This is a genomic window from Lentzea californiensis (genome assembly GCF_024648825.1).
In the GTDB taxonomy this organism is placed as follows: Bacteria; Actinomycetota; Actinomycetes; order Mycobacteriales; family Pseudonocardiaceae; genus Lentzea; species Lentzea californiensis.
The window spans coordinates 453,429-509,383 of sequence record NZ_JANBBE010000001.1 but is presented as its reverse complement, the minus strand read 5'-3'; the positions used below and the strand labels follow the sequence as shown (position 1 = coordinate 509,383).

The following is a 55,955-nucleotide window of genomic DNA, read 5'->3' as shown; positions in this document are numbered from 1 at the left end:
GCTCATCGTGGAGGACGAGGAGTCCTTCGCCGATCCGCTCGCCTTCCTGCTGCGCAAGGAAGGGTTCACCGCCGCGCTCGCCGCGACGGGCCAGGAGGCGCTCGAGGAGTTCGACCGCAACGGTGCGGACATCGTGCTGCTCGACCTGATGCTGCCGGGCATGAGCGGCACGGACGTGTGCAAGCAGCTCCGTCAGCGCTCGGCCGTCCCCGTGATCATGGTGACGGCCCGCGACAGCGAGATCGACAAGGTCGTCGGGCTCGAGCTCGGCGCCGACGACTACGTCACCAAGCCGTACTCGGCGCGCGAGCTCATCGCCCGCATCCGCGCGGTGCTGCGCCGCGGCGGTGAGTCCGAGGACCTGCTCCCGCAGATCCTGGAGGCCGGTCCGGTGCGGATGGACGTGGAACGCCACGTCGTCACCGTCGCGGGTCAGGACATCAGCCTCCCGCTCAAGGAGTTCGACCTCCTGGAGTACCTGCTGCGCAACGTCGGCCGCGTCCTCACCCGGGGACAGCTGATCGACCGCGTGTGGGGAGCGGACTACGTGGGCGACACGAAGACGCTGGACGTGCACGTCAAGCGGCTGCGTTCGAAGATCGAACCCGACCCGTCGGCTCCCCGTCACCTCGTCACGGTCAGGGGTCTGGGTTACAAGTTCGAGTCCTGACGGACACGACCAGGTACCGTTTCCGGCGTGCGCCTGGGCGTTCTCGACGTGGGGTCCAACACCGTCCACCTACTGGTGGTGGACGCGCATCGTGGTGCCCACCCAATCCCGATGACGTCAGAGAAGACGATCCTTCGTCTCGCCGAGCAGCTCGACGACAAGGGTCAGCTCTCCAAAGCGGGTGCTGACCAGCTCGTTCGTGCCGTTGCCGCCGCCAAGGCGTCGGCCAAGCGGTCCGGCTGCGAGGACCTGATGGCGTTCGCGACCTCGGCGGTGCGCGAGGCGGGCAACTCGGCAGAGGTGCTCGACCGGGTGCGCACCGAGACCGAGGTCGAGCTGAAGGTCCTCTCCGGCGAGGACGAGGCGAAGTTCACCTTCCTCGCGGTCCGCCGCTGGTACGGCTGGTCCGCGGGCAAGTTGCTCAGCCTCGACATCGGTGGCGGCTCCCTGGAGCTCGCCATCGGCCGTGACGAGAACCCGGACCTGGCCTTCTCCGTGCCGCTCGGCGCGGGAAGGCTCACCAGGACCCGGTTCAAGAAGGACCCGCCCCGGCGCTCGGAGGTCCGCGAGACCACCGACTGGCTCGCCGAACAGCTCGCGCCCGTGGCGCGGAAGCTGAAACGCGCGGGTGAACCCGATCGGGTGGTTGCGACCTCAAAAACTTTCCGAACGCTGGCGCGGCTCACCGGGGCCGCGCCATCGTCTGCCGGGCCCAGGGCACGACGCGTGCTCACCGACGCGGGCCTGCGGCAGCTGATCGCGTTCATTTCCCGGATGTCGGCCTCCGACCTCGCTGAGCTGGAAGGCGTGAGCACGTCGCGCGCCCACCAGCTCGTCGCGGGGGCGTTGGTCGCGGAGGCAACAATGCGAGCCCTGTCACTCACGCAGCTGGAGATTTGCCCCTGGGCACTCCGGGAGGGTGTCATCCTCCGACGGCTGGACCACACTGACGGGACGGACCAGAGCGATACTGGACGGACTGGCCAGACCGGGGCACGGTGGAGTTGATGAGTCGAGAGAGCGGATCGGACCAGACGCAGCGCACTGTCGCTGAGCTGCTCGCCCAGTACGGGGGCAGCGCAGAGAGTGCGCCACGTCGGCGACGCCGCCGCGCTGACGACGAGGAAGACGTCCAGCAGCCGGAGACCGCGCCCCAGTCGATCATCGAGCGGGTCCTGTCCGACAGCGGCCGCCTGATGGCGATCCGCGACGACGACGTACCGCAGCCCGGTCGCCGCGCCGCCCCCGAACCGCAGGCAGCTCCACCGCCGCCCCCGGCCGCGGAGCGCACGGCGTACCAGCCGAAACCGCCGCCTCCGAAGGCGCCGCAGCCGTCACAGCAGATGCCGGTGCCGCCCGCGCAGCCTCCGCTGGTCCGCAGACCGGCCAAGTCGGCGCCGCCCCCCGCCAAGCCGGCCGCACCCGCGCCGCCGCCTCCCGCGGCCACCGAGCAGACCCGGCAGGTGCCGCAGGTCCGCGACCAGCCGTCCAACTCCGGCATGCCGCGCCCGGACGTGCCCGGCCGCCTCGAGGCGCGCCTCGACCAGTCGACGCCGTCGCGCACGAACATCACCCGGCCGCCGAAGCCGGTGCCGCCGTCGGTGCAGATGCCGGTCCCCGGCCCGCCGCGCGAGGCGATGACGGAGCAGCTCCCGCGCATCCCGGCGAAGGCGCCGGTGGACCAGATCGCCGCGCTCGAGACCGAGTCCGTGCTGATCGTGCCGCCCGCACCGCCGAAGCTGCCGGAACCGCTGCCGGGCAACGTGCCCGACGCCTGGTTCGGCGACGACGACGTGGCGGCCGCCAAGACCGACCTGTCGATGGCGCCGATGGAGTCGACCGCCGCGCACGCCGGCCCGTACGTGGACGACGACTCGCAGGAGTACGCCGTCTACCGCCCTGAGGACGACTACCTCGCGGACGACGAGGAAGGCGACGAGGACGAGGGTCCCGCCGGCCTCGACGACGCCGGCGAGGCCGAGGAGGACCCGGACGCCGAACCGCGCTCCGCGGGCAAGGAATGGCTGATCATGATCGGCCAGCTCGCCGTCGGCGTGCTCGGCGGCGCGGGCCTGTGGCTCGCGTTCAACTACCTGTGGCGCTCGCTACCCGCCGCCGCACTCGTCGTGGCGCTTGCCGTTACCGTGGGTCTGGTGTTGCTGGTTCGAAAGATCCGCCGAGCGGACGATCTGCAGACCACCGTCCTAGCCGTGCTCGTAGGCCTCATCGTGACCGTCTCACCAGCGGCGATGCTGCTGGTGAAGAGTTGACCGCGCGCATCCCGGTCGGGCTTTCCACGGCCTCGGTCTACCCGCAGCCCGCCGGAGCGGCGTTCGAGATCGCGTCCGAACTGGGGTACGACGGCGTAGAGCTGATGGTGTGGGCCGACCCGGTGTCGCAGGACATCCGGGCGGTCGACCGGTTGTCGGTCCGCACGGGCATGCCGGTGCTGGCCGTGCACGCCCCCTGCCTGCTGATCTCGCAGCGGGTCTGGTCACCGGACCCGTCGGAACGCTTGCGCCGCGCCGTCCAGGCGGCACAGGACCTGGGCGCACCGACCGTGGTGCTGCACCCGCCGTTCCGGTGGCAGCGCAAGTACGCGGACGGCTTCGCCGAGCTGGTCTCGTCGCTGGAGGACTCGAGCGGCATCGCCATCGCGGTCGAGAACATGTTCCCCGTGCGCCGGCCTCTCGGCCGTGGGCGCTCGGTGGAGATGAACGCGTTCAAGCCGTCCGTCGACCCGACTGACGTCGGGCACCGGAACTACACGCTCGACCTGTCCCACTCGGCTGCCGCGCACATGGACGCGCTGGAGCTGGCGAAGCGGATGGGGGACGGGCTCCGGCACATCCACCTGGCCGACGGGTCCGGGGCGCCCAAGGACGAGCACATGGTGCCGGGGCGCGGGACCCAGCCCTGCGCGGAGCTGTGCGAGCTGCTGGCCCGGGGTGGGTTCGACGGGCAGGTCGTGCTGGAGGTCAACACCCGGCGGGCCGGGTCTCCGGCTGCTCGGCGGGAGATGCTCGCGGAGTCGTTGCTGTTCGCGCGGTTGCACCTGGACTGGGCTGCCGAGGGTGGCGCCGGGAAGGCTCGTCCGGGGCTGTCCCGCTGAGACCTGCGGCTTGCGGGTTCTGGCCCAGACCGCGGACGAGTTCTGGCAAGAGTCGTTCGGCACTGTCGTGGCTCGTCCGGGTTAGGGTTCCGGTGTGAACCCGCTGCGAGCGTTGATCATGGCCGCGTCTCGCAACGAGACGGTCCGCCATCTCGTCGCCAACGCGCCTATCAGCCGTGATGTCGTGAAGCGGTTCGTCGCCGGCGAGAGCACGAAGGACGCCGTCGAGGTCGTTCGCGGGCTTGGGCTGCCGGTGACGCTGGACTACCTCGGCGAGGACACGACGGACAAGGCCCAGGCCGAGAAGACCGTTCAGGCTTATCTGGAGCTGCTCGACGCGCTGCACGCGGCGGGGCTGGCCGAGAACGCGGAAGTGAGCGTCAAGCTGTCCGCGGTCGGACAGTCGCTCGACGAGGCGCTCGCCCTGACGAATGCCTCCCGGATCTGTGCCGCCGCCGAGCAGTGCGGGACGACGGTCACGCTCGACATGGAGGACCACACCACCACCGACTCGACGCTGCGGGTGCTGCACGAACTGCGGCGCAGCTGGCCCTGGGTGGGGGCGGTGCTGCAGAGCTACCTGCACCGGACGCTGGACGACTGCAAGCAGCTGTCCGGGCCCGGGAGCAGGGTCAGGCTGGTCAAGGGGGCCTACGCGGAGCCTCCCGAGGTTGCGATTCAGGATCCATCCGAGGTTGATCTGAACTACGTGCGGTGCCTGAACGTTCTCCTCGCTGGAGAGGGCTACCCGATGTTCGCCACGCACGACCCCCGGTTGATCGAAATCATTGGCGAACGAGCCCGCTGGTATGACAAAACTGACTTCGAGTACCAGATGCTGTACGGCATCCGGACCGAGGAGCAGCGGCGTCTCGGCACTCGTGTTTATGTCCCCTACGGCGAGCAGTGGTACGGATATCTCATGCGGCGACTTGCAGAACGGCCTGCCAACGTGACCTTTTTCCTGCGGTCGCTGGCCAGCCGCTCATGACCTTCTCGAAGTCCAGTGCGGTGCGGTCGCTCGGTGACGGAACCTTCACCGCGTCCCTGCCCGCCGAGTGGACCGTGGGCCCCAAGCCCCACGGCGGTTTTCTTCTTGCTGTGATGACCCGTGCGGCCGCTCAGATCGCTGACGGTGATCCGTTGGCCGTGTCCGCGCAGTTCCTCCGCGCGCCGGAGGTCGGGCCCGTGCTGGTCCGCACCGACGTGCGCAAGGCGGGGCGGACGGCGACGGTCATCGCGGTGACGCTGGAGCAGCGCGGGCAGGTGTGCGTCGAGGCCTCGGTGACCACCGGGCGGATACCCGAGCACCGGGCCGACTACGTGAACCTGCCGTCGATGCCCGCCGCGCCTCCGCCGGGGGCGGTGGAGATGGCGACGTTCCCGACCGGCGGGGTCTACCGCGTGGGCGCGCTGTGCGACCTGAGGGTGGACCGCGAGTCGGCGACGTTCCTCGACCGGCGCACGGACGGGCCGCTGACGCTCAAGCTCTGGGCGCGGCCGGCCGACGAGCAGCCCGACCCGTACTTCGCGTTGCTCGCGGGGGACCTGTCGATGCCCGTGACGTTCAACCTCGGTCGTTTCGGCTGGTCGCCGACGGTGCAGCTGACGGCCTTGCTGCGGGCGCGGCCCGCTCCCGGCTGGCTGCGCATCCACGTGACCTGCCAGGCGGTGCACGGCCAGTGGTTCGACGAGGACGCCACGGTGATCGACTCGGCCGGGCGGCTGGTGTGCCAGGCACGGCAGCTTGCGTTGACGCCCGCTGTGTGAGACTTGACCGATGACGAAGATCGCGGTGCTCGGCGCGGGCAAGATCGGTGAGGCGCTGCTGTCCGGGCTCCTGCAGGGTGGTCGCGCGGCCTCGGATCTGATGTTCACGGAGAAGCACGAGTCACGGGCTCGTGCTCTCACCGAGCAGTACGGGTTCGAGGCCGTCACGGTCTCCGGCGCGGCGGCGCAGGCCGACGTGCTGGTCGTGGCGGTCAAGCCGCAGGACATCGAGCCGTTGCTGGTCGAACTCGCGCCGGTGCTGCGGGCCGGCACGCTGATCGTGTCGTTGTGCGCGGGCCTGCCGACGGCCCTGTACGAGCGCAGGCTGCCCGAGGGCACCCCGGTGGTGCGGGTCATGCCGAACACGCCGATGGTCGTCGGTGAGGCCATGAGCGCCGTCTCCGGCGGCTCCAACGCCACCCCGGAGCACCTCAAGATCGTCGAAGAGCTGCTCTCGACCGTGGGCAAGGTCGCGGTGGTGCCGGAGTCGCAGCAGGACGCGGTGACGGCCCTGTCGGGCTCCGGTCCCGCGTACTTCTTCTACCTGGTCGAGGCGATGATCGACGCGGGCATCCTGCTCGGCATCCCGCGCGACCTGGCCTCGCAGCTGATCATCCAGTCGGCCGTGGGTGCCGCGACGATGCTGGCAGAGGGCACCTCGCACCCGGTGATCCTGCGTGAGGCGGTCACGTCCCCCGCCGGCACGACGATCATGGCCATCCGCGAGTTGGAGAAGCACGGCGTCCGCGCGGCCATGCTCGCGGCCATCGAGAGCGCTCGCGACCGCTCCGCCGAGCTGGGCCGTCAGCACGAGGACTGAGCCGAAGTGAGGGGCGAACCCCACTTGGACGTCGCAGGAGTCACACCAGTCCCGCTACTCTCAGGGCAGCACGTGCGTGTCGAACCGTCGGTGGGGAAGACCGACGGCACGACACGTGTCTAAGGATGCGGTGATGTATGCCTGCGAAGGAGAACGAACGAACAGGCCTCGCTCAGGTGCAGTTCCTGACCGTGGCCGAGGTGGCCTCGATGATGCGGGTCTCCAAGATGACCGTGTACCGCCTGGTGCACTCCGGTGAACTGCCCGCGGTGCGGGTGGGGAAGTCGTTCCGGGTGCCCGAGAAAGCGGTCCACGCCTACCTGGAGAACGCGTACTTCGACGCTGGCTGAAGGCTGGTGAACCCCGCCGGGTAGACTGGTAGGCCGATCGTGCTTACCGGCGCGCCGTGTTCAACACGGCCAAGGCTGGGGCGCGCCAGTCAAAGCAACGTCTAGAGCTAAGGAACCCGCATGGGCTCGGTCATCAAGAAGCGCCGCAAGCGCATGTCGAAGAAGAAGCACCGCAAGCTGCTGCGCAAGACCAGGGTCCAGCGCAGGAAGCGCGGCAAGTAAGCCCGCATGCGCTCTGCCGCCGCCGGTCTCCTCTCGCAGGAGGCCGGCGGCGGTTGCGTTTCTCCGGCAGTCGCCACGCCCAGGTGCTTGTGCGGGCACGGAATATCACTGCGTGAGACAGCCCCGCACTTCCACGGGAACGGGGGCCGCCGTTCGGGTGATTAGCCCGTAAAGCCTTCGTGACCTGCGTCAAGACGGCGTTCCGGCCCCCTCCGGTTCCTGATCTGGTCTGTAGCATCGACCAATCGCAACGCCCTTCGTGCTTGGAGTCGCATGACGCCCAAGGTCGTCCTAGTCACCGGAGTCAGCCGCTTCCTCGGCGGCCACCTCGCCGCGCGCTTCGCCGCGAACCCGGACATCGAGCGCGTGCTCGGTGTGGACACCGAGCCGCCGCCACGCGACCTGCTGCGCCGCATGGGCCGCGCGGAGTTCGTGCGGGCCGACATCCGCAACCCGCTGATCAGCAAGGTCATCTCCACGGCGAACGTCGACACGGTCGTCCACGCCTCCGTCACCGCGAGCCCGGCCGGGCCCACCGGCCGCACGGTGATGAAGGAGATGAACGTCATCGGCACCATGCAACTGCTGGCCGCCTGCCAGAAGTCGCCCAAGGTGCAGAAGCTCGTCGTGAAGTCCACCAGCGCCGTCTACGGGTCCAGCAGCCGCGACCCGGCGGTGTTCACCGAGGACATGGGCCCCAAGGACCTGCCGTCGTCCGGCTACGCCAAGGACGCGGTCGAGGTCGAGGGGTACGTGCGCGGGTTCGGCCGCCGCAGGCCGGACGTGAACGTCACCACGCTGCGCTTCACGAACTTCATCGGCCCGCGCATCGACACGGTGCTGACGCGCTACTTCGCCCTGCCGGTCGTGCCCACCGTCTTGGGCTACGACGCTCGTGTGCAGCTGCTGCACTCCGAGGACGCCCTGGCGGTCCTGGAGCGCGCGACGCTGCACGACCTGCCCGGAGTCTTCAACGTGGGAGGCGACGGCGTGCTGCTGCTGTCGCAGGCGATCCGCCGGGCGGGCAGGCTGAACCTGCCGGTGCCCAGCGGGGCCGTGCCCACGGTCGGTGGCTTCTTCCGGAGCGCCCGGCTCGTCGACTTCTCGCCCGACCAGATGAGGTTCCTCAACTGGGGGCGCGTGATCGACACCACCCTGCTGAAGAAGGAATTCGGGTTCACGCCGCGGTGGACCACCCAGCAGGCGTTCGACGACTACGTGAGCGGCCGAGGTCTGAAGCCGCTCATCGACCCGGAGACGATCGACGCCGCCGAGCGGGGAATCCTCGACGCGGCCGCTCGTTTCCGCTGATCTTGTTTTGAGGAGATGAACGCAGTGGCAGGTGCACGCGTTATCCCGCTGCACGACCCGGAGCGCGACGCCGCGCGGAGATCGCGGCACGTCGAGGTGGTTCCGGAGCCAGAGCAGCAGCAGTCCGCGACACCGGACTGGGAACGCAGGCTGACCGACCTGCTGTCGTTCGCGCGCAGGCGGATCGCCGGCGACTACCAGGTCGACGAGTTCGGTTTCGACCGCGACCTCACCGAGAACGTGCTGATGCCGCCGCTGAAGCCGTTGTACGAGAAGTGGTTCCGCGTCGAGACCATCGGCCTGAACAACATCCCGGCGGCCGGTGGCGCGCTGATCGTGGCGAACCACTCCGGCACCGTGCCGCTCGACGCCCTGATGACGTCGTTCGGCATCGCGTCGGAGCACCCGGCGCACCGCCACATGCGCATGCTGGGCGCGGACCTGGTCTTCCGCACGCCGGTGCTCGGCGCACTGGCCCGCAAGTCCGGCCAGACCCTGGCCTGCAACCCCGACGCCGAGCGGCTGCTGTCGTCCGGCGAGCTCGTGGGCGTGTGGCCGGAGGGCTTCAAGGGCGTCGGCAAGCCGTTCAAGGACCGCTACAAGCTGCAGCGCTTCGGCCGCGGCGGCTTCGTGTCGGCGGCGCTGAAGACCGGCGCGCCGATCATCCCGTGCTCCATCGTCGGGGCCGAGGAGATCTACCCGATGATCGGCGACATCAAGGCGCTGGCCCGCTTGCTGGGCTTCCCGTACTTCCCGGTGACGCCGTTCTTCCCGTTGCTGGGGCCGCTGGGCGCCATCCCGCTGCCCTCGAAGTGGTACATCGAGTTCGGCGAGCCGATCCGCACCGACGTGTTCGGCGAGAACGCGGCCGACGACCCGATGCTCGTCTTCAACCTGACCGACCAGGTGCGGGAGACGATCCAGCAGACGCTGTACCGGCTGCTCACCCAGCGTCGGAACGTGTTCCTCGGCTGACCAGCGCCTGGACCTCGTCGTAGCCGAACGCGGCGCTGGTGCCGCCGTCGCGCACCGCCTGCGCGGTCGCGACGGTGTGGTGCAGGGCCGCCCGGAACAGCAGTGAGCCGGTGCTGATCCGCTTCACGCCGAGGTTTCCGAGTTCCTCCGGCGTGCGCCGCTGGGCGAGGACGTTGAGCGGGGCGAGTTGTGCGAGCTTCTCGATCTCGCGCGGCTCGGTCAGGCCTGCCACGAAGATCCCGTCCGCGCCGGCGTCGACGTAGCGGCGTGCCCGGTCCTCGGTCTCCTCGGTGGCCATGCCCAGCCAGTGGGTGTCGATCCGGGCGTTGAGGAACACCCCCGGCGCGCGTTCCTTGACGGCCGTGATGAGCGCCGCCTGCTCTTCCGGCGTGGCCAGGCCGTGCGGGCGGCCGTCCTCCAGGTTGACGCCCGCCACGCCCAGGCCGGCGACGAGCTCGGCGATCTCCTCCCGCGGCTTGCCGAAGCCCGACTCCAGGTCGGCGGTGACCGGGCAGGGCAGGGTGCTCAGCAGCTTCGCCAGTGCGACGGCCTGATCACCGGCCAGGCCCATGCCGTCCGGGATGCCGTGTGCGGCGGCCACTCCGAGGCTCGTGGTGCCGATCGCGGTGAAACCTGTCGCGTGCAGGGCCGCCGCCGAGGTGTAGTCCCAGGCGTTGGGGAGGACCAGCGGCTGGTCGCGGTGGTGCAGCGCCCGGAACGCCATGTTCTTGGCGATCCGGGTGGCCAGCCGGCGGCCGGGGCAGGCGTGCGGGCCGTGGCCGAACGGGTGGTGCTCCAGGCTGACCTCGACGACGCCCTGCCGCGTCTGCCTGCGCGTGATCGGGACCGGAGGGCCCTGGTCACCGGTGACGAGGTGCTCGGCCAGGGCGTTCGTGGCTGCCCAGGCCTGGACGAGCAGGCCGATCCTCGCCGCCGTCGCCTCGTCGTGGGTGGCGGTCAGGCGCTCCACGGCGGCGTCGGCCGCCGCGGTCACGGGCTCGTGCGGCTGGTAGCACGGGGCGATCTCGGCGATGGCGTCCAGCGAGCCCGGAAGTCCCAGTGCGGCGGCCAGTTCGTCGAGGGTGGTGGCGTCCAGGTCCTCGACGAGGCCGGCCGTCAGAGCGCGCCTGCGGGCGTGGGTCTCACCGTTGCTGAACCTGACCACGGACGACCTGAGCCAGGCCACGCCCGCTTCGCCTGGCGGGACCTCGGGGACCGGGAGGCGCAGCAGCTCTTCGCTCATGCGGACGACGCTAGGGCCTGGACGGTTCGGTGCCGGCCGAAGCGTTCCGGCCGCAGAATGGCGTGGTGGAAGCACTCGCCCAGGTCGCCGGACTGCTCGCGGACAAGACCCGTGCCGCGATCTGCGGAGCCCTGCTCGACGGACGGGCCTGGACCGCCCGCGAACTGGCCGCGCACGCCGGGGTGGCCGCGTCCACCGCGAGCGAGCACCTGACCCGGCTGGTCGAGGGCGGGGTCCTGGTCGAGCACCGGCAGGGACGGCACCGGTACGTGGCGCTGGCCGGGCCGCACGTCGCCGAGCTGCTGGAGGCGATGGCCGCCTTCGCCGGTCCCGGTCCGCGGCCCCGGTCGCTCCGTTCGGCGGCCGTCTCCGAGGCCATGGCCCGCGGCCGCACCTGCTACGACCACCTCGCGGGCCGGCTCGGCATCTCGCTGCGGTCGGGACTGGTGGAGCTCGGGGTGGTCGGTGACGGGCTCGCGGTCACCGGGACCGGGCTGGTCTGGTTGAAGGAGCTCGGGTTCGAGCCGTCCAAGAGGGTGGTCAGCCGGGCCTGCCTGGACTGGACCGAGCGCGTACCGCACCTGGCCGGCGCGGCCGGGGCGTTCCTCTGCGAGGCGTTCTTCGCGCGCGAGTGGGTGCGACGGATCGGAACCAGCCGTGCCGTCGTGCTCACCCCCGCCGGTGAGCAGGGGTGGCGGGAGCTCGGGCTGCTACCTGACCCGGCGCCGGTAGGCCAGCGTGGCGGCCACGGCTCCCGCCAGGGCACCGACACCCAGCACTGACGGGACGCCGATCTTGGCCGCCTTGCGGCCCGTGCGGAAGTCGCGGATCTCCCAGCCCTTGCGGCGCGAGACCTCGCGCAGCTGCGAGTCCGGGTTCACGGCCACCGCGGTGCCCACCACGGACAGCATCGGGACGTCGTTGGACGAGTCCGAGTACGCGGTGCAGCGGCGCAGGTCGAGACCCTCCTTGGCGGCCAGCGAGCGGACGGCCTGGGCCTTGGCCTTGCCGTGCAGCAGGTCGCCGACCAGACGGCCGGTGTAGACGCCGTTCTCGGACTCCGAGACGGTGCCCAGGGCACCGGTCAGGCCGAGCCGGCGGGCGATGATCTGGGCGAGCTCGACGGGCGTGGCGGTGACCAGCCAGACGCGCTGACCAGCGTCCAGGTGCATCTGGGCGAGGGCCTGGGTGCCCTTCCAGATGCGGTCGGCCATCAGCTCGTCGTAGATCTCCTCGCCGAGCGAGACCAGTTCGGCGACGCTGCGGCCCGAGACGAAGGAGAGGGCCTGCTCGCGGGAGGCCTTGACGGACTCCGGGTCCTCCCGGCCGCCCACCCGGAACTTCAGCTGCTGCCAGACGAAGCCCGCCAGGTCGGACGACGAGAAGTACTTGCGCGCGGCCAGGCCGCGGGCGAAGTGGAAGATCGACGCGCCCATCATCATCGTGTTGTCCACGTCGAAGAAGGCAGCCGCGGTCAGGTCCGGCGGGACGTTCAGCGACTGTTCCAGCTCTGGCGCCATCGCGGCAGCCTGGATCGCCGCGTCTGCCGATGCCTCGCCGGCCAGTACGGCCAGCCGGTCGCTCTGCACGTCACGCTTGCCTGCCATGTCCCAAGCGTAGCGATCAGGCCGCCACACCCGCTCAGACCTGGGCGAGAACACGTGGTGCGAGTTTCAGCTCGCGCCGCTCGTCACGCCGCGTGTTCGGAACGACACGACGTGTTGTGCTCCGTTCGGCGTAGTGAAGATGATCTACCTCGCACCTGCTCCCGCGCGACGAGTTGAGGTTCGTCCGCACCGACCGCAACCGGAACGAGATCACGCGCGAGGAGCAGGAGGTCCTGCTCGGCAAGTGCGTCGCGGTGATCGGGTTGTCCGTCGGCAACAGCGCCGCGCTGACCGCCGCGATGGAGGGCGTCGGGGGCGGTTTCCGGCTCGCCATCCTCGACCACGCCGGGATGGTGCAGATGGTCGACGGCACCCGGATCAGTCCCGCTCTCACGCAGGCCATGTCCGAGATCGGCCGCACGCTGAGCAGCTGGCCCCAGCAGGCGTCGCCGCTGGAGCTCGCGATCATGCGGGGTGCCGTGCTCAGCCGAAGCTGATCCCGGGCAGCAGCGGCAGCGAGATGCTCGGCAGCGGGAGTGGCAGCGGGATCGTGATCCCCGGCTTGCCGGACGTGGGCGGGGTCGAGGTTCCCGGCTTCGCCGGCGGCGCGGTCGACGTGCCCGGTGCCACCGACTGCGTGGGCTGCACGGACGGGTTCGCCGATCCGGACGGCGTGGGCGGACCCGGCGGGGTCGGCTGCACCGAGGACGGCTTGTTCCCCGGTGACGAGTTCGGGTCGGTGATGACCGAGGCGCACGCGTCCTTGGCCGGCAGTGGACCGAGGGTGTCCGAAGATCCGCTGGTCACGGCGTCGCAGCCCGCGCGGGCCGCGAGGTCGTGGGCCCGTTGGGCGATGCTCGCCAGCAACCACATCGTCGTGTCGGCGTGGGCGCCCGCATCGCCGGGCAGGCGGGGGCGCAGGGTGCCGACCTTCTCGTACTGGGCCAGCGCCCAGTCGCGGAGGTCGGGCAGCGCCTTCTCGTCGGACGCCGTGGCGTACGTGATGAGCTGGCGGGCACCCTCGACCGCGTCGGCGTCCAGGTCGGTCAGTGCCGTGAGCTGGGCGGACGAGTCCGAGGCGCGTTCGGCCAGCGTCTCCATCTCGGTGACCCTGGACGCGGCGAACTCGAGGTGCTTGAGGGCGCGGTCCTGGTCGTCGAAGGTCAGGCCGAGCGAGGCGCTTTCGGTGGTGCGCTTGATGCCGTAGAGCGGGTCTCCCGGGAGCGCGTCACGGCTGAGCAGCACACTCATGCCGGCGAGTGACATCAGCAAGCAGAGGACCGCGGCCGCTGCGACCGCTAATCGTGCGCGCGCTCCCACCCGTCTTACCGACGAGAGCACCAGTGGCTTCTCCGGTGGGGGCGCGGTGAGGACGCGCTGTTTCATCCGTTCGCGCGTCTCGGCGTCCGGGCCGACGTCCATCCGCCGGAGGAGTTCGACGATCGCGAGGTCCTCAGCGAGGTCGTCGTTGCCTACCGGCTGTGGGCCGCCTTCAACGGCACGAGCGAACCGCTCGTGCTCCGTCTGCCGCCACCGCGGTGTTCTTCCCTTGCCGTCCATCTCAGCCCGAGTAACGAAGTTGATCTGCTTTGGGTTACGCCCCTGCGATCACGATCACCGCAACCAGGACGGGAGGATCTGTGCGAGCCGCCTCACGGCCCGGTGTTGCAGGGCCTTCACGGCGCCCTCGTTGCGGTCCATGAGCTGCGCGACCTCGGACACCGTCTTGCCTTCGATGAACCTCAGCGTGATGCACTCCCGCTGATCGTCCCCCAACTGGGAGACGCACCGGAGCAGTTCCGCGTTGGTCGCCTCGGTCATGACCTCCTGCTCGGGGCCGCTCGTCTCCTCGCGGTTGTCCTGGAGCTCGGCGGTCGTGACCTCGAGCCGGTAGCGGCTCGACTTCACGTGGTCGAACACGATGTTGCGGGCGATCGTGACGAACCACGCGCCCACGTCGCGGCCCTGGTAGCTGACCGAGGCGATGCTCCGCAGAGCCCTGAGGAAGGTCTCGCTCGTCACGTCCTCGGCGAACGCGCGGTCGCCGCCCACCCGGAAGAGGACATAGCGAAAAACCATGTCGACGTAGTTGTCGTACAACACTCCGAACGCCTCGGTGTCACCCTCTTGGGCGGCCTTGACGAGCTGCCACGGCTCGTCTGCGGCGTTGTCGTGCTGACCCCCCGTCATGGTTCGGGTGGTCCTGATCGTGTTCGGTCGTGCCCGCGCGGTCATCGGCTCGCGGCACCTCCACAGAGTCGCCGTGGCGGCAGCATACGTGTTGTTACTCCGTAGTAGGTAGCGGACGGTTTCGATGGTAAGACGAGCCAACCGCGGCTTCATGACGCTCGTCACGCGTGGAAGACTGCCCGGAGTGCCCAGTTGTTCATGAGGAGGCCATGTTGACTTCCGCTCGCAATGTGTCAGATCTGGTCCGTGCTTCGGCACAGCGGGGACCCAGCCACGTCGCCCTGGTGGACGTAGCGAGCGGTAAGAGCCTCACGTGGGAGACCATCGACGGCGCGACCGACGCTTTCGCCCGCCATTTGGCTGATTCAGGACTCGAATCGGGCGACCGGGTGGCGGTACGGCTGCCCACGAGCCCCGAGTTCGTGGTCGCCGTGTTCGGCATCCTCCGCGCGGGCGGGGTCGTGGTGCCGACGGGCCCCGGCATCCCGCCGCGGGAGCTCCAGCGCATCCTCGCCGACTCCGGCGCCGCCCTCCTGATCGGCGACGGCGAGGGCTCCGACGCGACGGTGATCGAGGTTCCGGACGTCACCGCGACCGCCGAGCCCTTCGAGGCCGTCCGCGGTGGCGAGGACCTGGCCGTTCTCGGCTACACCTCGGGCACGTCCGGCGTGCCGCGCGGCGCGATGCTCTCGCACCGGGCGTTGCTCGCGAACGTCACGCAGTGCGCCGCCCTGCGCCCCGCTCCGGTCACGGCGGCCGACAGGGTGCTGCTCGCGCTGCCGTTGTTCCACGTCTACGGCCTCGGTCCCGGCCTGCTGCAGGTGGCGGGCGCGGGTGCCACGGCGATCCTGCTGGAGCGCTTCGAGCCGTCCAGCGTCCTCGATGTCATCGCGGAGCACCGCGTCACCACGATGGTCGGCGTGCCGCCCATGTACCGGGCGATGCTCGCGCACCCGGCCGAGGTGCTGCGCGAGAAGCTCGCCACGGTCCGCCTGTTCACCTCCGGCGCGGCCCCGCTCCCCGCGGGCGTCATCGCGGAGATGCGCGGCGCGATCGGCATCCCGATCTACGAGGGCTACGGCCTCACCGAGACGGGTCCCGTGCTCACGTCCACCCTGGTCGGCGGCGTGCCGAAGCCGGGTTCGGTGGGCCAGGCGCTGCCGGGCGTCGAGATCCGCCTGGTCGACACGGACGGGTCGGTGCTCGACATCGACGAGGACGAGCCCGGCACCGGCCTGGTGTCCGCGAAGGGCGACAACCTCTTCAGCGGCTATTGGCCCGACGGCGCCCACGGCCCGGACTCCTCCGGCTGGTTCCGCACCGGCGACGTCGGTTTCATCGACGCCGACGGCGACCTGCACCTGGTCGACCGAGCCGGCGACCTGATCATCGTCAACGGCTTCAACGTCTACCCGCACGAGGTCGAGCAGGTCATCGGTGAGCTGGAGCAGGTGCTCGAGGCCGCGGCCGTCGGCGTGCCGGACGAGAGGACCGGCGAGTCGGTGAAGGTCGTGCTCGTGCTGCGCGACGGGCAGGAGCTGACCTCGGAGGCCGTGGTGGCCCACTGCGCCGCGCGCCTGGCCAAGTTCAAGGTGCCGACGGCGGTGGAGTTCGCCCCGGCCCTGCCGCACTCGCCGACCGGCAAGCTCGCCCGCGCCGTCCTGCGCAGGCCTTTGGGAGCATGACGGCATGACCCACCACGTGACGTTGATGAGCCGGGTGTCGTGCCACTCCTGCGAGGAGGCCGCCGTCGAGATCGAGCGGATCTGCGCCGACCTCGGTGCGACCTGGTCCGTCGAGGACGTGGACTCCGATCCGGAACTGCGCGCCGAGTACGGCGACCGGGTGCCGGTGTTCCTGGTGGACGGCGCGGAGCACGGGTACTGGAAGGTGGAGGAGGACCGCCTGCGGGCGGCTCTCGCCCAGTAGTTGATTACCGGGGCCTTACGGCTCGGGCGAACCAACCGCGGATGGGTGTCGAATCAGAGGTATGAAGCCCGCCAAGGCCGCACTCACCGGACTGATCGCCCTAGCCACGGCTCTTGCGGCAGGGCACCTGGTGGCGGCCTTCGTGGGCCTGAGCGCCTCCCCGTACCTCGCCGTGGGCAACGCCGCGATCGACCTCACGCCGTCGTGGCTGAAGGACTTCGCCGTCACCACGTTCGGTACCGCCGACAAGCTCGTGCTGCTCATCTGCATGGGCGTCGTGCTCGTCGGCATCGGCATCGGGGCGGGCCTGGCCAGCCGGAACAGTCCCGCGCCGGGCACTCTGGTGGCCGTGCTGCTCGGGTTCGTGGGCGTAGCGGCGGTCGTGACCAGGCCCGACGTCGGCCAGCTCGCCGTGCTCGCACCCGTCGCCAGCACGGCGGCGGGCGTGTACGCGTTCCGCTACCTGCACCGCGAGGCCGAGGAGAGCGAGAGCAGGCGCGGTTTCCTGATCACCGCCGGGCTCGCGGTCTTCGCGGGGGTCGCGGGCCAGCTCTTCGGCAGCCGGACGGACGTCGAGGGCTCGCGCCAGGCCGTCGGCGACCTGACGCCGAAGGTCAAGGCGCCGGAGATCCCGGTCGGCGCCGACTTCGTCAAGGACGGCACCCCGAGCTTCATCACGAGCGGCCAGGACTTCTACCGGATCGACACCGCGCTGAGCGTGCCGCGGATCAGGGCCGAGGAGTGGGCGCTGCGGGTGCACGGCATGGTCGAGCGGCCGATGGTGCTCACGTTCGAGGAGATCCGGAGCAGGGACCTCGTCGAGGAGACCGTCACGCTGACCTGCGTCTCCAACGAGGTCGGCGGGCCGTACATCTCCACGGCCGACTTCGTCGGCGTCAGGATCGGCGACGTGCTGCGGGAAGCCGGCGTGAAGGCGGGCGCGGACCAGCTGTTCAGCACCAGCGACGACGGGTTCACCGCGGGCAGCCCGCTCGACTACGTGCTCGAGAACGGCCTGATCGCGATCGGCATGAACGGCGAACCTCTGCCCGCCGAGCACGGGTTTCCGGCGAGGCTCGTGGTTCCGGGGCTCTACGGCTACGTCTCCGCGACCAAGTGGGTCACCGACCTCAACGTGACGACGTTCGCGAAGGACCAGGGCTACTGGATCCCGCGCGGCTGGGCGACGCGGGCGCCGATCAAGGTGTCCTCGCGCATCGACCGGCCCACGAGGATGGGCAAGGTCCAGGGGAAGGCGGTCATCGCCGGCACGGCGTGGGCCCAGCCCAAGGGCGTGGCCAAGGTCGAGGTCAGGATCGACGGTGGACCGTGGCGGGAGGCCCAGCTCGGGGCGGACGTCAGCGACACCACGTGGCGCATGTGGCGGGTAGAGCTGGAGCTCGGCAAGGGCAGTCACACGGCCGAGTGCCGGGCCACCGACAAATCCGGCTTCACGCAGGACCAGGCCCGCCTCGATCCGGTTCCCGACGGTGCGACGGGATGGCACTCCGTCACCTTCACCGTCGAGTAGGCGCTCACCCCGTAGTGATCATGAACCGAGGAAGCGCTGGTCACGCCCTGTCACCGGCGCTGTGACACCCGATCACCGACTTTGTGCATGCGTTCACAAGCGGTACGGTGTCCACATCACCAACGCCGCGGGGTCCCTGCGGTGATGCACACCCGGAGGTCGGAGAGCGTGGTTTCACAGCGGGGCGAAGGTGAGACGACCACCACCCCTGCAGAGGCTGCCGACAAGGAGCGCGCCCGCGCGATCCCCGAGGCCGCCGTGGCCCGGCTCGCCGTGTACCTGCGCGTGCTGTCCGGCATGGCCGAGAGCGGTGTCACGGCCGTCTCCAGCGAGGAACTGAGCCAGGCCGCCGGCGTCAACGCGGCCAAGCTCCGCAAGGACCTGAGCTACATCGGCAGCTACGGCACGAGGGGCGTCGGGTACGACGTAGAGGTCCTCGTGAGCCACATCGAGCGCATCCTCGGCCTCACCCGCAACCACTCCGTGGCCGTCGTCGGCATCGGTAACCTTGGTCACGCTCTCGCGAACTACGGCGGGTTCCCCGGCCGTGGTTTCCCGGTCACCGCCCTCTTCGACGTGGACGCCGATCTCGTCGGAATCCCTGTTGGGGGCATCCCCGTCAACCACATCGACGAGATCACCGCGATCTGCCTGGAGCGCGAGGTGTCGATCGGCGTCATCGCGACGCCGCCGCCCGCCGCCCAGTCGGTTTGCGACCGTTTGGTATCTGCGGGCGTCCAGTGCATTCTGAACTTTGCACCAGTTGTCCTTCAGGTTCCAGACAACGTCGAGGTGCGCAAGGTTGACTTGGCGGTCGAGATGCAGATCCTGTCGTTCCACGTCGCTCGGCGTGCGGACGAGGCTGCCAGCGTCTCGGTCGGCAACAACGGACTCGGTGTGGACGGGATGGTGATTCGCCCGTGAGCGTGAGCCAGACGGCTCCGGCAGACGTGGTGAGTGCATGAGCGTGCTCGTAGTCGGGCTTTCGCACCGCACCGCCCCAGTCCCGGTCCTGGAACGCGTCACCGTGGCCGAGCCGAACCTGCCCAAGGTCCTCGGCCAGCTGCTCGCCGCCCCCAGCGTCTCCGAGGCGATGGTCCTGTCGACCTGCAACAGGGTCGAGGTCTACGCCGTCGTCGAGTCGTTCCACGGCGGCATGTCCGAGGTCGTCGAGGTCCTGGCGCAGCACGCGCAGATCGAGCCTCAGGCGCTCTACGAACACTTCTACGTCCACTACGCCGCCGCTGCCGTCGAGCACCTGTTCTCCGTCGCGGCCGGCCTCGACTCGATGGTCGTCGGCGAGTCCCAGATCCTCGGCCAGCTGCGCGGTGCGTACGCGGCGGCGGACGAGGCGGGCACCGTCGGCAGGACCGTCCACGAGCTCATCCAGAACGCGCTGCGCGTCGGCAAGCGGGTGCACACCGAGACCGGCATCGACCACGCGGGTGCGTCCGTCGTGTCCGAGGCCCTCGGCGACGCGGAGGCCCAGCTGGGCACCCTCGTCGGCAAGCGCGCGCTGCTCGTCGGCGCCGGGGCCATGGGCGGCCTGGCCGCCGCCCACCTGCGCCGGGCGGGCATCGGCGAGGTCGTCATCTCGAACCGGACGCAGGCCAACGGTGTGCGTCTCGCCACGTCGCTGAAGGCCGAGGGCGTCCCCGCGACGGCCGTCGACCTGACCGCGCTGGCCGTCGAGATCGACCTCGCGGACATCGTCTTCGCGTGCACCGGGTCCGTCGACACGGTCGTCCGCGCGGACATGATCAGCGCCCGCTCGCGGCCGTTGGTCGTGTGCGACCTGGGCCTGCCCAAGGACGTCGACCCGGCCGCCGCCGAGTTGCCGAACGTTCGTGTGGTGGACCTGGAAACGTTGCAGCGCCGCCTTTCCGACGCGCCCGCCGGCCAGGACACCCGCCTGGCGGTCCAACTGGTCGGCGACGAGGTCAAGGCCTACCTCGCGGGCCAGCGGTCCGCCGAGGTCACGCCGACCGTCACGGCCCTGCGCAAGCGGGCCGCCGAGGTGGTCGACGCCGAACTGCTCCGTCTTGATTCGCGACTTCCCGAACTGGACGCCGCGACACGCGGTGAATTGGCCAAGACGGTGCGTCGCGTTGTAGACAAGCTCCTGCACACGCCGACCGTCCGGGTGAAGGAGCTCGCCTCCGCCCCTGGTGGTACCGGCTACGCGGAGGCTCTCCGCGAACTGTTCGGGCTCGACCCCCAGTCGCCTGGGGTTGTCAGTCAGACCAAGCAAGCTCCTGTGGATGGTGAAACGCGGTGACCCGCACCCTACGGATCGGTACCCGAGGCAGCGCACTGGCGCTCGCGCAGACGGGCACCGTGGCCGAGGCGCTGAAGGCTGCCGGAGCACAGGTCGAGATCGTCGTCGTCAAGACGCCGGGCGACCTCTCCGACGCGCCCATCGCCCAGATCGGCATCGGCGTCTTCACGTCGGCTCTTCGTGACGCGCTCGCGAACGACGAGATCGACGTCGCCGTCCACTCCTACAAGGACCTCCCGACCGCGCCGGACCCCCGTCTGACGCTCGCGGCAGTGCCCCGGCGGGAAGACCCGCGCGACGCCCTCGTGGCGCGCGACGGTCTCACGCTCGGTGAGCTGCCGGTGGGGTCCACTGTGGGCACCGGATCTCCGCGCCGTGCGGCGCAGCTGGAGGCGTTGGGCCTCGGGCTGAACATCGTCCCGTTGCGCGGCAACGTGGACACGCGCATCGGCAAGGTCCGCAACGGCGAGCTCGACGCGGTGGTGCTGGCTCGCGCCGGCATCTCGCGTCTCGGCCGCACGAGCGAGATCACCGAGAACCTGGAGCCCATCCAGATGCTTCCCGCACCCGCACAGGGTGCGTTGGCAGTCGAGTGCCGGGTCGACGACGTCGACGCCGAGCACCTGATCCAGTCCACTTTGGACGATTCGGCCAGCCGGGCCGCTGTGACCGCTGAGCGCGCCATGCTGGCCGCGCTCGAGGCGGGCTGCAGCGCGCCGGTCGGCGCGCTGGCCGATGTGGTGGAAGACCTCGATGACGACGGGAAGGTCGTGTACCGACTTTCCCTGCGCGGGGTCGCAGCGACGCCGGAGAACGACCTCCTCCGGGCGTCCGCCACCGGTGACTTGACCGAAGCTGAGGGACTCGGCCGGGCGCTGGCCGCCGAGTTGCTCGACCTCGGGGCCGCGGTTCTCAGCGGTCCAGAGGCGTAATCGATGGGGAGTGCCCTGATGACCCGCGCACGCAAGACCCCCGGACGCATCGCCTTCGTGGGCTCCGGCCCCGGCGACACCGGGCTGCTCACGGTCCGGGCCCACGACTTGCTCACCAGGGCTGAACTCGTGGTCACCGACCCGGACGTTCCCTCGGACGTCCTCGCGACCGTGCCGGAGGGAGTCGAGGTCCGCCCCGCTGTCGGTGAGTCCGCCGACGTGGCCAAGGACCTGGTGAACGAGGCGCGCAACGGCGCGACCGTCGTTCGTCTCGTCGCGGGTGACCCGCTGACGCTCGACTCGGTCGTCAAGGAAGCGCAGGCCGTCGCGAAGTCGACGATCCCGTTCGACGTCGTACCCGGTGTGCCCTCGGGCACCGCGGTTCCGGCGTACGCGGGTGTGGCTCTCGGTGGCGTGCACACCGAGGTCGACGTCCGCGCGGTGACGGACTGGGCCGGCCTCGCCGCCGCGCCCGGCACGCTCGTGCTGCACGCGACCGGTTCGCACCTGGCCGAGGCCGCGTCGAACCTGGTCGAGAACGGCCTCGCGCCGCAGACCCCGGTCGCCGTCACCGCCGAAGGCACCGGCTTCCAGCAGCGCACCATCGACACCACGCTGGCCGCCGTCGCGGCCGACGCCGGTGAGATGGGCGGCCCGCTGGTCGTCACCGTCGGTGCCGCCGCCGCCAACCGCTCGAAGCTCTCCTGGTGGGAGTCGCGGGCGCTGTACGGCTGGCGAGTGCTGGTCCCGCGGACCAAGGAGCAGGCCGGCGCGATGTCCGAGCGTCTGCACTCGCACGGCGCCATCGCCGTCGAGGTGCCGACGATCTCGGTCGAGCCGCCCCGCAGCCCCGCGCAGATGGAACGTTCGGTCAAGGGTCTCGTCGACGGCCGCTACCAGTGGGTCGTCTTCACCTCGACCAACGCCGTCCGCGCGGTGTGGGAGAAGTTCCGCGAGTTCGGCCTGGACGCCCGTGCGTTCTCCGGTGTGAAGATCGCCTGCGTCGGCGAGGCCACGGCCGCGAAGGTGCGTTCGTTCGGCATCATCCCGGAGCTCGTGCCGTCGGGTGACCAGTCGTCCGAGGGCCTGCTGAACGACTTCCCGCCCTACGACGACATCCTCGACCCGGTCGACCGCGTGCTGCTGCCGCGGGCCGACATCGCCACCGAGACGCTGGCCGCCGGCCTGCGCGAACGTGGCTGGGAGATCGACGACGTGACGGCGTACCGCACCGTGCGTGCGGCCCCGCCGCCCGCCGACACCCGCGAGATGATCAAGTCCGGTGGCTTCGACGCGGTGTGCTTCACCTCGTCGTCGACCGTGCGGAACCTGGTCGGCATCGCGGGCAAGCCGCACGCCCGCACGCTCGTCGCGTGCATCGGCCCGCAGACCGCCGAGACGGCGCGGGAGTTCGGCCTCCGGGTCGACGTGCAGCCCGAGGAGGCGAACGTGCCCGCGCTGGTCGACGCGCTGGCCGCCCACGCCGCCCGGTTGCGCGCCGAGGGAGCGCTGCCTCCTCCGCGCAAGACCAAGCGTCTGCGCCGCAGCTAGTCCAGTGAAGCCGTCGGGGCCACTCAAGATCCTTTGAGTGGCCCCTTCGACTCTCTTCTGTCAGGGAGTCTCCAGATGTACCCACTGCACCGGCCGAGGCGTCTGCGCACGACGCCCGCCATGCGCCGCCTCGTGTCCGAGACCGAGGTGCGCCCGAGGCAGCTCGTGCTGCCGATGTTCGTCAAGGAAGGCCTGGCCGAGCCTGCTGAGATCAGCAGCATGCCGGGCGTCTTGCAGCACTCACGTGACTCGCTGCGCAAGGCCGCGGTCGAGGCCGTGCAGGCAGGCGTCGGCGGCATCATGCTGTTCGGCGTCCCGGCCGGGCGCGACGCCGTCGGTTCCGGCGCCACCGACCCGGACGGCATCCTCAACGCCGCCCTGGGCGACCTGCGCTCGGAACTGGGCGACAGCACCGTTCTGATGTCGGACTGCTGCCTCGACGAGTTCACCGACCACGGCCACTGCGGCGTGCTCGCCGCCGACGGCACGGTCGACAACGACGCGACCCTCGAGGTCTACGGCGAGATGGCCGTCGCGCAGGCGCGCGCCGGTGCCCACGTCGTCGGCCCGAGCGGCATGATGGACGGCCAGATCGCCTTCATCCGCAACGCCCTGGACCAGGCGGGCCTGCACGACACCGGCGTCCTCGCCTACTCCGCCAAGTACGCGTCGGCGTTCTACGGCCCGTTCCGCGACGCCGTCGAGTCGCAGCTCGCGGGTGACCGCAAGACCTACCAGCAGGACCCGGCGAACGCCCGTGAGGCGATCCGCGAGGTGCAGCTGGACCTCGCCGAGGGCGCGGACATGGTCATGGTCAAGCCCGCCCTGCTGTACCTGGACGTGCTGCGCGCGGTCGCCGAGGTCTCGGACGTTCCCGTTGCGGCGTACCAGATCTCCGGCGAGTACGCGATGATCGAGGCCGCTGCCGCGAACGGCTGGATCGACCGGGAGCGCTCGATCCTCGAGTCGCTCACGTCCATCCGCCGCGCCGGCGCGGACATCGTGCTGACGTACTGGGCAGTGGAAGCCGCCCGGTGGCTGGACCGGTAGGCACTCCCGTCCCGAAGCTGGTCGACGTCTCGCGCTGGCTGTGGATCGCCAGCGCGTGCGTCGGCATGCTGCGGTTCCTGGAGCAGCTCCTCGACCGCGAGATGCTCGTGGCCGAGGTGCGACGCCAGAACCCGGCGCTGGGACAGGACCAGATCGACGCGAACGTCAACGGCGGTGTCCTCTTCGGACTGCTGATCGCCGTGGCCGTGCTGGTCGCGTACACGCGGCTGGCGAACGCGATGGCGCGCGGCCGCAACTGGGCCCGGATCGTGCTGACCGTGCTCGGCGGTGCGTCCGTCGCGTTCGGACTGTTCCGGTTGGTCGCCTGGGGCAGCGGGGTCGCGGCATCGCTCGGCGTCGAGATGCGTCCGGTCGACCTGGCCGTCACGGCGGTCACCACCGTGCTGGACGCGTCCGCGATCGTACTGATGTACCGGGTGTCCGCGCACTTCAGGAAGCGGGCCGCGGTGGACAGCGCGGTGCGGCCGTCCTAAGTTCGCGACCGTGACGTCTCCGAAGGAATCGGGCACCCCTGGCACGATCACCGCGGGCTACTGGCTCGTCGTGGCCGGTGCCGTCCTCTGGGTGCTCGCCGCCGTGTTCCAGTTCGCCAACAAGCAGCTCCTGATCGACAACGTGAAGGCCACGTCCACCGACGCCGGGCTGACGCCGGAGATGATCGAGTCGACGGCCACCGCGATCGTCGTCGCCGTGCTGGTCGGCTCGATCGTGCTGGCCGCGCTCGCCGTGTGGTTCGCCGGCAAGGTCAAGGGCGGGCTGAAGAAGAGCCGCACCGGGTTGATGATCACGGTGCTGCTGACCCTCTTCTTCCAGATGATCGGCAACGGGCTGGCCGTCGTGCCGGTGCTGATCGCCATGTCGGGCCTGGTGCTGTTCTACTTCCGGCAGTCGACCGAGTACCTGGTCGAGCGCGAGCAACTGGCGTGAAGGAAGACGACACGCCTCGGTCCGTTCGCATCGCGGCCGGCCTGTGGCTCGCGACCGCCGTCTTCGTCCTCTTCACGACCGCGGGGCTGTGGTTCCAGCGCGGTGAGGTGTACCGGCTGACCGGCTGGACGTCCGCGCAGGTCACGAGCTTCCTGGGCACGCTGACCGCGGCCGCGGTCATCTTCGTGGCGGCCTACGCGTGGCTCACCCGGTTGTTCCTGAAGCGCAGGAAATGGGCGCGGGTCGCGCTGTCGGCCGTCGCGATCGTGCACATGGTCTGGATCCTGTTCGTCGGGATCAGCGCTTCGAGCTTGGTCACTTTGCTGCTCATCTGTGCCGCAATCGTCTTCACGTGGCAGGCGCGTACGGCACAGTGGCTGGCGGAGGTGCGTGAGCAGTGAGCAATCCGCAAGACCCGAACCCCTGGCAGCCGAGCGCGGACGTCCCGCAGGCCCAGCGGGCCGAGTACGGCGCGACGGCCGGGACGTACGAGGTGACCGCCGTGAACAACATGGGGCCGCCCATGCCGCCCGCGCCCGAGCTGGCACCGCCACTCGAGCACGCCCAGTGGCAGAACCCGGCCGACGCCGGGTGGCAGAACTCCACCAGCGCCTATCCCGCCCCACCCGGTGGGCACTACCAGGTGAACCAGGTCGCCCAGGCGAGCTACCCGATGTCGCCGGTGCAGTCCCACGAGCTGCCGCCGGCGCGCCCGGCCACGATCAACGCCGCGATGTGGATCTGGATCGTGGGCGCGCTGCTCTCCGTGGCCGTGCTGCCGGTGATGCTGCTCGTCAACGCCGACTTCTTCCTCACCCAGGACAGCATCGTCACGGAGGAGGACCGCCGGGCGGGCGAGATCGGCGTGCGGGCCATGGCGGTGATCTTCGGGTTCGTGATGCTGGTCGCCGCCGCGCCGTACGTCGCGTTCGCGATCGTGCTGCGCAACGGCCAGAACTGGGCGCGCATCCTGCTCACGATCCTCGGCGGGCTCGGCTTCGTGGCGATGATCGGGATCACGTTCATGTCGATCGGTGCGCGGGTCTGGCAGCCGAGCGTGGCGATCTGCATCGTCGTGATCGGACTGACCGTCGCGGCCATCGTGCTGCAGTTCCTGCCGGCGTCGAACAGGTTCGTCCGCTAGTGCTCTACCGCGAGTCCGGCAGCAGCTGGTGGCCGCTCCTGTGGGGCCCGGCGTTCGCCGTCGCCGGGTACCTGGTCGAGCTGTTCACCGGGCCCGCGTCCGTGACGCTGTGGGCCGTCGCCGGACTCGGCCTGACCCTCGGCGCGGTGCTGTGGGTGTACGGGCGGGTCAAGACCGGCAGCATCGAGCTCACGGCCGAGGACGCGCGGTTCGGGCGGGAGAAGCTGCCGGTCGCGATGATCGAGGCCTGTCAGGACGTCGGCGCGCCGGCCGGGGCGAAGGTGCTCGGCGGCGGCTGGTCGGTGCCCAAGGGGACGACCGCCGTGCCGTTGCGGCTGGTCGACGGCTCGGTGGTGCTGGCGTGGGCGCGCGATCCGGAAGCCTTCCTCGCGGCGCTGCGGCGGGTCGTGAGAAGGTGAGCGACGTGACAGAGGCCGTGACTGAGCCGGAGTCGGACACCGTGGTGGAGGAGCCTGAGCAGGCGCCGCCGGCCGGTCCGAGCCTGCACCAGCCCAGGCGGTGGCTCATCGCCGCGGGTGAGGCCGTCGCGATCGTCCTGCTCGTGGTCCTCGCCGTGTGGTGCTGGAACCGCGGCGTGGTGCGGCTGGAGTACCCGTTGGAGGGGCGCGAGCCGTTGACCTCCACGCGCTACCTCGGCAACTGGCTGGGCACCGCCGCCGGCGCCGTCACGCTGGCCGTGGTCCTCGCTCTCGACGCGGTGCGGCAGGTCCTGCTGGCCGTGCGTACCCGGCCGCAGAAAGCCGCCGACTCCGACATGTGAGACTGGGGTACGTGACTGCGAGTCGATCCCAGGCCCTGTTCGAGCGCGCGTCGACGCTGACCCCCGGCGGGGTCAACTCTCCGGTGCGGGCGTTCCACTCCGTCGGCGGCACCCCGCGCTTCATGGTGCGCGGCGAGGGTCCGCACCTGTGGGACGCGGACGGCAACCGGTACGTCGACCTGGTGGCCTCGTGGGGCCCGATGATCCTCGGGCACGCCTACCCGTCCGTGGTCGAGGCGGTGCAGAAGGCCGCTGCGTCCGGGCTGTCGTTCGGCACGCCCACCGAGGGCGAGATCGAGCTCGCGGCCGAGCTGATCGACCGCGTCGAGCCGGTCCGCCAGGTCCGTCTGGTCAACTCGGGCACCGAGGCCACGATGAGCGCGATCCGCCTCGCGCGCGGCTTCACCGAGCGCCGCAAGGTCATCAAGTTCGCCGGTTGTTACCACGGTCACGTCGACGCGCTGCTGGCCCAGGCCGGTTCGGGCGTCGCGACCCTGGGCCTGCCGAGCTCGCCCGGGGTAACGGGCGCGCAGGCCGAGGACACGATCGTGCTGCCGTACAACGACATCGAGGCCGTGCGCGCGGCGTTCGCGGAGAACCCCGGCGAGATCGCCTGCGTCATCACCGAAGCCGCGGCGGGCAACATGGGCGCCGTCGCACCGGGTGCCGACTTCAACGCGGGCCTGCGTGAGATCTGCGACGCCGACGGCGCGTTGCTGGTCATGGACGAGGTCATGACGGGCTTCCGCGTCTCGCGCGCCGGCTGGTTCGGCCTGGAGCGCGTGCCCGGCGACCTCTACACGTTCGGCAAGGTCATGTCCGGCGGACTCCCGGCGGCCGCTTTCGGCGGCCGTGCCGACGTGATGGAGCGGCTCGCCCCCTCCGGTCCCGTCTACCAGGCGGGCACGCTGTCGGGTAACCCCGTCGCGGTGGCCGCCGGACTCGCGACGCTGCGCGCGGCCGACGACGAGGTCTACACGGCACTGAACCGCAACGCCACGCGCCTCGGCGCGCTCTTCACGGCCTCGCTGACCGAGGCGGGCGTCGAGCACCGCGTGCAGTTCGCCGGCAACCTGGTGAGCGTGTTCTTCGGCTCCACCGAGGTGAAGGACTACGCGGGCGCGCAGGCATGTGAGACGTGGCGCTTCCCGCCGTTCTTCCACGCCCTGCTGGAGCGAGGCGTCTACGCCCCGCCGTCGGCGTTCGAAGCGTGGTTCGTGAACGCCGCCATGGGTGAAGAGGAGTTCGCCGTGATCGCCGACGCACTGCCGCACGCGGCCCGTGCCGCCAAGGAGGCCCGCAAGTGAGCCGCACCACCGTCCACCTGCTCCGCCACGGCGAGGTGCACAACCCGACCGGCATCCTCTACGGCCGCATCCCCGGCTTCAAGCTGTCCGAGCGGGGGCAGAAGCAGGCCCTCACCGTGGCCGAGCACCTGGCGGACCACGACATCGTGCACGTCGTGGCGTCCCCTTTGGACCGTGCACAGCAGACTGCCTCTCCTATCGCCGACTCGCATCGGTTGGAGCTGGCCACTGACGAGCGGTTGATCGAAGCCGACAACCAGTTCGAGGGGTTGAAGGTTGCTGTGGGGGACGGGGCTTTGCGGTCTCCTCAGCATTGGCCGAAGCTTGTGAATCCCTTCCGGCCGTCTTGGGGGGAGCCTTACATCGAGATCGCTCATCGGATGATGGGGGCGGTGCAGAAGGCTCGGGCTGCTGCTGAGGGGCATGAAGCCGTTTGTGTTTCGCATCAGTTGCCCATTTGGACCGTGCGGCGGTTCTTGGAGGGGAAGCGGATGTGGCACGACCCTCGGAAGAGGGAGTGCTCGCTCGCTTCGCTCACCTCGTTGATCTTCGAGGGGGAGCAGCTTGTCCGGATTGCCTACACCGAGCCGGTGGGGGCTACTGATCCTCGGGTGACCGGGGCATGAAGCGGGTTCTTCTGCTGGTTTTGTTGCTTGCTGGCTGTGCTACTGGGAAGGATGCTGCTCAGGTTGGGGCTGGGGATTTTTATCTCGTTGCTCCTGGGGGGCAGGTTGAGATCCGGTATCCGGTTGGCGAGCGCAAGGAGTTGAAGGGGCTCGAGGGCGAGTCGCTGCTTGAAGAGGGTAAGACGATTCGGCTCTCCGACTATGCCGGCAAGCCAGTCGTCATCAACATTTGGGGGGCCTGGTGCGGGCCCTGTCGTACTGAGGCTCCTGAGATGCAGAAGATCTTCGATGCTGGGACTCAGGTCATCGGGTTGGATGTCAAGGAGACTTCCAAGGAGTATCCTCAGGATTTCATGAGGTCTCGGTCGCTTACCTATCCTTCTATTTATGATGCTTCTGCTCGGAGCTTCATCAACGTTTTCAAGGGTATTCCGGCTAATAGTGTGCCGTCTACCTTTGTCGTTGATAAGGATCATAAGGTTGCGGCTGTGTTCTTGGTGCCGGTGTTGGCTTCGGATTTGCAGCCTGTTTTGGATGAGCTTGCCAAGGAGTGACTTGGGGTGCGGCTGGGCGGGGCGCGACCTTGCGGGTGGTCACCTTGCGGGCGGCGACCTTGCGTTGCGTGCTTCCCCTGGGGCTCTGCCCCGGGCTCTGCTTTAGACCCCGGCAATCTGATCAGGGGGTAGCGCCGTGGGTGGGTTGATGGCACGCCTGTCGAGTTGGGCGGCTGCCTGTTGCTCAGAGAGTGCGTTTGGCGGAGGGTGATGGGACCCCACCGCCTGGCCCGTTTGGAAGGACGGCTCGCCTTCGGCTTCGCTGTGGGTTGCTGCTAGTTGCTGCCGGGTTCGGGTGGGGTTACCGGCTCGGTCAGTGATGGGATTTTTGTCTTGAAGGCCTTGATCATGGCGTCTCGGCCGATGGAGTTGAACTGCTTGCCCAGGGTTCGCATGATCGAGTTGCCTGTTGGGCGGTACAGGCCGCTCTTGTAGTAGCGGGCACCCTCTACTGGGGCGATTACTCCGCCGTCTGGGGAGGGCTGGCCCAGGTATTCGCCCCACTTGGCGCCGGTGGGGTCCTTGGTCACGTTGAATTCTCGTGGTTCTGTGCCTGTGTAGGTTGCGTACGGGTAGTCGTATTCGTCGGCCAGGCCGCCGATCGAGTGGCCTAGCTCGTGGATTGCGATCTGGCCCGCTTGGGCGTTCGAGCCTGAGGCTGTGGCTACCGAGCCGCCTGCTCCGCCGTATTTTGTGGTGTTGCCCAGGGCGATCACCTGGTCTGACTGGGGGGCTAGGGCTGCGAACTCTTTTGCCTTTGTTTCGTTCACGCAGAGCAGGCGTTCTGTGTTCGCGTCGCGGCCCTGGCACCAGAAGCCCATGTCCAGTGCGGTGTTTTTGAGCAGGCCCTTTGTCGGGTCGTGGTCTACGCCTGATTCTGTGGAGACCACGTTCACCTGCCAGACGTTGAAGTACTGCTTGTAGGTGGCGAAGGGCTCTACCGCTGAGAGTTCTTCCCACTTGCTCTTCACGTTCGCGGCGTAGGTTCCCAGGTCTTCGGCTGTGTAGCCGTCGCCTACGAAGACCAGGTCGAAGCGGTCTGACGAGTCGCCGGTCACCTGTACCGGGATCACGTCCGCTGCTGCCAGGGCTCGGAAGTCCGAGGACTTCTCCGCTGGGGCCTTCGGGGTGAGGGCTTGTGTGATGGAGCCGTCTTCGTTGAAGACTTCGCGCCACTCCATCGCCGGGGCAGCGCCGCCGGCCGGTACCTGCGCGAACAGTGCCAGCGCTGACATGGTCAGCGCTGGGAGGAGCAGCCGGGAACGTTGCATGTGTTGACGCTAAGCAACCGTGATGTCACCCACAAGCGGCAATTGTTGGCACTTTTGGCCCAAGCCTTGTGTTGGGTCAAAGTGGTGCCGGTGCTCGCGTGATCTGGGCAACTACCTACTCTGAGATGTGTGAACCCCACCGATCTGGCGATCTCCGGGCCGTTGCTGCTGGCCACCGGGGTTGCCTTGCTCGCTGGGTTCATCTCGTTCGCGTCGCCGTGCGTGGTGCCCCTGGTGCCCGGGTACCTGGCCTATCTCGCTGGGCTGGTCGGTGCGGAGGCACCTCGGGTGGAGGCGAACGAGCCCGCTCGGGAGGGGCGGTGGCGGGTTGCCGGGGCCTCGTTGTTGTTCGTGCTCGGGTTCACCGTTGTCTTCGCGTTGGCCTCGATGGCCATTCTCGGCGCTTCGGACGCGTTGCTGCTCAACGCTGATCTGTTCCAGCGCATCGGTGGTGTGGTCACGATCCTGATGGGACTCGTGTTCCTCGGGTTCGTTCCGGCGCTGCAGAAGGACGTGCGGTTCCACACCAAGCCCAAGACCGGGCTGCTCGGGGCGCCGTTGCTCGGGGCCGTGTTCGCGCTCGGGTGGACGCCCTGCCTCGGGCCGACGCTGGCCGGGGTGCTCGCTGTCGCTCGCAGCACCGAGGTCGGGTCGTCGACTGTGCGTGGAGCCGTGCTGGTGCTTGCGTACTGCTTGGGGCTCGGGCTGCCGTTCGTGGTTCTCGCGCTGGGTGCGCGGTGGGCGTTGGGCGTGACGAAGTGGCTGCGCACGCACGCTCGGCAGGTGCAGATCTTCGGTGGCGTGTTGCTGATCCTCGTCGGGATCGCGCTGGTCACCGGGCTCTGGGGTGAGTTCGTCGGGTGGCTGCGCTACTCGTTCGTCGACGTCGTGAGGCTGCCGCTCTAGTGATCGCCTTCCTCCGCAACACGTGGCGCGGGCTCACCTCGATGAGGACCGCGCTGACACTGCTGTTCCTGCTCGCGCTCGCGGCGATGCCCGGTGCGTTGCTGCCGCAGCTGTCGCTGAACGCGGCCAAGGTCGACGAGTACGTCGCCCAGCGCGGCTGGTGGGGGCAGCTGCTGCTCAAGCTCGGGTTCTTCGAGGTGTACGCCACGCCGTGGTTCGCCGCGATCTACCTGCTGCTGTTCACGTCCCTCGTCGGGTGCCTGCTTCCCCGCACGTGGGAGTACTTCAAGCAGATGCGCGCGAAGCCCGTGCTGACGCCGCGCAATCTCTCGCGCATGCCGCACCACGCGCAGGCCGAGCTCGACGTGACGCCGGACGAGGTCGTCGCCAAGGCCCAGAAGGCCATGCGCGGCTGGCGGATGGAGACCGGTGAGGGCACGGTCAGCGCGGAACGCGGGTTCCTGCGCGAGACCGGCAACCTGGTCTTCCACTTCGCGCTGCTGGGCCTGCTGGTGTCGTTCGCGCTGGGCAAGATGTTCAACTACGAGGGCCAGGTCATCGTCCAGGCCGACGGCGGCCAGTTCTGCAACGGCGGCATCTTCAACTACGACCAGTTCCGGCCCGGACTGCAGGTCGACGGCACGGACCTCACGCCGTTCTGCGTCGAGATCGGCAAGTTCACCGCCGACTACCTCGACAACGGCCAGCCCGTCGGTTACCAGGCGGACATCCGCTACCAGTCGGGCGACGACCTCGCGTCGAACACGTGGAAGCCGTACACGCTGCAGGTCAACCACCCGCTGCGCACCGAGGGCGACCGGCTCTACCTGCTCGGCCACGGGTACACGCCGACGTTCACGGTGACGTTCCCCAACGGCGAGAAGCGCACGCAGGGCATCCAGTGGCTGCCGACCGACCAGCTCACGCTGGCCTCGGAGGGCGCCACGAAGTTCGACCCGCCCGGCGTCACCGACTCGGAGACGCGGCGCAAGAACCAGATCGCGGTGACGGGGCTGCTGGCGCCGACACCGTTGCTGCACGGCAGCATCCTGAACTCGAAGTTCCCGGCGCTGAACAACCCGATGGTCGCTGTCGACGTGTACCGCGGCGATCTGGGCGTGGACGACGGCCGCGGCCAGTCGATCTTCTCGATCGACCAGAAGATGGTCGAGCAGGGCCGGCTGGCGAAGGTCGCGCGCAAGAACCTCGCGCTGGGCGAGGAGATCGCGCTCGACGACGGTACGAAGGTCCGCTTCGACGCCGTGAACGACTGGGTGTCGCTGCAGGTCTCGCACGACCCGACCCAGGGTTACGTGCTGGCGTTCGCCATCCTGATCATCCTCGGCCTTGGGGTCTCGCTGACCGTCAAGCGCCGCAGGGTGTGGGTGCGTGCGACCCGTTTGGAAGACGGGCGTACTTTGGTCGAGGTCGGTGGGCTCGCCCGCACTGACCAGGCCGGATACGGCGAGGAGTTCACGCGGCTGGCCCGCGCGGTGCTGAACGAGGAGAAGTCCTGATGCCGGTTGACGAGACCCTCGCGACCTACAGCGACTGGCTGTACCGCAGCGCGCTGGGTGTCTACCTCTTCGCGGTCCTGCTCTACGCGGTCGAGCAGGCGTTCGCCCGCGCACCGCGCAAGGCGGAGGTGATGGCCGGGGCCGGTGGGCCCGACGTCCTCACCGACGCGCCGAAGAGCGAGCTGACCAGGTCCGAGCGCATCGGCCGCATGGGCGCCGCGATGACGGTCCTCGGCGCGGTGCTGCACCTCGGTTCGCTGGTCATGCGCGGTCTGTCCACCGGGCGTGCGCCCTGGGGCAACATGTACGAGTACATGTCGCTGCTGTGCCTCGCGGCCGTGGTGACGTGGATCGTGCTGATGGCGAAGTTCCCCATCCGCCGTCTCGGCGTGTTCGTGCTGCCGCCGATCCTGACTCTGCTGTTCCTCGGCGGCACCGTTCTCTACGCCGAGGCCGCGCCCGTCCAGCCGGCGCTGCGGTCGTACTGGCTGGCGATCCACGTCTCGGTGATCTCGATCTCGTCCGGCATGCTGCTGATCCCCGGCGTGACGTCGATCCTCTACCTGCTCAAGGACACCAACTCCGACCGCTTCCCGAAGCTGCCGTCCGCCGACGTGCTCGACCGCATGTCCTACCGGACCACCGTGCTGGCGTTCCCGCTGTTCACGGCCGGCATCATCCTCGGCGCGATCTGGGCGGAAGCCGCGTGGGGCAGGTTCTGGGGCTGGGACCCGAAGGAGACGGTCGCGTTCGTCACGTGGGTCGTTTACGCGGCGTATCTGCACGCGCGAGCGACGGCCGGATGGCGTGGCCGTGGGGCCGCCTGGATCAACATCGTGGGCTTCGCCGTGAACGTGTTCAACTTGTTCTTCATCAACTTGGTCGCCAGCGGGTTGCATTCGTACGCAGGTCTCTAACGAGTTAGCCCCCACGTCGATGGAACCGTTGCCGGTTGCGTACCGTCGCAACCTGGGGGTCGGGGAAGTCTCGGTCCCTCTTGCTCAGGGAGGGCCACAGCGGTGACATGGCAACCACCGGGTGAGGAACAGGGCTCCGGCCCGCAGTACGTCGACCCGCAGTACGTCGACCCGCAGGCAGCGGCCTACCTCGACCCGCAGCAGTCCGGCCCGCAGCACGTCAGCGGCGGCCAATCAGGCCCGTACAACCTGGCCGGTCAGTCCGGCGCGTACCAGGTGCCCGGCAACGCCTCCGGTCCTTACCAGATGCCCGGCAACGCTTCCGGCCCGTACCAGGTGCCCGGCAACGCGTCCGGTCCCTACCCGGTGCCCGGCTCGCAGTCCGGCGCGTACCAGGTGGGGGGCGGCCAGTCGGGCCCCCACAACACCGACAACACCGCGCAGTACGGCCACTTCGCCGGCCAGCAGTACCCGAACAACTTCCCGCAGCAGCAGTACCGCTCGCAGGCGCAGGAAGTCTCGTCGCAGCAGCTGATCAAGAAGGACAAGCGCCCGCCGACGTCCGGCTGGCGCAAGTCCCTGCACACGATCACCGGCGGTGCCATCAACTTGGGCGAGAGCCCGGCTGACGTGCGGCGGCGTGAGCTCATCGCGCGGATCAACCAGCCGCTGCGCGGGTGCTACAAGATCGCGATGCTGTCCCTGAAGGGCGGCGTCGGCAAGACCACGACGACCACCACGCTCGGCTCGACGTTCTCGTCGCTGCGTGGCGACCGGGTGGTCGCCGTCGACGCGAACCCCGACCGCGGCACGCTGGCGCTGAAGATCCCGCGGGAGACCACGGCGACCGTGCGTCACCTGCTGCGCGACGCCCCGCGGATCAAGAAGTACAGCGACGTGCGCGCGTACACCTCGCAGTCACCCGCACGGCTCGAGGTGCTGGCGTCCGAGCAGGACCCGTCCGTGTCGGAGGCGTTCAGCGAGGACGACTACCGGCGCACGGTCGAGTTGCTGGAGCACTTCTACAACATCGTGCTGACCGACTGCGGCACCGGTTTGATGCACTCCGCCATGAAGGGCGTGCTGGACGAGGCGGACTTGCTGGTCCTGGTGTCGTCCGGTTCGGTCGACGGCGCGCAGACGTCAGCTGCGACGCTCGACTGGCTGGAGGCGCACGGCTACCGCGACCTGGTCGCGAAGTCCGTGTGCGTGATCAACTCGGTGCGCCCGAAGTCGGGCAAGGTCGACATCGACAAGCTCGCCGCGCACTTCCAGCAGCGATGCCGTGCCGTGGTCCGCCTGCCGTTCGACGAGCACCTCGAAGAGGGCGCCGAGATCGCGCTGGACCAGCTCGCGCCGGAGACCCGTCTGGCCTTGCTGGAACTCGCCGCTGTGGTCGCGGACGACTTCCCGCACTCCTGAACGGGTCTGGACAGTGGCGGAAAGGGGTCCTGGGATCAGGGCCCCTTTTCCGTTCACTCGTCGCGCTTGCGCTGCTCGTCGAGCTTGCGCAGGAACTCCGGGTCGTCGTCGGGCGCGATCACCTTGCGGCCTGGGGTGTACTCCGAGTGCTGCGGGGCGAACGCTCGCCACACGAGCACAGCCACGGTGAGCGCACCGATCACCGCCAGCAGGTAGATCATCGTGTCGCCACCTCCCTTTGCCACGAGATTACCCGCGGCACAGGGGTAATACGGTTTCAGTGGCGGACGGGTTCAGTTGCCTCGGTCGTGAGCTCCGACAGCAGGGCCTTCACCTCGGTCTCACGGAACCTGCGATGTCCTCCAGGGGTGCGGATCGAGCCGATGCGACCCGCAGTGGCCCATCGGGTCACGGTCTTCGGGTCGACCCGGAACAGATTGGCGACTTCCCCAGGCGTCAAGAGCCGCTCGGTGGCTGCAGTCACGCGTCCTCCTCAGATCAGACGTTCCGGGCTGATCGTGGCATCTGACCCATCAGGTACTCGAACGCTTGTTGTTTGGTAAAGAGGTAGTAAGGGACGACAGGGGCGATTCGGACAGGCTTGTGTGACCGCTGATACGTGCGTGTACGCGTGAGGCATAGGGTGTCGCGGGTGGATGCTCTTGATCGGCAGATCATCGCCGCCCTGCGGGCCAACGGACGGGCCACGTACGCAGACCTCGGCAGGCAGGTCGGGCTGTCCGCGTCCGCCGTGCACGAGCGGGTCGGCAAGCTCGAGTCCAGCGGCGTGATCGTCGGGTACCACGCGGTCGTCGACCCCAGCGCGGTCGGCCTGGGCGTGACCGCTCTGATCGGCATCCACCCCACCGACATCGCGGACGACAACGAGGTCGCGGTCGCGCTGGCCGAGCTCCACGAGGTCGAGTCCTGCTACCGGGTGGCGGGCGACGAGTCGTTCATCGTGAAGGTCAGGGTGTCGACGGTGGACGACCTGGAGCGTGCTCTCGGGCGGTTGCGGCGCATCCCCGGCGTGGCCCGCACGCGTACGACCGTGGTGCTTTCCACACGGTTCGAAGGGCGCCCGAACACCGGTGACGAAGAAGGCGACGTAACCTGAACGGGTGCTCGCTCGTGATGTGACGCTCTACGTCCTCGCCCGCCTCGGCCTCGTGGTCGTGGTGATGGGCGCGCTCATGTTGGTCAAGGTTCCTTTGCTGCCCGCCCTCGCCGTGGCCGTTGTCGTGGCGTTGCCGGCTTCGCTGTTCATCTTCAAGGGGCTGCGGCAGCGGGTCGCGACCGGGCTGGGCGAGCACCAGGCGGCGCGCAAGGCCGAGCGCGACAAGCTGCGCTCCGAACTGCGTGGTGACGAAGGTCCTCTCACCCAGGCATAGGCCGTTCGCGCGGTTATCGTGCGGCTGTGAGTACCTCCGTTGACCGCGTTTGCAGCAGGACCAGGCACTGGGTGTGCGAGGCCGTCGGGATCATCGAGGCGGACGCGAACCGCAGCGCTGACACGCACCTCCTGCGTTACCCGTTGCCGCTCGAGTGGGGCATCGACCTCTACCTGAAGGACGAGTCGACGCACCCCACCGGGTCGTTGAAGCACCGGTTGGCGCGCTCGTTGTTCCTCTACGCGATCTGCAACGGCTGGATCACCGGTGGCACACCCGTGATCGAGGCCTCCTCCGGTTCGACGGCGGTGTCCGAGGCGTACTTCGCGCGGCTGCTGGGGCTGCCGTTCATCGCGGTGATGCCCCGCTCGACCTCGGCGGAGAAGGTCGCGCTGATCGAACGCCAGGGCGGCAAATGCCACTTCATCGACGAGCCGTCGGCGCTCTACGACGAGTCGCGCCGGCTGGCGGCTGAGCTCGGCGGGCACTTCATGGACCAGTTCACGCACGCCGAGCGCGCGACGGACTGGCGGGGCAACAACAACATCGCCGAGTCGATCTTCGAGCAGATGAAGCTGGAGCCGTCGCCCACCCCCGACTGGATCGTCGTCGGCGCGGGCACGGGCGGCACGTCCGCCACGATCGGCCGGTACGTCCACTACCAGAAGCTGAACACGCGCCTGGCCGTCGTCGACCCCGAGCACTCCGTCTTCTTCGACGCGTGGCGCGACGGCAACCGCGACCTGGTGGCCACGAGGGGTTCCGGCATCGAGGGCATCGGACGGCCGCGGGTGGAGCCGTCGTTCATCGGCGAGGTGATCGACCGGATGATCAAGGTCCCGGACGCGGCGTCCGTCGCGACGATCCGGTACGTCGAGGACCTGCTCGGCCGCCGGGTCGGCGGATCCACCGGCACGAACCTCTGGGGAGCGTTCCAGATCGTGGCCGAGATGCGGCAGTCCCGCACCCGCGGGAGCGTGGTGACCCTGCTGTGCGACGGCGGCGAGCGTTACGCGAACACCTACTACGACGACACATGGGTATCGGCACAGGGCATGCACCTCGCCCCGTGCCTGGAACGCCTGAACAACTTCCACCGCACGGGGAACTGGTGACGAGAGCTGTGCGTCACAGCGTGACCTGAGCACCTGAGTCCGCAGGGGGGACGCTGTGACGTCGCTGTTCACCGACGCGGCCGAACTGCGCGCGTACGCCGAGTACCTGCGCACCGAGGCCCAAGAGTTCGACACGATCCGCAAGTACGTCCACACCACGGCGTGCGACAAGGCGGGCTTCACGGGCCTGCTCTCGTTGCTGCAGCCGGGCGTGGACGTCGTGCGGGCGCTGTTCGACGAGTCGCTCGACTTCGGCAAGTCGAAGCTCGAGGGCGCGGCCACGGCGGTGGACTCGACGGCGAAGGCCTACGAGGACATCGACGCCCTCCAGCGGCGGATCTTCGAAGGGCTGCTGAAGTGACGACGGCCTACCATCCCCCGCGACCGGTCGCCGCGTCCCTCAAGCAGCCCGAGGTCGACACGGCGTCGCTCAACGACGTCCTGCGCGACCAGGGCTGGGGCGTCCAGGCGGTGAACTGGGTGTTCGAGGCGGTGACCGGCGAGAGCCTGGTCGCCGCGATCATCACGCCGATCACCGGCGACTGGTCGAAGATCCGTGCCGACGGCGACGCGTGGCGCATGGTCGGCAACGCCATGAACGACGTCTCGTACAACCTCACCGACGCCGTGGGGAAGGTGCGCGACCACTGGGACGGTGACGCGGCCCGCGCCCACGAGAAGTACATCGCGCTGGGCTGGAAGGCCGGACTCCTCGCCGAGATGGGCGTGGCCCAGCTGATCGCGAAGGGCTTCGACACCGTCGCGTCCGGCGCGGAGGCCCTCGGCAAGCAGGCCGCCCGCCTGCTGGACTACCTCGTCAACAAGCTGCTGGAAGCCGCCGCCACCGTCTGGATCCCGGTGGCGGGCTGGATCAAGGCCGCCGAGATGGTCTGGAACGCGTACCAGATCTACCGGCGCGTCATGGACATCATCGACACGGTCCAGAAGCTGATCTCCGACGTGAAGGCGCTCTTCGACGCCGTCGGCCGCGTCTTCTCCGCCATCGGCAAGCTGAAGGACGCCGACTCCCTGGCCGAGGCCATGAACGCCACCCAGGAGGTGGCCGAGGCGGGCCGCGACGTCCGCAACGCCGTCAACGACATCCACGACGACTTCTCGTCCATCAAGGAGTCGGCCACCGAGATCGCCGACCGCGGCAACGACATCGGCTCGAAGGTCCGCGAGATCAACACCCCGCCGGGCGGCGCGGAGGACACCAAACCCGCCGCCGTCTCCGCGGTGGCACCCGGCGGCGCCCCGGTGGCCGCCACGCCGACCCTGCCCACCTCCACGGACGCCCCGGCCACCACCCACGCGGCAGCCACCGCAGGTCCCGCCACGTCGGCCCCGCCCTCGATGGGCGGAGGCGGGGGTGGCGCTCCGACCGCCATGCCCGGCACCGGCTCGGGCGGCGCTCCGGCAGGAGGCCCCTCCGGCTCGCCGGGCGGTCCGATCCGCCCGGACATCACGCACACGGCAGGCGCGGCCCCCGCCGCAGCACCACCGTCGTCCCACCAGACCCCCATGGGCGGCGCGATGCCGATGGGCGCTCCCATGGCGCCAGGCGCAGGCGGCGGCGACCAGACCAGGAGCTCCGGCTCCCGCCCAGGCGCCGGCGGCGTCCCGGCGTTCCCCAGCGCCGGCGCCCCGACCGGCACCCCCAAGCCCACCGGCCTGCCGACGCCTCCCGGTAGCGGCTCAGGTCTCCCCACCCCGCCCAGCCAAGGAACGCCGCCCGCCGGCACCCGTCCCGGCTCGGGCCTGCCCACGCCGCCGTCCGGCCCCGGCACCTCGGGCAGCCACCCAGGTTCCGCAGGCACGCACTCGACGCCCGGCTCGCACTCGACGCCCGGCACGCAGCCGACGCCCGGCACGCAGCCGACCCCAGGCACCACGCAGCCGACCCCGGGCTCGCACCCGGCTCCGGGTTCCGCGGGAACGCACTCCGGCGGTTCGGGACTGCCGACCCCGCCGAACTCCGGCACCCACCCGACGCCCGGCGGTGGCAGCGGCCTCCCGACGCCACCCGAACACGCGAGCGCCGGCTCCGGCACGGCAACGGCCCCGGCTCCCACCAACACCGGCGGCGGCCTCCCGTCGCCTCCCGGTCACTCGACCCCGAGTGCGGGTGGCGGCCTGCCCTCGCCTCCTGGGCACCCGGCCCCGAGCGCGGGTGGTGGCCTGCCGTCGCCTCCCGGCCACCCGAGCCCCACCACGGGCCCGGACCACTCGACGCCGTCCGGCACCACGCCGTCCGACTCGTCGCCCCCGCGTCCCCACGACGGCGGCACTCCGGCCGACGGCGGCACGCGTCCCCACGACACCACGCCCAACGGGGCGACGGACACCAAGCCCCACGACGCACCGGACAGCACCAGGCCGCACGACGCCGACCCGAAGCCGCACGACGCTGACACCAAGCCCCACGACAGCGACGCCAAGCCCCACGACACCGACACGCGCGACGACGCCAAGCCGCACGACACGGACGCGAGCGGTGCCGAGGACGTCAGGCCCCACGACCCCCAGCCCGACCGCGACAACATCCCGGCCGGCGCCGACACCGACCCCAAGCCCGGCAACGACGACGCCACCCCCGGCCGCAACGGCGATGGCGACGGCGGCAGCAACCCGCCGCCTCCCACCGGCCCGGACCTCAAGGGCCACTTCGACGCCGCCGCGATGGCCGCGCAGGGCCAGGGCTACCAGCACCAGCTCGACCAGATGCTGCCCAACCAGGCCGACCGCGACCGCTACGTCGAGCTGAGCCAGCGCCTGTCCACCGACCTGAGCGCGGACGAGGCCCAGCACGTGGCCGACGTCCGCAACCAGATCAAGGTCGACACCGGCGACATCGTCACCAAGGCCCTCAACCAGGGCGCCCTCAGCACCTACCTGCCCGACCAGCCGCACGCGCCCGGCAGCCAGAAGGAGACCTGGCAGAACCAGATGGGCGGCTCGATCGCCCGCGGCCAGGACGTGGTCGACGTCAACACGCCGCAGGGCCTGCGGGACGGTCTCGCGCTCGACGACAAGGGCAAGGGCTGGACGCCCATCCCCGAGGGCGCGCCGAACGCGATGCAGCTCCGCTACGAGATCACCGACCAGAACGCGGGCGCGCACAACGTGCCGTTCGGCGGGCCGAAGAAGGACGTCCCCGACTTCGCCCAGTTCGGGCCGCGCCAGGAGGGCGAGTACCAGTCGCCGCAGGAGCAGGCGCACTACGAGGCGTCGCAGAAGCAGATGGCGGCGGCCGGCGGTTCGGCGACGGTCTACGACGGCTACGACCCGTTCACCGGCACCGGGTCCACGATGGGCGGCATGCCGGAGTGGCGCGTGGACGGCGGCACACCGTTGCCCGATCGTGCCGAGATCTGGCAGGTCAACGCGGACGGAACTGAGAAACTGCACGCCGTGTACGACCGCAAGTTCGGCTGGACGAAGCTCTGATGACCCACTACTCCCAGGAGATGGCCGAGTACCGCGGCGAGGTCTACTTCGCGGGCAGCGAGGGCGACGGCGTCTGGATCCGCAAGATCCCGGGCGTCACCTACGCCAACGCCGAGGGCTTCCAGACCTACGGCAACCGTGAGCTCAAGACGGTGGCCGTCACCGACCTCGACGCCTGGTACCGCGACACGATGAAGGCCACCTGGCGCGGGCAGCCGTTCAACGTCGTCAGGACGGACGGCGGCAAGGCCGAGGCCGGGTACGCGGGCGGCGAGTACGTGTGGGCCGCGCAGAACGGGCTCGAAGGCGACCAGTACAACGGCTACACGGCCACGCTCGACGTCGGCGAGCTCGCGGACGTGCAGGTCGACCGCACCGACTTCCTGGCGCGGTGGAAGGAGAAGAACCCGGGATGAGCACCCCTCAGGCCGTGCGCAAGGCGGCCGGCATCGGGCCGGAGACGATCCTGCAGAAGATCGTCCACCCCGCGATCGCGCAGCTCTACCTGGGCAACGTCGTGGTGCCCGGCAAGTTCGAGCCGCACCGGGCCGCCGGGTTCGTGACGCGCGGGCAGGACTTCCCGCAGGGCACCTCCGACCAGTTCGCCGAGGTGTTCGGCGTCGACAAGGTCGCGGACTGGCCGGCGGGCACGCAGTACCTGCTGCGCTTCCTGGCGCACACCACCGAGCTCTTCGACACGAGCTTCGGCGGTCCGACGCTCGACGGCGCGCAGAAGATGGGCACCACCCGCGTCTACCCGCTGCCGTTCACCGGCACGGGGTACACGCCGAGCGCCAACCCCGTCCCCGAGTACGTCATGGAACTCGCCGAACTCCCGGCGGGCACGGAGCTCTGGCGCTTCGAACCGGACGGCACCGGCCGCAGCGTCGGCAAGTACGTCCACCGCCAGACCGGCTGGATCCCGACCGGTGACGTCGGCTTCGGGCCCGGGAGGTACTGGCAGGCACCGGTTCCGCACCGGCCGACCGTCCGTCGTGGACTGATCGGCAGGTACCGGGGCCAGGACTTCGACGTCGACTTCGGCCCGGCGCCCGGCAGCGTTCTCCTGCACCCGCTCGCCGGGCAGCCCGCGCCGCCGGACTTCACCGAGGATGGCGGCGCCCAGTTCCTCGAGGTGCCGGACGCGGTCGTGGAGGACTTCCAGCTGGTCCGCACGCTCTGCACGTACCGGGGCGCGGAGTTCGAGATCGTCGGCGTCTTCGGCGAACAGGCCGTGCTGCACTTCGTCGGCGAGAACTACGAAACCGCCCAGCGGCTCGGTCTGTCCGAAGTAGACTTCCGGCAGTGGCGCACCCTCGCTCAGCGCAACGAGGTGAGTGACATCCGCGGTGACGCCAGGCCGATCCAGCGCGGGCTCTTCGCGAGGGAGAACTGAGATGACCACGCCGAACGACAGCTGGAAGCCCGCGGAGCTGCGGGCGGCCGAGGCGCAGGTCGACGCGCGTTTCAAGGAGGCGCAGGACCTCGCGAACCGCCTCAAGGAGACGCCGCTGCCGCCCGTCCCGCCCGTCGACTTCAAGGCGATCGCCCAGCAGGTCGAACGCGCCGCGCAGGAGCGGGACGCGCCCGAACAGCTCAAAGCGTTGAAGCGCAAGGTGGACGCGGGTGAGTTCACCTGGGAGGACGTCGTCTCCGGCAAGGCGGCGCAGGACCCCGACGTGCAGGCCATGCAGCAGGAGAACGTCAACAAGATGAAGCAGGCGTTCCAGATGCTGCAGGAGGGCATGACCGCCGAGGAGATCATGGAGGCCCAGCGGCCGCGCAGGGGTCCCGACGACGACGGCGACCAGCTCGACCCCGACATCTTCACGGAGGACAAGTGGTGATGACGGCCTGGCGGACACCGGACGTCCTGGCGGCGGAGGACTTCCTGAGCAGTGCTGTCGCCGAGGCGGACCGCGCGATGCGGACCGCCCAGCAGGGGCTCAGGGGCAAGGAACCGTCCACTGAGGACATCCGCAGGGTGATGCAGTTCGCCAAGTCCGGCGATGCCTCACCGGCGATGCGTCAGCTCGCGGACCGGATCGCGCGCGGCGCAGGCTTGAGCTGGCGTCAGGTCCTCACGGGCGAGGCGGGCCACGACCCGCTGGTGCGCCAGGCGCTCGAAGCCGACCGCGCCAGGCTGGACGAGCTGATCAAGGGCGAGACCGCTCCGCCGCCACCTCCGCGCAGGCCCGCGCGAACGGACGACGACGAGCCCGTGCAGTTCACCGAGGACGCCTGGTGACCGGACTCAGTCCAGCACCAGCCCGGCGCTGACCAGCACTGCCCAGGCCAGCATCGCGATCCCGGTGAACTGCAGCACCGGGATCAGGTCACGGCCGCCCCGCCCGGCGGCCACCCGCCGCACGGCGGGCAGCAGCACCGGCGCCGCGAGGAACCCGAGCAACGCGTACGGCACCCGCACGACCATGCCCAGCGCGATCAGGAACGGCACCGCCACCAGCGCCAGGTACAGCCTGCGCGTGTCCTTGTCGCCCAGCACCACGGCCAGGGTCCGCTTGCCCGACACGGCGTCCGTCGGGATGTCGCGCAGGTTGTTCGCCACCAGCACCGCGGCCGAGATCGACCCCATCGCGATGGACCCCCCGATGCCGATGCCGGTGATCTCGCCGGTCTGCACGTACAGCGTGCCCAGCACCGCGGCCGGGCCGAAGAAGAGGAACACCGCGATCTCGCCGAGGCCCGCGTAGCCGTACGGACGCTTGCCGCCCGTGTAGAACCACGCTCCGAGCATGCACACGGCGCCGAACGCGAGCAGCCACCAGAACCCGGACAACACCACCAGTACGACACCGGCCAGCGCCCCCACGCCGAGCGCGATGAACGCCGCCAGCCGCACCTTCGACGCCTCGGCCGCACCGGACCCCGTCAGCCGGAACGGCCCCACCCGGTTGTCGTCCGTGCCGCGGATGCCGTCGGAGTAGTCGTTCGCGTAGTTCACGCCGACCTGGAACGCCACCGACACGATCAGCGCGAGCACCGTGAAGAGCACGTTGAACTCGTCGATGTGGTGCGCCGCAGCGGCTCCCACGACCACCGGGGCGATCGAGTTCGGCAGCGTGCGGGGGCGGGTCCCCTGGATCCACTGGACGACTGAGGCCATGCCCCACATCTTCCGGTACGGCTCCTGAGGACCCGGCCAAGGGGTTCGTTGTGTGAGTCCGTGGGGCAGGGCCAGGGCGGTGTTGTCGGTGTCGGCCGCTACGGTGCCGATGAGATGGTCACGGTGATCCAGGCGTATCGGTTCGCACTCGATCCGACCGCGGGGCAGCAGGCGGCTCTGCGGTCGCATTGTGGTGCGCAGCGGTATGCGTTCGACTGGGGTGTGGCGCGGATCAAGGCGAATCTGGACCAGCGTGCCGCCGAGAAGACCTACGACATCCCCGGCGATCAACTCACCCCGCCGGTGTCGTGGTCGGCCTACAACCTGCGTAAGGACTGGAACCAGACCAAGGACGAGGTCGCGCCGTGGTGGGCCGAGAACTCGAAGGAGGCCTACTCGTCCGGTCTGGCCAACCTCGCGGCCGCGCTGGGCAACTGGGCCGGCTCCACAAGCGGGAAGCGGCGCGGCCCACGGGTTCGGTTCCCCCGGTTCAAGGGCCGCCGGTCCGGGTTGTCGTGCCGGTTCACCACCGGCACGTTCGGCCTCGCCGACGATCGGCGGCACGTGAAGCTGCCCCGTATCGGCGTGGTCCGCACCCACGAGTCGACCCGCAAGCTCGCCCGGCACGTCGAGCGCGGTACCGCGCGCATCCGCTCGGCGACCGTCTCCTTCCGGGCCGGTCGGTGGTTCGTGTCGTTTTCCGTGGAGATCACCCGCGCCGGCCCCGCGCCCACCCGGCCGGAGAGCGTGGTGGGTGTCGACCTGGGCGTGACGTCCCTGGCCGTGCTGTCGACCGGCGAGATCATCCCGAACCCGCGGCACCTGGAGACCGCCCAGCGGGAGTTGCGTCGCCTGCAACGCCGAGCCGCGCGCCGCACAGGCCCGCACCGGCGCACCCGCCGGGAACCCTCCGCCCGGTGGCGAAAGACCCAGGCGCGCATCGCGCGACTGCACGCCGCGATCACGAATGCCCGCCGCGACGGGCTGCACACGCTGTCCACCCGGCTCGTGCGCACTCACGGCACGGTCGTGATCGAAGACCTGAACGTGGCCGGCATGACCCGCAACCGCCGGCTGGCCCGGCACATCGCCGGTGACGGCATGGCCGAGCTGCGCCGCCAGATCGAGTACAAGGCCGGATGGGCGGGCGTGCGCGTGCACGTCGCCGACCGGTGGTATCCCAGCTCCAAGACGTGCTCGGCCTGTGGCGTGGTGAAAGCCAAACTGCGCCTGTCCGAACGCGTGTACCGCTGCGACGCGTGTGGTCTGGTCCTGGACCGTGATCTCAACGCCGCGCGTAACCTCGCCGCGCTCGCGTGCCGCGAGACGTCCTCCCCGAGTTGCGGGGCGACGGTAAACGAGCCCGCTGGAAACCTGCGTAAGACCCGCGCTGCGCGGGCAACGGGTACTGCCACGGGAAGACCCGCACCGATCGGTGCGGGTCAACGCCGACGCCGTAAGGCGACGGCTGTCTGAACACAGCGGACTCACACTCGCTCACAATTCAGGCAACGGTGTATCAGCAGGCAGTGGCGCCTGAGACGCCCGCCACGTACGCCTTCGCGACGTGCTTGCCGGACGCGATGCGGTACCAGACGTTCGACGTGCCCTGCGTGCCGGTCACCGACTGGCCGGTGAGCTGGCAGGTCACCCTGACCTGCGCGTAGTTCGCGGCGATGCCGACCTGCGACGCCGTGGACGTCGCACCGCTGCGGACGTTCACCGTGCCGGCGGCGTCGGCGGTGCGGACCGTCCCGACAGGACCGGAACCGGTCCACAGGTACGTGACGGTCACCCACGCGTTGTTGGTGAGCTTCAGGCCGTCCCAGAACGTGCCGTCGGCGAGGTCGATGCCCGCCGGGTTCGCGACCTCACGCCCGAACTGGTCCTTGCCGCCGTTGTAGTTGTTCTCGTACGCGGCCTGCGCCTCGGGCTTGCCCTGCGGCAGGTCCTTCCACATCTCCCGGGTCGCGGCCGGGTTCCAGTAGTCGTCCTTGGTGTTCCAGGGGCCGACGTCCCACACGGGCGCCCATTCGCAACGGCCGTTCGACGCGCACACCTGCACGCTGTAGTTGCCGGAGTTCTTGCCCGCCAGGCCACGCCGCGACGGCAGTGCCACGAAGTGGTCGCGTGAACGGATCACGTGCCCGTTCGCCGTGGTGCCACCGACGAGCCCCTCCCGCGTTGCGTACACCCGGTACGAACGTCCAGCCGCGGCAGCGGAAACGTCGTCCGCGGCCACGGTCGCGGGCGCCTGCGTCGCGGTCAGCTTCACGCGCGATGCCTTGCCAATGCTCAGAACCACGCGGGTCTCGATGGTGGACGTGGTCACCGGCAACGTCGCCGGCGCCTCCAGCCACTCGGTCCACTGACCGTCCGCGCGCAGGCCGCGCACGTCCACGACACCATCGCCGGTCACCGCCGCCGTGACCGCGTTGGCGGGCTGGGCGAGTCTGTGCGAGCCGAGCTCGATCAGACCCGTGCGCGGGGAACCGCCCCACGTGACGGCACGGCCGCCGACGTCGGCGGTCCACTCGTTCGAGGCAGGGGCCGCCTGGGCGGGAGACGCCAGTCCGGCCACCAGAGCGGCGCCCGCGACCAGCGGTAACAGGTAGCGCATGAAGAAACCCCCATCGCTAACGCGCGCGGTCAGAGTTTCCGCGCGCTTCGCGGCGAGGGTTGTCCTCAGCGGTAAAGGTTCACCTAAAGAGGTCGGAGACAGCGGTTCGGTCGACCTTGCCGGGCCCGCGCAACGGCAGCTCGTGCACGAACCGCACCAGCTTCGGCGCCGCCGCCCGTCCCACGGCCTCGACGACCGCGGCCCTCAGCTCGTCGACCGAAGGCTCCACCCCGCGTGCGACGACAACCGCGGCGACGACCTGGCCCCACTCGTCGTCCGGCACACCGACCACACACGCCTCCAGCACGCCCTCGACGGTCGCCAGAGCCCGTTCCACCAGCACCGGAGGGACTTTCTCGCCGCCCGTGACGATCACGTCGTCAGCGCGTCCCAGCACTTCTAGCCGCCCGTCGCGCAGCCGCCCCAGGTCCCCTGTGCGGAACCACTCGCCGAACGGCTCCGCGCTGCCGCGGTACCCCAGCGCCAGCACCGGCCCGCTGATCTCGATCACGTCGTCGGTGCGCAACGAGACGTCCCGCAGCGGTTCGCCGTCGTACACGCACCCGCCGGACGTCTCGCTCATGCCGTACGTCGTGACGACCTGCACGCCCAGAGCGCGCGCCTGCTGCAACAGCGTCGGCGGGGTGGCGGCACCGCCGATCAACACGCCGTCGAACTGCCGCAGCGCCTCCAGACCGGGCCCCTCGCCCACGACGAGCCGGGAGAGCTGGGTCGGCACGAGCGCCGTGTAGTGGCGTCCCGGCTGGGCCAGCACCGGCTTCGCGGCCTGCGCGAAACCCATGGCGCGGAATCCGGCCGACAGGTCGAGCACACCCGGCGTGGTGCCGGCGACGATCGACCGCACCAGCACCTGCACCCCGGCGATGTGGCCGGTCGGCAACGCCAGCAGCCACGTGCCGGGGCCGCCCAGCCGCTCGTGCGTGGCCTCCGCGGACGTCGTCAGCGCGTCCGCGCCGAGCAGCACGGTCTTCGGCTCGCCCGTCGAACCGGAGGTCGGCACGCCGAGCACGGCCCGCTTCTCCCAGCCGTCGAGCGGGCCGTCGACCAGGGGTTCGCCGCCGGCCAGCGCCGCGCGCAGTTCGTCGAGCACGGGCACCTGCTCAGAAGTAGTACGGGTAGTTCGACCAGTCAGGGGCGCGCTTCTCCAGGAACGAGTCACGGCCCTCGACCGCCTCGTCGGTCATGTACGCGAGCCGCGTCGTCTCGCCGGCGAAGATCTGCTGCCCGACCAGGCCGTCGTCGATCAGGTTGAACGCGTACTTCAGCATCCGCTGGGCGGTCGGCGACTTGCCGTTGATCTCACGGGCCCACTCCAGCGCCGTCGTCTCGAGCTCGGCGTGCGGCACGACCTCGTTGACCGCGCCCATCTTGTACATGTCCTCGGCGGAGTACGTGCGGCCGAGGAAGAAGATCTCGCGGGCGAACTTCTGCCCGACCTGCCGGGCGAGGTAGGCCGACCCGTAGCCGCCGTCGAACGAGCCGACGTCCGCGTCGGTCTGCTTGAACTTGGCGTGCTCGGCGCTCGCGATCGTGAGGTCGCACACGACGTGCAGGCTGTGACCGCCACCCGCGGCCCACCCCGGTACGACCGCGATGACGACCTTCGGCATGAACCTGATCAGCCGCTGGCACTCCAGGATGTGCAACCGCCCCGCGCGCGCCGGGTCGACGCTCTCGGCCGTCTCACCGGAGGCGTACTGGTAGCCGCTGCGACCGCGGATCCGCTGGTCACCGCCACTGCAGAAGGCCCAGCCGCCGTCCTTGGGGCTGGGGCCGTTGCCGGTCAGCAGCACGCACCCGACGTCGGACGACATCCGCGCGTGGTCCAGCGCCCGGTACAGCTCGTCCACCGTGTGCGGCCGGAACGCGTTGCGCACCTCGGGCCGGTTGAACGCGATGCGGACGGTGCCCTGGTCGAGCGCGCGGTGGTACGTGATGTCGGTGAAGTCGAAGCCCTCGATCGGCTTCCACAACGACGGGTCGAAGAGCTCCTGATCTGCCACGCACCAGACTCTAAGCTTCCGCTCCTGAGACCAGCGGGCGACCTCTCAGCGCGCTCCGGTGACAATTGGGGGATGAACCCGTCCACGACGCAGGCGAGGGTGATCGTCGACGAGCTGGTGCGCAACGGCGTGCGTCACGTCGTCCTGTGCCCCGGTTCGCGCAACGCCCCGCTGTCGTTCGCGCTGCACCAGGCCGAGCAAAAAGGCCTGCTCACGGTGCACGTGCGCATCGACGAGCGCAGCGGCGGATTCCTCGCTCTGGGCCTCGCGAAGACCGGTGAGCCGGCCGTGGTGACGTGCACGAGCGGCACCGCCGTCGCGAACCTGCACCCGGCCGTCATCGAGGCGCAGCTGACGAACGTGCCGCTGATCGCGCTGACCGCGGACCGCCCGGTCGACCTCTACCGCACCGGCTCCAGTCAGACGATCAACCAGCACGACGTCCTCGGCATCCCGACGCTGCACATGCCCGAGGGCGCCGGCGAGGCCGTGACGAGGTCGTTGATCTGCCGTGCCGTCGCCACGGACGGTCCGTCGCACGTCAACGTGCCCTTCCGGCCGCCTCTGACGCCGTCCGACGACCAGTGGCCCTCCTCGGACCGCGGCGCGTGGACGGAGACGGACCGCACGTTCACCGTCGAGACGCGGCCCTCCACGCTGCCCGCGCGCACGCTGGTGCTGCTCGGTGACGACCGCCCGGAACGGCTGCTGGAGGCCTCGCGGCTCGGCTGGCCGGTGATCGCCGAGCCGACCGCGCCCGGTGGCCTGCGGCACGGGTCGTTGCTGCTCAACGCGGGCCTGCCGGAGCACCTGCGGCCCGACGCGGTGCTCGTCGTCGGCCGCGTCACCCTGTCGAGGGGTCAGCAGACCCTGCTTGGAGCCGCTCCAATCGTGCACGCCGTGGGCGACCAGGCCCAGTGGCCGGACGTGCCGTTCACCGCCACGCGGGCCTCCACCTGGCTGCCGGAGCCCGCCGCGCTCGACGGCGAGTGGCTGCAGGCGTGGCAGAGCGCGGTGAAGAGCGTCAGCGTGGCCGTCGACGACCTGCTGGACGCCGCGCCGTGGCCGACCGGCCTGCACGTCGCGCGCGACCTGGTGCAGGCGATGCCGTCCGGTTCGCTGCTGTTCGTGGGCTCGTCGAACCCGATCCGGGACGTCGACTTCGCGTCCGAACGCCGCTCGGACGTCGTCGTGCACGCCAACCGCGGCGCCGCCGGCATCGATGGGAGCGTGTCCACGGCCATCGGGCTCGCCTGGCAGCACGAGGGCCCCGCGTACGCGCTGATGGGCGACCTGACGTTCCTGCACGACAGCAACGGCCTGCTCGCCGACCGCCTGCCGGACCTCACGATCGTCGTTCTCAATGACGACGGGGGCGGGATTTTCTCTTTGCTGGAACAAGGCGCCCCGGAGTACGGCGGAAGTTTCGAGAGGATTTTCGGCACTCCGCACGGGACTGATCTGACCGCTTTGTGCGCGGGCTACCGAATTCCGCACTCCACAGTGGACGACCAGGAGGAGTTCCGTAGCGCGATTGCGTCACCGAAGGGCCTCCAAGTGGTCGAAGTGCAGGCAAAACGTGACGAACTGCGCGCGTTGCACCAGCGTCTGAAGGCGACTGTGTCAAACGTTTTCAGCAGATAGGAAACATACGTAAGTCGGTGGCTCGTTCTTGATCGTCTGGATAGCGTCCGCCGCATGTCGATCAGAACCAAGGCGACGGCCGCGGTGGCGTCCGCGGCCGCGATGACGCTCTTCGCGGGGACGGCGCTGGCGGCGTCTCCAGGCGCTCCCGGCGTCGGCGACCCGTACTTCCCGACCTACGGGAACGGCGGGTACGACGTCTCCCACTACGACATCAGGCTCAACTACAACCCGAACGGCGACCAGCTCTCGGGCACCACGACCATCCTGGCCAAGGCCACGCAGGACCTCACGCAGTTCAACCTGGACTTCCTGCTCAAGGTGAAGTCGGTCCGGGTCAACAACGTGCCTTCCTCGTTCGTCTCCGACAACGGCGAGCTCACGCTCACCCCGCGCGGCGGCGTCCGCAAGGGCCAGGACCTGACGATCGTCGTCACCTACGCAGACTCGCCCTCCACCGTGAAGGACCGCAACGGCTTCACGGCGTGGACGAAGACCCCCGACGGCGCCCTGGCCATCGGCGAGCCGGAGATCTCGGCGTGGTGGTACCCGTCCAACGACCACCCGACCGACAAGGCCACCTTCGACGTCAACGTCGCCGTCCCGAACGGCGTCGAGGCGATCTCGAACGGCACGTTCGTCGGCCAGACCCGCCAGATCAACGGCTACACCCGCTGGAACTGGCGCAGCACCAAGCCGCAGGCGACCTACCTGACGTTCCTGACGATCGGCCAGTTCGAGATCCGCCAGTCGACCACCCCGTCGGGCCAGCCGTCGTTCAACGCGTACTCCGAGCGCCTCGGCGAACACGCCGACGCGGCCAAGGCGAGCGTCGAGCGCACGCCCGAGGTCACCGAGTTCCTGGCGGACAACTTCGGCCCGTACCCGTTCGAAGCGCAGGGCGGCGTCGTGACGCCGGACCTCGGCTACGCGCTGGAGAACCAGACCCGCTCGAACTACGACGACGCGTTCTTCCGGCGCGGCGCCAACACCTACGTCGTGGCGCACGAGATCGCCCACCAGTGGTTCGGCGACTCCGTGTCGGTCCACCACTGGCGGGACATCTGGCTGAACGAGGGCTTCGCCTCCTACGCCGAGTTCCTGTGGTCCGAGCACGTCGGTGAGGGCACGGCACAGGAGAACGCCGACTTCGTCTACGACTCCTACCCGGCCGACGACCCGTTCTGGCAGGTCCTGCCCGGCGACCCCGGCGCGTCGAACGTGTTCGACGGCGCCGTCTACGACCGCGGCGCGCTGGCCGTGCACGCCCTGCGCGTGGCAGTCGGCGACGAGAAGTTCTTCGAGATCCTGAAGACCTGGGCCGCCGAGAAGAAGTACTCGGACGCCACCATCGAGGAGTTCGCCGCGCTGGCGGAGCGGGTCTCCGGTCAGCAGCTCGACCAGGTCTTCCAGACGTGGCTGTTCACCAAGGGCAAGCCGGCACAGGCCCCCGGCCGTTCGGCCGACGTGGCGTCGAAGTCGCTGTCGGTCGCGGCGGAACCGAAGTCGCGCGCCAAGATCAAGCTGACGCACGAACTGCTGGACGCCCACAAGTAACTCGCTTTTCAACGAGCCGTGCAAGCCACCTTCGTGGCCTGCACGGCTCGTGACGTTCCACCCTGGATCGGGTGCTGTTCGTTAGTTCAAATGGGTGTAAGTAGTCGTACTGATCCGCTCCCCGGCCAACTTGCTTTACGGTCAAACGATAGATCGCAGTGCACGTGGGGGAGCGAACCTGTGACCGGTGAGAGCAGCGCACAGGAAAGCGCCCAGGCCTATGCCTTGGAGCGCTACTACGCGCAGTCCGGTGGCCCCTTGATGGGCATGATGACCGGTGGCGTCAGTACGATCATGGCCGCGGCCAAGTCGGTGCAAGCCGCCTCCGAGGCAGGTGCGCTCCAGCACGATCCGGAGGCCGTCGACAGCGCGATCAAGAAGCTGACCGACTTCGAGGCCGTGCTGGAGAAGATCCGTCGGCGGTCGAGGATTCTTGGCAGCAAGACCCCCTTGGGTGGCGGCTGCGCCGACGAAGTTGGAAATTTCAACAAAGCGATCGGTGAGATGGCCAGCCAAAAGGTGGTTCCGGACCTGATCGAGGCGATCCGTGAACTCAAGGCCCAGTTGGACAAGAGCCGCAAGTCCTACCGGAACGTGGAAGAGGGCACGTCCGGCACGTTCAAGCAACTCTGACAGGAAGTCATGAACCGCACACGAATCGCCGTCGCAGGGCTGGTCTTGTTCACCGCGGCGTGCAGCAGCAGTGTCACCGGCGGCGATGCCAAGCCCGGTACTACCTCGCAGACGCAGACCAGTGCGCCATCGAGTTCGTCGAGCAATGGAGCACTCGCCGGCTTGAAGCCCTGTGAACTGGTCACTGGTAGTGAAGCGAGCGGTCTCGGGCTCGGCTCGCCAGAACCACGCAGGGCGGCTGGTGCGGACACGTGCGAGTGGGAGAGCAACGAGTCCGGTGGACTTACCGTCGCCCTGAACGCCACCATCGGCGCAGAGAGTCTCGATTATGCGAGCAGCGACAAGAGTCCTTTGAAGGTCGGAAAGTACGACGGTTTCACCGCCAAGCCGAAAGTGGACAGCGGACTCTGTGACGTAGTGATCTCGGTGAGCGAGTCGTCCAGCGTGCAGGTGGTCGCCAGCGCGGACGTTGCAAACCGCAATCCAGCGAAAGCCTGCGAGCTCGCCCAAAAGTCGGCTGACTTCGTCGTCGCAAAGCTGCCCTGATCCAACCTCCTGGGAGATGACCGATGGCGTACGAGAGACCGCAGGCTCCGCAGCCGACCGCCAACTATCCGGCACACAGTCATTCCGCCATGCACAAGCAGGCGATGGACGGCAACGAACCGAGTCTGGCGGGTGAGATCGCGGCCGAGTGGAAGTCAATCTCGAACGAGCTGGTCAACGTCGCCGTCGGGCTCAACACCGTCGTCAACGGGTTGCGTGCGGGATGGACCGGCACTGCGGGCGCGGCGGCATCCCAGGCGCTGACGAAGGTCGGGAACTTCACCGACCAGCTGTCCACGTCGTTCTCGGCCACGAGTGGGGTCATCAACCGGCAGGTCGAAGCGGCGGAGTCGACGAAGAACAAGTTCCCGACCGAGGTTCCGTACAACCCGGGTCAGATGCTGAAGGACGCGGCGACCAGCCTCAACCCGTTCAAGATGGCGGCTGCACCGTTCGAGGTGCTGGCACAGCGGGAGAAGTCGCAGGCCGCGAAGCAGGAGGCCGAGCGAGTCATGCAGGAGCGGGACGACTCGCTCGCCGCCGCGGCCGCGGGGATGCCCACGTTCGAGGAAGCCCCGCAGTTGCCCAATGGCGACCAGGGCGTCACGACGACGAGCAGCACGACCTACGCGCACACCACGAACTCCGTGAATCCGCCTGCCCAGTTCGGAAACCCCGGTATCGGCACCCCGGCTGTCGGCACGCCAGGTACCGGTACTCCCGGCACCGCCAACCTGGGCAGCCCCGGCCTGAACAACGGCACCACCAACCCCTCGTGGGCCGCTCCGCTGGCCACCCAGCCCAACCCGCAGGGGAACAACCAGCTTCTCAACGGTGGCAATCCGAACGACCGCAAGCCGTTCACGCCCGGTCCCGGCCTGATCCCACCCGGCCTCAGGCCGAACGACCCGCGCGCCGCCGGTCGTGGCGGCGGCGGGTCCGGCGGAGCGGGCCGTGGTGCACCAGGCGCAGGCGGTCGCGGCGCAGGCGGATTCGGTGCCGGAAGTGCTGGAGGCGCCGGGTCGGCGGCAGGACGCGGCAGCTTCGGCCCCTCGAATCCCGGTGGTGCCGCTGGAGTCGCCCACGGTCCGGAAGGAACCGCACGTGGTGGCGCAAGCGGTACAGGCCGGGCCGGTACCGCAGGTGCAGCCGGAGCAGGTGGCGCGGGTGCCGGTGCAGGCAACGGCGAAGAGGACAAGGAACACAAGTCGAACTACCTCGTGCCCACGGACGAGTACTTCGACGACGACCGGATGGTCGCGCCGCCGGTGATCGGTGGCTGACAGGGAAGTCGGTGGCCAACAACGTCGACGGCGGGCACGATCAACGAGTGCAAACTCGTGTCGCGCTCGTCACCGGTGCCGGTTCCGGAATCGGCGCAGGAACAGCCAAAGCCTTGGCCGCTCAAGGCCATCACGTAGCCGTGGTCGACGTCAACGACCGCGCACACGCCGTCGTCGGCCAGATCGAGGAATCCGGCGGAACAGCCCTGGCGGTGCTGGCCGACATCAGCGACCCGGACGCCGTCACCCAGGCCGTGGACGAGGTGACGGCGAAGCTGGGCCCGGTCGAGATCCTGGTCAACAACGCCGGCTTCGCCAGGGACAACATGGTCCTCGACATGCCGCTGGCCGACTGGGACGCCGTGATGAACACCCACCTCCGCGGCAGCTTCCTGATGCTCAAGGCCACCGCGCCGGCCATGCGCGACGCAGGCTGGGGCCGAGTCGTCAACATCTCCAGCATCTCCGCGCTGGTGGACGACGACCGCGCCAACTACGTCGCCGCCAAGGCGGGCCTGGAGGGCTTCACCCGAGCCACCGCCCTCGACCTGGCCCCGTTCGGCATCACCGTGAACGCGATCGGCCCCGGCGTGGTGGTGACCGAGATGACCAAGGTGTCCGCCGCCCGTGCGGGCCGCACGCTCGACGAACACATCGAGGTGCAGCGGAAGTCGATCCCGCGAGGCCGCGTCGGCACGCCACACGACATCGCACGCGCGGTGCTGTTCTTCGCGGCGGAGGACGCCGACTACGTGACGGGCCAGGTCATCTACGTCAGCGGAGGGCCGCACGGCTGATCCGTTTTCACCCGAACGAAGCCGTATCGTGGAACGACTCCAAGTCATAACTTCGGTGGATGGCCCAAAGCACCCCATCCACCGCGTACAGCCGGGATCTAGGCGATGAGCTGCGGCGACTGCGCGAGACCTGCACCGATCTCAAGGGGCACGAGGTGGCCGCCCGCCTCGGCTGGGACCCCAGCAAGGTCTCGACCATCGAGCACGGCAAGGCCCGGCCCAGCGAGATCGACCTGGTCCAGTTCCTGACGATGTGCGGCAAGGACATCGACTACTTCGAGGACTTCAAACGCCGCTACCGCAACGCCTTCGACGAGTACATCGTGCAGTTGCCAGGCAACCTGCGCACGGTCGCGATGGCAGAGTCCACAGCCGCGAAGATCTTCAGCTACAACACGCTCACGGTGCCCGGCCTCGTGCAGACATCGAGGTATGCCGAGTGCCTTTGCCGCGCGACCGGGATGATCCTCGAAGAGCAGATTGCGTCGTTGGTCCAGGCCCGGATGGACCGCCAGGCAATTTTGAAGAAACACGATCGGCCGACTTGCTTGTTCTACATCCATGAGCTGGCGCTGCAACAGCGATTCGGCGACGACCAAGTCATGGCGGATCAGTACCTCCAGCTGATGTTCAACGCGCACATCGTCCGGATCGTGTCTGCCGACGTGCTCGTCAACTCGGCCGGAATCCTGCTTTGGGAGTACGACAAGGCGATGCCGATCGCCTACACCGAGACCGACCTGACCCAGGTGTTCGTGCAGGATCGAGGCGCTATAGCGCGGACCAGACTGATCTTCGATCGTTTGGCCGAGGTTGCCTTGGATGAGGAACAAT

At 69.4% G+C, this 55,955-nt stretch carries 63 protein-coding genes (3 of these 63 running past the window's edge); 52 read left to right on the top strand and 11 right to left on the bottom strand.

Annotated elements, in window-relative coordinates:
• From LX88_RS02745 to LX88_RS02695, 11 genes are all read left to right on the top strand, one after another.
• A protein-coding gene (locus LX88_RS02745) for a response regulator (RefSeq protein WP_030477953.1) crosses the window boundary here: on the top strand, positions 1-670 show its 3' portion. The gene continues 11 nt to the left of window position 1, outside the view; 670 of the gene's 681 nt are visible here — the last part of the coding sequence; its start codon lies off the left edge, out of view; it ends in the stop codon at positions 668-670.
• A 27-nt stretch (positions 671-697) separates the two neighbouring features.
• The gene (locus LX88_RS02740) at positions 698-1,678 is read left to right on the top strand and encodes a Ppx/GppA family phosphatase (protein WP_258946279.1); all 981 of its coding nucleotides are present in this window, start codon (positions 698-700) and stop codon (positions 1,676-1,678) included.
• Complete coding sequence (locus LX88_RS02735; protein WP_258946278.1) at positions 1,678-2,940, top strand: Rv0497 family membrane protein; 1,263 nt, start codon at positions 1,678-1,680, stop codon at positions 2,938-2,940. The genes LX88_RS02740 and LX88_RS02735 overlap by 1 nt, the downstream gene beginning before the upstream one ends.
• Positions 2,937-3,782 (top strand): sugar phosphate isomerase/epimerase family protein, encoded by an 846-nt coding sequence (locus tag LX88_RS02730; protein WP_258946277.1) that lies wholly within the window; start codon positions 2,937-2,939, stop codon positions 3,780-3,782. Before LX88_RS02735 ends, LX88_RS02730 begins: the two co-directional genes overlap by 4 nt.
• 118 nt (positions 3,783-3,900) lie before the next feature.
• On the top strand, positions 3,901-4,773 hold the full coding sequence (locus LX88_RS02725) for a proline dehydrogenase family protein (protein WP_258946276.1): 873 nt from the start codon (positions 3,901-3,903) through the stop codon (positions 4,771-4,773).
• A complete protein-coding gene (locus LX88_RS02720) occupies positions 4,770-5,552 on the top strand; it encodes a thioesterase family protein (RefSeq protein ID WP_258946275.1) in 783 nt (260 codons plus the stop codon). The genes LX88_RS02725 and LX88_RS02720 overlap by 4 nt, the downstream gene beginning before the upstream one ends.
• Positions 5,553-5,562: 10 nt before the next feature.
• Complete coding sequence (gene proC / locus LX88_RS02715) at positions 5,563-6,372, top strand: pyrroline-5-carboxylate reductase (protein ID WP_258946274.1); 810 nt, start codon at positions 5,563-5,565, stop codon at positions 6,370-6,372.
• Positions 6,373-6,509: 137 nt separating this feature from the next.
• Entirely contained in the window at positions 6,510-6,722 is a 213-nt protein-coding gene (locus tag LX88_RS02710; RefSeq protein ID WP_030477960.1) for a helix-turn-helix domain-containing protein, read from the top strand.
• A 120-nt stretch (positions 6,723-6,842) separates the two neighbouring features.
• On the top strand, positions 6,843-6,944 hold the full coding sequence (locus tag LX88_RS02705) for a 30S ribosomal protein bS22 (protein ID WP_015105422.1): 102 nt from the start codon (positions 6,843-6,845) through the stop codon (positions 6,942-6,944).
• 273 nt (positions 6,945-7,217) lie between these two features.
• Positions 7,218-8,255, top strand: a complete 1,038-nt coding sequence (locus LX88_RS02700; RefSeq protein WP_258946273.1) for an NAD-dependent epimerase/dehydratase family protein — start codon at positions 7,218-7,220, stop codon at positions 8,253-8,255.
• A gap of 15 nt (positions 8,256-8,270) precedes the next feature.
• The gene (locus LX88_RS02695) at positions 8,271-9,230 is read left to right on the top strand and encodes a lysophospholipid acyltransferase family protein (RefSeq protein ID WP_258946272.1); all 960 of its coding nucleotides are present in this window, start codon (positions 8,271-8,273) and stop codon (positions 9,228-9,230) included.
• On the opposite strand, the gene LX88_RS02690 is transcribed toward LX88_RS02695, so the two are convergent.
• Entirely contained in the window at positions 9,199-10,473 is a 1,275-nt protein-coding gene (locus tag LX88_RS02690; protein ID WP_258946271.1) for an isocitrate lyase/PEP mutase family protein, read from the bottom strand. The genes LX88_RS02695 and LX88_RS02690 overlap by 32 nt on opposite strands.
• A gap of 65 nt (positions 10,474-10,538) precedes the next feature.
• Between LX88_RS02690 and LX88_RS02685 the strand changes: the two genes are divergently transcribed.
• A complete protein-coding gene (locus tag LX88_RS02685) occupies positions 10,539-11,255 on the top strand; it encodes an ArsR/SmtB family transcription factor (protein ID WP_258946270.1) in 717 nt (238 codons plus the stop codon).
• On the opposite strand, the gene LX88_RS02680 is transcribed toward LX88_RS02685, so the two are convergent.
• A complete protein-coding gene (locus LX88_RS02680) occupies positions 11,184-12,080 on the bottom strand; it encodes an HAD family hydrolase (protein WP_258946269.1) in 897 nt (298 codons plus the stop codon). The genes LX88_RS02685 and LX88_RS02680 overlap by 72 nt on opposite strands.
• A 173-nt stretch (positions 12,081-12,253) precedes the next feature.
• Between LX88_RS02680 and LX88_RS02675 the strand changes: the two genes are divergently transcribed.
• Complete coding sequence (locus LX88_RS02675) at positions 12,254-12,577, top strand: hypothetical protein (RefSeq protein ID WP_258946268.1); 324 nt, start codon at positions 12,254-12,256, stop codon at positions 12,575-12,577.
• Here LX88_RS02675 and LX88_RS02670 read toward each other — a convergent pair.
• Positions 12,564-13,640, bottom strand: a complete 1,077-nt coding sequence (locus LX88_RS02670; RefSeq protein ID WP_258946267.1) for a DUF5667 domain-containing protein — start codon at positions 13,638-13,640, stop codon at positions 12,564-12,566. The genes LX88_RS02675 and LX88_RS02670 overlap by 14 nt on opposite strands.
• A 54-nt stretch (positions 13,641-13,694) precedes the next feature.
• Positions 13,695-14,270, bottom strand: a complete 576-nt coding sequence (locus tag LX88_RS02665) for a sigma-70 family RNA polymerase sigma factor (RefSeq protein ID WP_258946266.1) — start codon at positions 14,268-14,270, stop codon at positions 13,695-13,697.
• 209 nt (positions 14,271-14,479) lie between these two features.
• Here LX88_RS02665 and LX88_RS02660 point away from each other — a divergent pair, with 209 nt between their 5' ends.
• The 17 genes from LX88_RS02660 (at position 14,480) to LX88_RS02580 (ending at position 28,901) form a co-directional block, all read left to right on the top strand.
• Complete coding sequence (locus tag LX88_RS02660) at positions 14,480-15,955, top strand: AMP-binding protein (protein WP_258946265.1); 1,476 nt, start codon at positions 14,480-14,482, stop codon at positions 15,953-15,955.
• Positions 15,956-15,959: 4 nt separating this feature from the next.
• Entirely contained in the window at positions 15,960-16,199 is a 240-nt protein-coding gene (locus LX88_RS02655; RefSeq protein ID WP_090065985.1) for a glutaredoxin family protein, read from the top strand.
• A 61-nt stretch (positions 16,200-16,260) separates the two neighbouring features.
• The gene (locus tag LX88_RS02650; protein ID WP_258946264.1) at positions 16,261-17,730 is read left to right on the top strand and encodes a molybdopterin-dependent oxidoreductase; all 1,470 of its coding nucleotides are present in this window, start codon (positions 16,261-16,263) and stop codon (positions 17,728-17,730) included.
• 168 nt (positions 17,731-17,898) lie between these two features.
• The gene (locus tag LX88_RS02645) at positions 17,899-18,654 is read left to right on the top strand and encodes a redox-sensing transcriptional repressor Rex (RefSeq protein ID WP_245983131.1); all 756 of its coding nucleotides are present in this window, start codon (positions 17,899-17,901) and stop codon (positions 18,652-18,654) included.
• Positions 18,655-18,691: 37 nt separating this feature from the next.
• A complete protein-coding gene (locus LX88_RS02640; RefSeq protein ID WP_258946263.1) occupies positions 18,692-20,008 on the top strand; it encodes a glutamyl-tRNA reductase in 1,317 nt (438 codons plus the stop codon).
• Positions 20,005-20,940 (top strand): hydroxymethylbilane synthase, encoded by a 936-nt coding sequence (gene hemC / locus LX88_RS02635; protein WP_258946262.1) that lies wholly within the window; start codon positions 20,005-20,007, stop codon positions 20,938-20,940. The genes LX88_RS02640 and hemC overlap by 4 nt, the downstream gene beginning before the upstream one ends.
• Positions 20,941-20,958: 18 nt before the next feature.
• On the top strand, positions 20,959-22,491 hold the full coding sequence (locus LX88_RS02630) for a bifunctional uroporphyrinogen-III C-methyltransferase/uroporphyrinogen-III synthase (protein WP_090065980.1): 1,533 nt from the start codon (positions 20,959-20,961) through the stop codon (positions 22,489-22,491).
• 75 nt (positions 22,492-22,566) lie between these two features.
• A complete protein-coding gene (gene hemB / locus LX88_RS02625) occupies positions 22,567-23,541 on the top strand; it encodes a porphobilinogen synthase (RefSeq protein WP_258946261.1) in 975 nt (324 codons plus the stop codon).
• Positions 23,526-24,035 carry a hypothetical protein gene (locus tag LX88_RS02620; protein ID WP_258946260.1) on the top strand — a complete coding sequence of 170 codons (510 nt, stop codon included), beginning with the start codon at positions 23,526-23,528 and terminating at the stop codon, positions 24,033-24,035. Before hemB ends, LX88_RS02620 begins: the two co-directional genes overlap by 16 nt.
• 10 nt (positions 24,036-24,045) lie before the next feature.
• Positions 24,046-24,489: a hypothetical protein gene (locus tag LX88_RS02615; protein WP_258946259.1), complete on the top strand. Its 444-nt coding sequence runs from the start codon at positions 24,046-24,048 to the stop codon at positions 24,487-24,489.
• Entirely contained in the window at positions 24,486-24,890 is a 405-nt protein-coding gene (locus tag LX88_RS02610; protein ID WP_258946258.1) for a hypothetical protein, read from the top strand. The genes LX88_RS02615 and LX88_RS02610 overlap by 4 nt, the downstream gene beginning before the upstream one ends.
• Positions 24,887-25,633: a hypothetical protein gene (locus tag LX88_RS02605; protein ID WP_258946257.1), complete on the top strand. Its 747-nt coding sequence runs from the start codon at positions 24,887-24,889 to the stop codon at positions 25,631-25,633. Before LX88_RS02610 ends, LX88_RS02605 begins: the two co-directional genes overlap by 4 nt.
• Positions 25,633-26,052 (top strand): transport-regulating membrane protein Mce1N, encoded by a 420-nt coding sequence (gene mce1N / locus LX88_RS02600; RefSeq protein WP_258946256.1) that lies wholly within the window; start codon positions 25,633-25,635, stop codon positions 26,050-26,052. The genes LX88_RS02605 and mce1N overlap by 1 nt, the downstream gene beginning before the upstream one ends.
• 5 nt (positions 26,053-26,057) lie before the next feature.
• Positions 26,058-26,414: a hypothetical protein gene (locus tag LX88_RS02595; protein WP_258946255.1), complete on the top strand. Its 357-nt coding sequence runs from the start codon at positions 26,058-26,060 to the stop codon at positions 26,412-26,414.
• Between the two features lie 11 nt (positions 26,415-26,425).
• On the top strand, positions 26,426-27,721 hold the full coding sequence (gene hemL, locus LX88_RS02590) for a glutamate-1-semialdehyde 2,1-aminomutase (protein WP_258946254.1): 1,296 nt from the start codon (positions 26,426-26,428) through the stop codon (positions 27,719-27,721).
• Positions 27,718-28,347: a histidine phosphatase family protein gene (locus LX88_RS02585; protein WP_258946253.1), complete on the top strand. Its 630-nt coding sequence runs from the start codon at positions 27,718-27,720 to the stop codon at positions 28,345-28,347. Before hemL ends, LX88_RS02585 begins: the two co-directional genes overlap by 4 nt.
• Positions 28,344-28,901 (top strand): TlpA family protein disulfide reductase, encoded by a 558-nt coding sequence (locus LX88_RS02580; protein ID WP_258946252.1) that lies wholly within the window; start codon positions 28,344-28,346, stop codon positions 28,899-28,901. Before LX88_RS02585 ends, LX88_RS02580 begins: the two co-directional genes overlap by 4 nt.
• A gap of 275 nt (positions 28,902-29,176) precedes the next feature.
• Here LX88_RS02580 and LX88_RS02575 read toward each other — a convergent pair whose 3' ends face one another.
• Positions 29,177-30,172 carry a M64 family metallopeptidase gene (locus tag LX88_RS02575; RefSeq protein WP_258946251.1) on the bottom strand — a complete coding sequence of 332 codons (996 nt, stop codon included), beginning with the start codon at positions 30,170-30,172 and terminating at the stop codon, positions 29,177-29,179.
• Between the two features lie 129 nt (positions 30,173-30,301).
• Here LX88_RS02575 and LX88_RS02570 point away from each other — a divergent pair, with 129 nt between their 5' ends.
• From LX88_RS02570 to LX88_RS02555, 4 genes are all read left to right on the top strand, one after another.
• Positions 30,302-31,078 (top strand): cytochrome c biogenesis CcdA family protein, encoded by a 777-nt coding sequence (locus tag LX88_RS02570; RefSeq protein WP_258946250.1) that lies wholly within the window; start codon positions 30,302-30,304, stop codon positions 31,076-31,078.
• Between the two features lie 41 nt (positions 31,079-31,119).
• Entirely contained in the window at positions 31,120-32,595 is a 1,476-nt protein-coding gene (gene resB, locus LX88_RS02565) for a cytochrome c biogenesis protein ResB (RefSeq protein WP_258947588.1), read from the top strand.
• The gene (gene ccsB, locus LX88_RS02560; RefSeq protein ID WP_258946249.1) at positions 32,595-33,512 is read left to right on the top strand and encodes a c-type cytochrome biogenesis protein CcsB; all 918 of its coding nucleotides are present in this window, start codon (positions 32,595-32,597) and stop codon (positions 33,510-33,512) included. The genes resB and ccsB overlap by 1 nt, the downstream gene beginning before the upstream one ends.
• A 102-nt stretch (positions 33,513-33,614) precedes the next feature.
• Positions 33,615-34,934: a MinD/ParA family ATP-binding protein gene (locus LX88_RS02555; RefSeq protein ID WP_258946248.1), complete on the top strand. Its 1,320-nt coding sequence runs from the start codon at positions 33,615-33,617 to the stop codon at positions 34,932-34,934.
• Between the two features lie 53 nt (positions 34,935-34,987).
• Here LX88_RS02555 and LX88_RS02550 read toward each other — a convergent pair whose 3' ends face one another.
• A complete protein-coding gene (locus LX88_RS02550; protein ID WP_086667950.1) occupies positions 34,988-35,155 on the bottom strand; it encodes a hypothetical protein in 168 nt (55 codons plus the stop codon).
• 56 nt (positions 35,156-35,211) lie between these two features.
• Entirely contained in the window at positions 35,212-35,418 is a 207-nt protein-coding gene (locus LX88_RS02545) for a BldC family transcriptional regulator (protein WP_030473853.1), read from the bottom strand.
• Between the two features lie 168 nt (positions 35,419-35,586).
• On the opposite strand from LX88_RS02545, the gene LX88_RS02540 reads away from it, so the two are divergent.
• The 9 genes from LX88_RS02540 to LX88_RS02500 are packed head-to-tail and all read left to right on the top strand — an operon-like array spanning position 35,587 to position 43,138.
• Positions 35,587-36,051, top strand: coding sequence for an Lrp/AsnC family transcriptional regulator (locus LX88_RS02540; protein ID WP_030478192.1), 465 nt, complete (start codon positions 35,587-35,589; stop codon positions 36,049-36,051).
• A 4-nt stretch (positions 36,052-36,055) separates the two neighbouring features.
• Positions 36,056-36,325 carry a DUF4229 domain-containing protein gene (locus tag LX88_RS02535; RefSeq protein ID WP_258946247.1) on the top strand — a complete coding sequence of 90 codons (270 nt, stop codon included), beginning with the start codon at positions 36,056-36,058 and terminating at the stop codon, positions 36,323-36,325.
• Between the two features lie 26 nt (positions 36,326-36,351).
• Entirely contained in the window at positions 36,352-37,440 is a 1,089-nt protein-coding gene (gene cds1 / locus LX88_RS02530) for an L-cysteine desulfhydrase Cds1 (RefSeq protein ID WP_258946246.1), read from the top strand.
• A 55-nt stretch (positions 37,441-37,495) separates the two neighbouring features.
• Positions 37,496-37,801 carry a hypothetical protein gene (locus tag LX88_RS02525; protein WP_258946245.1) on the top strand — a complete coding sequence of 102 codons (306 nt, stop codon included), beginning with the start codon at positions 37,496-37,498 and terminating at the stop codon, positions 37,799-37,801.
• Positions 37,798-40,890 carry a phage tail family protein gene (locus LX88_RS02520; RefSeq protein ID WP_258946244.1) on the top strand — a complete coding sequence of 1,031 codons (3,093 nt, stop codon included), beginning with the start codon at positions 37,798-37,800 and terminating at the stop codon, positions 40,888-40,890. Before LX88_RS02525 ends, LX88_RS02520 begins: the two co-directional genes overlap by 4 nt.
• Positions 40,890-41,306 carry a hypothetical protein gene (locus LX88_RS02515; RefSeq protein WP_258946243.1) on the top strand — a complete coding sequence of 139 codons (417 nt, stop codon included), beginning with the start codon at positions 40,890-40,892 and terminating at the stop codon, positions 41,304-41,306. The genes LX88_RS02520 and LX88_RS02515 overlap by 1 nt, the downstream gene beginning before the upstream one ends.
• Positions 41,303-42,286 carry a hypothetical protein gene (locus LX88_RS02510; RefSeq protein WP_258946242.1) on the top strand — a complete coding sequence of 328 codons (984 nt, stop codon included), beginning with the start codon at positions 41,303-41,305 and terminating at the stop codon, positions 42,284-42,286. Before LX88_RS02515 ends, LX88_RS02510 begins: the two co-directional genes overlap by 4 nt.
• A gap of 1 nt (position 42,287) precedes the next feature.
• Positions 42,288-42,737, top strand: a complete 450-nt coding sequence (locus tag LX88_RS02505) for a hypothetical protein (RefSeq protein WP_090065960.1) — start codon at positions 42,288-42,290, stop codon at positions 42,735-42,737.
• Positions 42,737-43,138, top strand: a complete 402-nt coding sequence (locus tag LX88_RS02500; RefSeq protein ID WP_258946241.1) for a hypothetical protein — start codon at positions 42,737-42,739, stop codon at positions 43,136-43,138. The genes LX88_RS02505 and LX88_RS02500 overlap by 1 nt, the downstream gene beginning before the upstream one ends.
• A 6-nt stretch (positions 43,139-43,144) precedes the next feature.
• On the opposite strand, the gene LX88_RS02495 is transcribed toward LX88_RS02500, so the two are convergent.
• Positions 43,145-44,017, bottom strand: coding sequence for a 1,4-dihydroxy-2-naphthoate polyprenyltransferase (locus LX88_RS02495; protein WP_258946240.1), 873 nt, complete (start codon positions 44,015-44,017; stop codon positions 43,145-43,147).
• A 48-nt stretch (positions 44,018-44,065) separates the two neighbouring features.
• Here LX88_RS02495 and tnpB point away from each other — a divergent pair, with 48 nt between their 5' ends.
• Complete coding sequence (gene tnpB, locus LX88_RS02490; RefSeq protein WP_258946239.1) at positions 44,066-45,493, top strand: IS607 family element RNA-guided endonuclease TnpB; 1,428 nt, start codon at positions 44,066-44,068, stop codon at positions 45,491-45,493.
• A 43-nt stretch (positions 45,494-45,536) separates the two neighbouring features.
• Here tnpB and LX88_RS02485 read toward each other — a convergent pair whose 3' ends face one another.
• The 3 genes from LX88_RS02485 to LX88_RS02475 form a co-directional block, all read right to left on the bottom strand.
• Positions 45,537-46,637, bottom strand: a complete 1,101-nt coding sequence (locus LX88_RS02485; RefSeq protein ID WP_258946238.1) for a DUF8814 domain-containing protein — start codon at positions 46,635-46,637, stop codon at positions 45,537-45,539.
• A gap of 79 nt (positions 46,638-46,716) precedes the next feature.
• Positions 46,717-47,754 carry an o-succinylbenzoate--CoA ligase gene (gene menE / locus LX88_RS02480; RefSeq protein WP_258946237.1) on the bottom strand — a complete coding sequence of 346 codons (1,038 nt, stop codon included), beginning with the start codon at positions 47,752-47,754 and terminating at the stop codon, positions 46,717-46,719.
• A gap of 4 nt (positions 47,755-47,758) precedes the next feature.
• Positions 47,759-48,661 (bottom strand): 1,4-dihydroxy-2-naphthoyl-CoA synthase, encoded by a 903-nt coding sequence (locus tag LX88_RS02475; RefSeq protein ID WP_090065956.1) that lies wholly within the window; start codon positions 48,659-48,661, stop codon positions 47,759-47,761.
• Between the two features lie 72 nt (positions 48,662-48,733).
• Between LX88_RS02475 and menD the strand changes: the two genes are divergently transcribed.
• The gene (gene menD / locus LX88_RS02470; RefSeq protein WP_258946236.1) at positions 48,734-50,305 is read left to right on the top strand and encodes a 2-succinyl-5-enolpyruvyl-6-hydroxy-3-cyclohexene-1-carboxylic-acid synthase; all 1,572 of its coding nucleotides are present in this window, start codon (positions 48,734-48,736) and stop codon (positions 50,303-50,305) included.
• A gap of 54 nt (positions 50,306-50,359) precedes the next feature.
• Entirely contained in the window at positions 50,360-51,862 is a 1,503-nt protein-coding gene (locus tag LX88_RS02465; RefSeq protein ID WP_258946235.1) for a M1 family metallopeptidase, read from the top strand.
• A gap of 180 nt (positions 51,863-52,042) precedes the next feature.
• Positions 52,043-52,495 carry a hypothetical protein gene (locus tag LX88_RS02460; RefSeq protein ID WP_258946234.1) on the top strand — a complete coding sequence of 151 codons (453 nt, stop codon included), beginning with the start codon at positions 52,043-52,045 and terminating at the stop codon, positions 52,493-52,495.
• A gap of 9 nt (positions 52,496-52,504) precedes the next feature.
• Positions 52,505-53,041 carry a DUF3558 family protein gene (locus LX88_RS02455; protein WP_258946233.1) on the top strand — a complete coding sequence of 179 codons (537 nt, stop codon included), beginning with the start codon at positions 52,505-52,507 and terminating at the stop codon, positions 53,039-53,041.
• Between the two features lie 23 nt (positions 53,042-53,064).
• A complete protein-coding gene (locus LX88_RS02450) occupies positions 53,065-54,324 on the top strand; it encodes a hypothetical protein (protein ID WP_258946232.1) in 1,260 nt (419 codons plus the stop codon).
• Positions 54,325-54,335: 11 nt separating this feature from the next.
• Positions 54,336-55,121: an SDR family NAD(P)-dependent oxidoreductase gene (locus LX88_RS02445; protein WP_308203416.1), complete on the top strand. Its 786-nt coding sequence runs from the start codon at positions 54,336-54,338 to the stop codon at positions 55,119-55,121.
• A gap of 59 nt (positions 55,122-55,180) precedes the next feature.
• Positions 55,181-55,955, top strand: partial view of a helix-turn-helix domain-containing protein gene (locus LX88_RS02440; RefSeq protein WP_258946230.1) — the 5' portion only. 74 nt of this gene lie beyond the right edge of the window; the window shows 775 of its 849 coding nt (coding positions 1-775); it begins with the start codon at positions 55,181-55,183; its stop codon lies beyond the right edge, outside the window.
• Positions 55,944-55,955 carry the beginning of a DUF397 domain-containing protein gene (locus LX88_RS02435; RefSeq protein WP_307789464.1) on the top strand. Its footprint extends 225 nt past the window's final position, so the window shows 12 of its 237 coding nt (coding positions 1-12); it begins with the start codon at positions 55,944-55,946; its stop codon lies beyond the right edge, outside the window. The genes LX88_RS02440 and LX88_RS02435 overlap by 86 nt, the downstream gene beginning before the upstream one ends.

Bases quoted from the DNA above. Each gene is read 5' to 3' on its own strand.
- LX88_RS02505 (WP_090065960.1), top strand. From the start codon at position 42,288: ATGACCACGCCGAACGACAGCTGGAAGCCCGCGGAGCTGCGGGCGGCC.
- LX88_RS02725 (WP_258946276.1), top strand. From the start codon at position 3,901: ATGGCCGCGTCTCGCAACGAGACGGTCCGCCATCTCGTCGCCAACGCG.
- menD (WP_258946236.1), top strand. From the start codon at position 48,734: ATGAACCCGTCCACGACGCAGGCGAGGGTGATCGTCGACGAGCTGGTG.
- LX88_RS02705 (WP_015105422.1), top strand. From the start codon at position 6,843: ATGGGCTCGGTCATCAAGAAGCGCCGCAAGCGCATGTCGAAGAAGAAG.
- LX88_RS02500 (WP_258946241.1), top strand. From the start codon at position 42,737: ATGACGGCCTGGCGGACACCGGACGTCCTGGCGGCGGAGGACTTCCTG.
- LX88_RS02690 (WP_258946271.1), bottom strand. From the start codon at position 10,473: ATGAGCGAAGAGCTGCTGCGCCTCCCGGTCCCCGAGGTCCCGCCAGGC.
- LX88_RS02510 (WP_258946242.1), top strand. From the start codon at position 41,303: ATGAGCACCCCTCAGGCCGTGCGCAAGGCGGCCGGCATCGGGCCGGAG.
- LX88_RS02700 (WP_258946273.1), top strand. From the start codon at position 7,218: ATGACGCCCAAGGTCGTCCTAGTCACCGGAGTCAGCCGCTTCCTCGGC.
- LX88_RS02655 (WP_090065985.1), top strand. From the start codon at position 15,960: ATGACCCACCACGTGACGTTGATGAGCCGGGTGTCGTGCCACTCCTGC.
- LX88_RS02660 (WP_258946265.1), top strand. From the start codon at position 14,480: ATGTTGACTTCCGCTCGCAATGTGTCAGATCTGGTCCGTGCTTCGGCA.
- LX88_RS02580 (WP_258946252.1), top strand. From the start codon at position 28,344: ATGAAGCGGGTTCTTCTGCTGGTTTTGTTGCTTGCTGGCTGTGCTACT.
- LX88_RS02720 (WP_258946275.1), top strand. From the start codon at position 4,770: ATGACCTTCTCGAAGTCCAGTGCGGTGCGGTCGCTCGGTGACGGAACC.
- LX88_RS02670 (WP_258946267.1), bottom strand. From the start codon at position 13,640: ATGGACGGCAAGGGAAGAACACCGCGGTGGCGGCAGACGGAGCACGAG.
- LX88_RS02710 (WP_030477960.1), top strand. From the start codon at position 6,510: ATGCCTGCGAAGGAGAACGAACGAACAGGCCTCGCTCAGGTGCAGTTC.
- proC (WP_258946274.1), top strand. From the start codon at position 5,563: ATGACGAAGATCGCGGTGCTCGGCGCGGGCAAGATCGGTGAGGCGCTG.
- LX88_RS02550 (WP_086667950.1), bottom strand. From the start codon at position 35,155: ATGATCTACCTGCTGGCGGTGATCGGTGCGCTCACCGTGGCTGTGCTC.
- LX88_RS02735 (WP_258946278.1), top strand. From the start codon at position 1,678: ATGAGTCGAGAGAGCGGATCGGACCAGACGCAGCGCACTGTCGCTGAG.
- LX88_RS02495 (WP_258946240.1), bottom strand. From the start codon at position 44,017: ATGGCCTCAGTCGTCCAGTGGATCCAGGGGACCCGCCCCCGCACGCTG.
- LX88_RS02455 (WP_258946233.1), top strand. From the start codon at position 52,505: ATGAACCGCACACGAATCGCCGTCGCAGGGCTGGTCTTGTTCACCGCG.
- LX88_RS02485 (WP_258946238.1), bottom strand. From the start codon at position 46,637: ATGCGCTACCTGTTACCGCTGGTCGCGGGCGCCGCTCTGGTGGCCGGA.
- ccsB (WP_258946249.1), top strand. From the start codon at position 32,595: ATGCCGGTTGACGAGACCCTCGCGACCTACAGCGACTGGCTGTACCGC.
- LX88_RS02515 (WP_258946243.1), top strand. From the start codon at position 40,890: ATGACCCACTACTCCCAGGAGATGGCCGAGTACCGCGGCGAGGTCTAC.
- LX88_RS02450 (WP_258946232.1), top strand. From the start codon at position 53,065: ATGGCGTACGAGAGACCGCAGGCTCCGCAGCCGACCGCCAACTATCCG.
- LX88_RS02640 (WP_258946263.1), top strand. From the start codon at position 18,692: ATGAGCGTGCTCGTAGTCGGGCTTTCGCACCGCACCGCCCCAGTCCCG.
- hemB (WP_258946261.1), top strand. From the start codon at position 22,567: ATGTACCCACTGCACCGGCCGAGGCGTCTGCGCACGACGCCCGCCATG.
- LX88_RS02630 (WP_090065980.1), top strand. From the start codon at position 20,959: ATGACCCGCGCACGCAAGACCCCCGGACGCATCGCCTTCGTGGGCTCC.
- LX88_RS02680 (WP_258946269.1), bottom strand. From the start codon at position 12,080: ATGGCAGGCAAGCGTGACGTGCAGAGCGACCGGCTGGCCGTACTGGCC.
- LX88_RS02695 (WP_258946272.1), top strand. From the start codon at position 8,271: ATGAACGCAGTGGCAGGTGCACGCGTTATCCCGCTGCACGACCCGGAG.
- resB (WP_258947588.1), top strand. From the start codon at position 31,120: ATGAGGACCGCGCTGACACTGCTGTTCCTGCTCGCGCTCGCGGCGATG.
- LX88_RS02465 (WP_258946235.1), top strand. From the start codon at position 50,360: ATGTCGATCAGAACCAAGGCGACGGCCGCGGTGGCGTCCGCGGCCGCG.
- LX88_RS02650 (WP_258946264.1), top strand. From the start codon at position 16,261: ATGAAGCCCGCCAAGGCCGCACTCACCGGACTGATCGCCCTAGCCACG.
- LX88_RS02575 (WP_258946251.1), bottom strand. From the start codon at position 30,172: ATGCAACGTTCCCGGCTGCTCCTCCCAGCGCTGACCATGTCAGCGCTG.
- LX88_RS02665 (WP_258946266.1), bottom strand. From the start codon at position 14,270: ATGACGGGGGGTCAGCACGACAACGCCGCAGACGAGCCGTGGCAGCTC.